Annotated in this window: 43 protein-coding genes, 1 pseudogene and 1 CRISPR repeat array (1 of these 45 only partly in view); of the genes and pseudogenes, 18 read left to right on the top strand and 26 right to left on the bottom strand. The window is 41.3% G+C overall.

Annotated features, from left to right (window positions below):
- Positions 1-772: 772 nt before the first annotated feature.
- Positions 773-2,653: pseudogene (locus J4856_RS13420) on the top strand (IS1634 family transposase).
- Positions 2,654-3,299: 646 nt separating this feature from the next.
- Here J4856_RS13420 and J4856_RS00665 read toward each other — a convergent pair.
- The 5 genes from J4856_RS00665 to feoB all read right to left on the bottom strand — a co-directional run bounded on the left by J4856_RS00665 (position 3,300) and on the right by feoB (position 13,868).
- Positions 3,300-4,580 carry a DUF4302 domain-containing protein gene (locus J4856_RS00665; protein WP_025839594.1) on the bottom strand — a complete coding sequence of 427 codons (1,281 nt, stop codon included), beginning with the start codon at positions 4,578-4,580 and terminating at the stop codon, positions 3,300-3,302.
- A 10-nt stretch (positions 4,581-4,590) separates the two neighbouring features.
- Positions 4,591-5,526: a zinc-binding metallopeptidase gene (locus tag J4856_RS00660; protein WP_025839592.1), complete on the bottom strand. Its 936-nt coding sequence runs from the start codon at positions 5,524-5,526 to the stop codon at positions 4,591-4,593.
- 20 nt (positions 5,527-5,546) lie between these two features.
- Positions 5,547-7,109, bottom strand: a complete 1,563-nt coding sequence (locus J4856_RS00655; RefSeq protein ID WP_065368078.1) for a RagB/SusD family nutrient uptake outer membrane protein — start codon at positions 7,107-7,109, stop codon at positions 5,547-5,549.
- A gap of 30 nt (positions 7,110-7,139) precedes the next feature.
- Entirely contained in the window at positions 7,140-10,448 is a 3,309-nt protein-coding gene (locus J4856_RS00650; protein WP_065367994.1) for a SusC/RagA family TonB-linked outer membrane protein, read from the bottom strand.
- 942 nt (positions 10,449-11,390) lie between these two features.
- Positions 11,391-13,868 (bottom strand): ferrous iron transport protein B, encoded by a 2,478-nt coding sequence (gene feoB, locus J4856_RS00645; RefSeq protein ID WP_065367993.1) that lies wholly within the window; start codon positions 13,866-13,868, stop codon positions 11,391-11,393.
- A gap of 1,089 nt (positions 13,869-14,957) precedes the next feature.
- Here feoB and J4856_RS00640 point away from each other — a divergent pair.
- Positions 14,958-15,374 (top strand): DoxX family protein, encoded by a 417-nt coding sequence (locus J4856_RS00640; RefSeq protein WP_044081238.1) that lies wholly within the window; start codon positions 14,958-14,960, stop codon positions 15,372-15,374.
- A 332-nt stretch (positions 15,375-15,706) separates the two neighbouring features.
- Here J4856_RS00640 and J4856_RS00635 read toward each other — a convergent pair whose 3' ends face one another.
- Positions 15,707-17,134 carry an alanine/glycine:cation symporter family protein gene (locus J4856_RS00635; protein WP_025839588.1) on the bottom strand — a complete coding sequence of 476 codons (1,428 nt, stop codon included), beginning with the start codon at positions 17,132-17,134 and terminating at the stop codon, positions 15,707-15,709.
- A 140-nt stretch (positions 17,135-17,274) separates the two neighbouring features.
- Here J4856_RS00635 and J4856_RS00630 point away from each other — a divergent pair, with 140 nt between their 5' ends.
- From J4856_RS00630 to J4856_RS00605, 6 genes are all read left to right on the top strand, one after another.
- The gene (locus J4856_RS00630) at positions 17,275-18,192 is read left to right on the top strand and encodes a YitT family protein (protein ID WP_025839586.1); all 918 of its coding nucleotides are present in this window, start codon (positions 17,275-17,277) and stop codon (positions 18,190-18,192) included.
- 22 nt (positions 18,193-18,214) lie between these two features.
- Complete coding sequence (mnmA, locus tag J4856_RS00625; RefSeq protein WP_025839584.1) at positions 18,215-19,297, top strand: tRNA 2-thiouridine(34) synthase MnmA; 1,083 nt, start codon at positions 18,215-18,217, stop codon at positions 19,295-19,297.
- An 800-nt stretch (positions 19,298-20,097) separates the two neighbouring features.
- Positions 20,098-21,798, top strand: coding sequence for a putative transporter (locus tag J4856_RS00620; protein WP_065367991.1), 1,701 nt, complete (start codon positions 20,098-20,100; stop codon positions 21,796-21,798).
- Positions 21,799-21,963: 165 nt separating this feature from the next.
- Positions 21,964-25,503, top strand: coding sequence for a sensor histidine kinase (locus tag J4856_RS00615; protein WP_025839582.1), 3,540 nt, complete (start codon positions 21,964-21,966; stop codon positions 25,501-25,503).
- A gap of 26 nt (positions 25,504-25,529) precedes the next feature.
- The gene (locus J4856_RS00610) at positions 25,530-26,255 is read left to right on the top strand and encodes a DUF5932 domain-containing protein (protein WP_025839580.1); all 726 of its coding nucleotides are present in this window, start codon (positions 25,530-25,532) and stop codon (positions 26,253-26,255) included.
- A complete protein-coding gene (locus J4856_RS00605) occupies positions 26,245-26,886 on the top strand; it encodes a hypothetical protein (protein WP_025839578.1) in 642 nt (213 codons plus the stop codon). The genes J4856_RS00610 and J4856_RS00605 overlap by 11 nt, the downstream gene beginning before the upstream one ends.
- A 546-nt stretch (positions 26,887-27,432) precedes the next feature.
- A CRISPR array of direct repeats spans positions 27,433-27,755; the repeat unit is 37 nt; unit sequence GTCTTAATCCTTGTTTTAATGGAAGATACTCTCAGAG.
- A 170-nt stretch (positions 27,756-27,925) separates the two neighbouring features.
- Here J4856_RS00605 and nrdG read toward each other — a convergent pair.
- The 7 genes from nrdG to J4856_RS00570 all read right to left on the bottom strand — a co-directional run bounded on the left by nrdG (position 27,926) and on the right by J4856_RS00570 (position 36,484).
- Complete coding sequence (gene nrdG / locus J4856_RS00600; RefSeq protein ID WP_025839576.1) at positions 27,926-28,411, bottom strand: anaerobic ribonucleoside-triphosphate reductase activating protein; 486 nt, start codon at positions 28,409-28,411, stop codon at positions 27,926-27,928.
- A gap of 569 nt (positions 28,412-28,980) precedes the next feature.
- On the bottom strand, positions 28,981-29,460 hold the full coding sequence (locus J4856_RS00595; RefSeq protein ID WP_065367941.1) for an HlyD family efflux transporter periplasmic adaptor subunit: 480 nt from the start codon (positions 29,458-29,460) through the stop codon (positions 28,981-28,983).
- A 17-nt stretch (positions 29,461-29,477) separates the two neighbouring features.
- Complete coding sequence (locus tag J4856_RS00590; protein ID WP_065367990.1) at positions 29,478-31,676, bottom strand: peptidase domain-containing ABC transporter; 2,199 nt, start codon at positions 31,674-31,676, stop codon at positions 29,478-29,480.
- Positions 31,677-31,684: 8 nt separating this feature from the next.
- Complete coding sequence (locus tag J4856_RS00585; RefSeq protein WP_025839514.1) at positions 31,685-33,979, bottom strand: outer membrane beta-barrel family protein; 2,295 nt, start codon at positions 33,977-33,979, stop codon at positions 31,685-31,687.
- A gap of 12 nt (positions 33,980-33,991) precedes the next feature.
- Positions 33,992-35,452: a radical SAM protein gene (locus tag J4856_RS00580; protein ID WP_025839516.1), complete on the bottom strand. Its 1,461-nt coding sequence runs from the start codon at positions 35,450-35,452 to the stop codon at positions 33,992-33,994.
- 59 nt (positions 35,453-35,511) lie between these two features.
- Positions 35,512-35,667 carry a hypothetical protein gene (locus J4856_RS00575; protein ID WP_155273310.1) on the bottom strand — a complete coding sequence of 52 codons (156 nt, stop codon included), beginning with the start codon at positions 35,665-35,667 and terminating at the stop codon, positions 35,512-35,514.
- A 187-nt stretch (positions 35,668-35,854) separates the two neighbouring features.
- Positions 35,855-36,484, bottom strand: a complete 630-nt coding sequence (locus tag J4856_RS00570; RefSeq protein ID WP_025839519.1) for a hypothetical protein — start codon at positions 36,482-36,484, stop codon at positions 35,855-35,857.
- A gap of 190 nt (positions 36,485-36,674) precedes the next feature.
- On the opposite strand from J4856_RS00570, the gene J4856_RS00565 reads away from it, so the two are divergent.
- Entirely contained in the window at positions 36,675-37,430 is a 756-nt protein-coding gene (locus tag J4856_RS00565) for a helix-turn-helix domain-containing protein (protein WP_025839521.1), read from the top strand.
- Positions 37,431-37,439: 9 nt separating this feature from the next.
- Here the strand turns inward: J4856_RS00565 and J4856_RS00560 are convergent, their stop codons facing one another.
- The gene (locus J4856_RS00560; protein WP_025839523.1) at positions 37,440-38,189 is read right to left on the bottom strand and encodes a ThiF family adenylyltransferase; all 750 of its coding nucleotides are present in this window, start codon (positions 38,187-38,189) and stop codon (positions 37,440-37,442) included.
- Positions 38,190-38,800: 611 nt separating this feature from the next.
- Positions 38,801-39,361, bottom strand: coding sequence for a TFIIB-type zinc ribbon-containing protein (locus tag J4856_RS00555; RefSeq protein WP_025839525.1), 561 nt, complete (start codon positions 39,359-39,361; stop codon positions 38,801-38,803).
- Between the two features lie 46 nt (positions 39,362-39,407).
- Here J4856_RS00555 and J4856_RS00550 point away from each other — a divergent pair, with 46 nt between their 5' ends.
- The 5 genes from J4856_RS00550 (at position 39,408) to J4856_RS00530 (ending at position 42,235) form a co-directional block, all read left to right on the top strand.
- On the top strand, positions 39,408-39,554 hold the full coding sequence (locus J4856_RS00550) for a hypothetical protein (RefSeq protein WP_156766855.1): 147 nt from the start codon (positions 39,408-39,410) through the stop codon (positions 39,552-39,554).
- Positions 39,555-39,744: 190 nt separating this feature from the next.
- On the top strand, positions 39,745-40,209 hold the full coding sequence (locus J4856_RS00545) for a MaoC family dehydratase (RefSeq protein ID WP_025839527.1): 465 nt from the start codon (positions 39,745-39,747) through the stop codon (positions 40,207-40,209).
- Between the two features lie 250 nt (positions 40,210-40,459).
- The gene (locus tag J4856_RS00540) at positions 40,460-40,981 is read left to right on the top strand and encodes a MarR family winged helix-turn-helix transcriptional regulator (protein WP_025839529.1); all 522 of its coding nucleotides are present in this window, start codon (positions 40,460-40,462) and stop codon (positions 40,979-40,981) included.
- Between the two features lie 355 nt (positions 40,982-41,336).
- Positions 41,337-41,819, top strand: coding sequence for a hypothetical protein (locus J4856_RS00535; protein ID WP_025839532.1), 483 nt, complete (start codon positions 41,337-41,339; stop codon positions 41,817-41,819).
- A 32-nt stretch (positions 41,820-41,851) separates the two neighbouring features.
- Positions 41,852-42,235, top strand: a complete 384-nt coding sequence (locus J4856_RS00530) for a hypothetical protein (RefSeq protein WP_025839534.1) — start codon at positions 41,852-41,854, stop codon at positions 42,233-42,235.
- A 374-nt stretch (positions 42,236-42,609) separates the two neighbouring features.
- On the opposite strand, the gene J4856_RS00525 is transcribed toward J4856_RS00530, so the two are convergent.
- The 6 genes from J4856_RS00525 to J4856_RS00500 all read right to left on the bottom strand — a co-directional run bounded on the left by J4856_RS00525 (position 42,610) and on the right by J4856_RS00500 (position 48,824).
- Positions 42,610-44,028, bottom strand: coding sequence for a zinc ribbon domain-containing protein (locus J4856_RS00525; RefSeq protein WP_065367989.1), 1,419 nt, complete (start codon positions 44,026-44,028; stop codon positions 42,610-42,612).
- Between the two features lie 61 nt (positions 44,029-44,089).
- Complete coding sequence (locus tag J4856_RS00520) at positions 44,090-44,797, bottom strand: glycoside hydrolase family 25 protein (RefSeq protein ID WP_025839536.1); 708 nt, start codon at positions 44,795-44,797, stop codon at positions 44,090-44,092.
- 327 nt (positions 44,798-45,124) lie between these two features.
- Positions 45,125-45,817, bottom strand: a complete 693-nt coding sequence (gene cmk, locus J4856_RS00515) for a (d)CMP kinase (protein WP_025839537.1) — start codon at positions 45,815-45,817, stop codon at positions 45,125-45,127.
- Positions 45,818-45,920: 103 nt separating this feature from the next.
- On the bottom strand, positions 45,921-46,733 hold the full coding sequence (locus J4856_RS00510; protein WP_044081224.1) for a TatD family hydrolase: 813 nt from the start codon (positions 46,731-46,733) through the stop codon (positions 45,921-45,923).
- Positions 46,734-46,986: 253 nt separating this feature from the next.
- The gene (locus J4856_RS00505) at positions 46,987-47,961 is read right to left on the bottom strand and encodes a polyprenyl synthetase family protein (protein WP_025839539.1); all 975 of its coding nucleotides are present in this window, start codon (positions 47,959-47,961) and stop codon (positions 46,987-46,989) included.
- A gap of 65 nt (positions 47,962-48,026) precedes the next feature.
- A complete protein-coding gene (locus J4856_RS00500) occupies positions 48,027-48,824 on the bottom strand; it encodes an energy transducer TonB (protein ID WP_025839541.1) in 798 nt (265 codons plus the stop codon).
- A 140-nt stretch (positions 48,825-48,964) separates the two neighbouring features.
- Between J4856_RS00500 and porQ the strand changes: the two genes are divergently transcribed.
- Positions 48,965-49,909 (top strand): type IX secretion system protein PorQ, encoded by a 945-nt coding sequence (porQ, locus tag J4856_RS00495; protein ID WP_025839543.1) that lies wholly within the window; start codon positions 48,965-48,967, stop codon positions 49,907-49,909.
- 384 nt (positions 49,910-50,293) lie between these two features.
- Here the strand turns inward: porQ and J4856_RS00490 are convergent, their stop codons facing one another.
- Positions 50,294-50,743 (bottom strand): lipocalin-like domain-containing protein, encoded by a 450-nt coding sequence (locus tag J4856_RS00490; protein ID WP_025839545.1) that lies wholly within the window; start codon positions 50,741-50,743, stop codon positions 50,294-50,296.
- A gap of 32 nt (positions 50,744-50,775) precedes the next feature.
- The gene (locus J4856_RS00485) at positions 50,776-52,371 is read right to left on the bottom strand and encodes a capsule assembly Wzi family protein (RefSeq protein WP_065368077.1); all 1,596 of its coding nucleotides are present in this window, start codon (positions 52,369-52,371) and stop codon (positions 50,776-50,778) included.
- Between the two features lie 354 nt (positions 52,372-52,725).
- Here J4856_RS00485 and J4856_RS00480 point away from each other — a divergent pair, with 354 nt between their 5' ends.
- Positions 52,726-53,592 carry a hypothetical protein gene (locus tag J4856_RS00480; protein WP_025839547.1) on the top strand — a complete coding sequence of 289 codons (867 nt, stop codon included), beginning with the start codon at positions 52,726-52,728 and terminating at the stop codon, positions 53,590-53,592.
- 266 nt (positions 53,593-53,858) lie between these two features.
- Here J4856_RS00480 and J4856_RS00475 read toward each other — a convergent pair whose 3' ends face one another.
- A complete protein-coding gene (locus J4856_RS00475) occupies positions 53,859-54,377 on the bottom strand; it encodes a histidine phosphatase family protein (protein WP_025839549.1) in 519 nt (172 codons plus the stop codon).
- Positions 54,378-54,461: 84 nt separating this feature from the next.
- On the opposite strand from J4856_RS00475, the gene J4856_RS00470 reads away from it, so the two are divergent.
- The gene (locus tag J4856_RS00470; RefSeq protein WP_025839550.1) at positions 54,462-55,124 is read left to right on the top strand and encodes an HdeD family acid-resistance protein; all 663 of its coding nucleotides are present in this window, start codon (positions 54,462-54,464) and stop codon (positions 55,122-55,124) included.
- 3 nt (positions 55,125-55,127) lie between these two features.
- Positions 55,128-55,616, top strand: a complete 489-nt coding sequence (locus J4856_RS00465; RefSeq protein ID WP_065367988.1) for a methylated-DNA--[protein]-cysteine S-methyltransferase — start codon at positions 55,128-55,130, stop codon at positions 55,614-55,616.
- 175 nt (positions 55,617-55,791) lie between these two features.
- On the opposite strand, the gene J4856_RS00460 is transcribed toward J4856_RS00465, so the two are convergent.
- Together J4856_RS00460 and J4856_RS00455 are read right to left on the bottom strand one after the other, a co-directional pair.
- Positions 55,792-56,268: a hypothetical protein gene (locus J4856_RS00460; RefSeq protein WP_143150359.1), complete on the bottom strand. Its 477-nt coding sequence runs from the start codon at positions 56,266-56,268 to the stop codon at positions 55,792-55,794.
- 781 nt (positions 56,269-57,049) lie between these two features.
- Positions 57,050-57,671: the 3' portion of a carbohydrate-binding family 9-like protein gene (locus J4856_RS00455; RefSeq protein ID WP_065367987.1), read on the bottom strand. Its footprint extends 32 nt past the window's final position; the window shows 622 of its 654 coding nt (coding positions 33-654); its start codon lies off the right edge, out of view; it ends in the stop codon at positions 57,050-57,052.

Here is a 57,671-nt window from a genome sequence, read left to right as displayed (position 1 = left end):
AGACACAATTCCAGATTGACCTTCATTTTAATATGCTTAACTCACATTAAATCCCTACCCATCCATATACTGCAATGGTGTTAACCCTTCGCACATGTGGTGCATACCATCCGCACCACATGTGCTAAGCACCAGCACCACACGTGCAGAATATCAACACACAACCTACACGATTCGTTATAGAGCCAACTTTTCCAAGAAAAAGAATCCAGTTTTTGGATGCTCTTGGCAGGTTCAGGAGTGAATTAACTGAAATTCCCTAATTACTCCTTATGGGGGTACAAAATTAAATAATATTTATAAAAGCAACAATCTTTTAGTGTTATAAATTACACTTCCACTTAAAATAAGGCTTATTTATTACTATTTTATACATAAATAATACACAAAACATCTATATTTATTAAATCCAAGAAGAGTGATTACAGAGATACTCTAATAGGTTAGGGGGGAATCCTCTACAGTCTTAAGCAAATTGTTTCCTGCCCCCCAACTTCGCAGGAGGGGTGTGGAATCTATTTCATAATTACTAAATCGTGCAGTTGCACGATATAAAATACGCCATTGAAAAATCTGTTCCAATATCATTCTGTCTTAGAAAAAGTTTAACCCAAGTTTAACCGGCAAAAATATTTTTCATAAATTTTCGGGATGTTTTGTGTAGTATCAATTTCATAAATAACTGATAATCAAGCATAGGGTATTGTAACGAGGAGTAAAATCTGATTTGTAGGACACCGTCATATCAAAATTATTTTGTTACTTTGCACTCATGCACGCAAATGTACAGACACGATTCAACCCTGCAACAGGCGACATGGCTCCTTATTATCGCATTAAGGAGTCATATCGTGACGTGCAGGGTCATGTACATTCGCTAATTCTGTTGAACATCGGGTTCGAGCCTTCACTTACAGCCGTACAGGTTCGAAAAATTGCATACGCACTTACCGAACGCTTCAAAAACAGAAGTACACCCTCGCTTTTCAAGGAACATCTTGACGGACTTACTCCTATTGAACAGGTAAAGGCTGACGAATGGTGGAGCCGTATGGAGAACGAAGGTGGAATTGATAGGTTTAACAAGGAAGAGCAGAAGTCGCTGAGAAAATATGAGAACTACGTTGACCTTGAGACGGCAAAATATACTGACGCAAGGAATGTCGGTGCTGAGTGGCTCTGCAAGCAGACGATAGACAAACTGCAATTAGAGGGTTTCCTGCGCAAAAACGGCTGGACGGAGAATACAATACACACAGCTTTGTCAGCATTGATTGTTCGCACAGTATATGCTGTTTCTGAACGTTCGTCTTATTATTATTTGCGTGATAACTCGGCTGCTGGTGAACTTTATAGTGGAGTTCCTGGCTGGACACCAGGAATCAATTCTCTGTATAAAGTCACTGACAAATTATATGAACTAAAGGAACAGTTAGAGCGTCATCTGTGCAACGTTACTGACGATCTCTTTAATATAGACAACAAGTTGATGCTCTTCGACTTAACCAACTTCTATTTCGAGGGCAGCAAGCGTAACAGCAACAAGGCCAAGTTCGGCCGATCAAAAGAAAAACGCTCTGACTGTAAGCTACTTGTACTTGCACTATGTATCAATAAAGAAGGTTTTATACGTTATTCTTCTATCTTGGAGGGTAATACAGCAGACCCTAAGTCTCTGCCCAATATGATTGATACGTTAGCAAAGAGGAATCCATCACGGACAAAAGATACGCTCGTTGTCATGGATGCAGGTGTTGCCACGGAAGAGAACTTGGAGCTGATCAAAAGAAAAGGTTACAATTATCTCTGCGTATCCCGTACAAAGATGAAGGACTATACGCTCAGTGATGATAACAAGAGTGTTACGGTAATGGATGCCCGTCGGCAGAAAATAACGCTGAAAGAGGTTAAGACAGAAGATGACAAGGATTATTATCTCGAAATAACATCTCCTTCGAAAGCTATGACAGAGTCGTCTATGAACAGGGTCTAGAGAGAGCGTTTTGAGATGGAACTGAAGAGAATAAACGATGGAATCTCCAAGAAAGGTGGAACAAAAACCTATGAAAAGGTTGTTGAACGTACAGGACGTGCCATACAGAAGTACCCATCTATAGCGAAGTTCTATCAGATAAGCTACATAAAAGATGAGAAGAAACCCAAGCAGATGCTGCGCGTAGACTGGGAGATAAAAGACCTCTCTGCAATGGAGTCCGGTCACGGAGTCTACTTCCTCCGCAGCAATATCAGGACACTTGATGAGCGTGTGACATGGGAATACTACAATCTCATTCGTGAGATAGAATGCACGAACAGGCAACTAAAGAATGACCTCAACCTCCGTCCTATCTATCATCAGAAAGATGAGCGAAGCGACGCACACCTCTTCTTCGGTTTATTAGCCTATTGGGTGGTAAACACCATCCGCTGTCAATTAAAACGAGAAGGAGAATCCTGTTACTGGACCGAGATTGTACGACGTATGAGCACCCAGAAGCTCGTCACAACAAAAGGGAAGAATCCATTAGGTGAGAACATCGAGATGCGCCAATGTAGTAGTCCTTCGAAGCAAGCAAAACAGATATACGATAAGTTGAACTTAAAACACTCACCATTCAAAAAGAATAAAATTTGTAGGACACAGAGCCCATAAGAAAAACGAGGAAAGTACGATGACTGCCAGGAATAGGCGAAAGTGGGGGTTAAACTTGGGTTAATTCTAATTTGCTGTCATTTTTAACATTTCACGTATCTTGCTGTATTATAATAGATTAAGTATCTACTGCGAATGACAGGAATGACAGGAAAATATGTTTATGAATTTATATAGAACAAAGTAGCTAATTGATTTAGATACTTTTCTGTTACTGCCGAAATATACAGAATGGGTTGTATCTCGTGAGTTCAGAACTTTAAAGAAATGGTACACGGAGATATGGTGAGTGCAGAGGTAAGCTCAGCATGGAGGTGCCTAAGGAACAATAAGCGACAGAGCCTTACCATAAAGGTCCCTGTATTCTTTGAGCCCAACTTTAGGTACTTCCGAAATATGAATGAGAAGTAATTCTCAGATATTATAGCACACAGAGAAAGGGTGCGTACAAAGGTAACCATTAACACCCGACACCTTTCACCCAACACCCGAAAAGAGCCATATCAAACACCTACAGGAGGTATTTAATATGGCTCTTATCACCATTTGTAACATATTCAGACTTAACTCGATGTACTCAAAATTAAAATGTACATGAATATAGACTGAAGGTGTTTATTTGTTTCGTTCTGTTATTAAAAACACATTAGAAATCAACACGCCAAACGCCTCTATCAAAGACGAAGCTAATGTTACTATTGCTATTACAGGTCATACGTAATGACGTAGGATGCTTAACATCGTTGATAGTCAACGTGTAAGTAGTAGGATTTCCGTCAACGAGGAAGGTATTAGCAATCTCGTTCAACTTGTAATTTGCATAATATAAGGCACCATTCTTCTCATCAGCACTACCCTTGACATTAGGTTTGAAACCCTTGATGGTAACTTGGTCAGTACCACTAGTAGTATAGAGTGTTCTTAAATCGCCCCAACCATTTGTCGCATACTCAGACAAACTTAAGAAGCCAGGCTTTGAACTAAAAAAGAATGTAGTATAAGGCATGTTCTGACTAGCTGCATAAGCAGCTGCCGTCTTCCAAATTGCCATTTCAGCAGCACTACTATGACCAACATTGATTGTCCAGTCATCAACGAACAATGCATCAATAGGAGCCATAGCACGAGGAGCCATTATGATAGTTTTATCACTCTCATCGAGCCATTTATCATCAGAAGAATAAGTAAATGAAGTGAGCTTCTTACCATTCAACTTTTTATCATTAAGGATAGTGATGCCCTTCGTTGTATAGATGAATGGAATGACAACTTCCTTACCCTCAGAATTCGTTGCATAAAGCGAATGGAACTTCATCTTAGCAGGAATAGTATCATTACCAATCACAATGTTATACTGTTCAGCATACATTGCGTTGATGGTAGATGTCAACTCAGTGAAGAAGTTATCCCATGTGATACTTTCAGGCATAGGCGTCATCACTACACGATCACCATGCTTGCGTCCCTCCAAGATAATACTATCCTTAGTACATGACATAACACGAAACTCAAAGTCACCTTCGAAGCCTTTTCCGTCCTTTCCAACCTTCACGCCGTTGAGATTACCAACAGGGTCAGAATACTTATGAAGAGCCGCATTGAAAGAGTCGAAAGAGAGCAACACACCCTGTCCCTGTGCCACACGATAGTGTGAAGTGCTAGTGACATGTTGCGTTTCCTCTTCGCAAGTAACATTATCTTTATCATCGAACTTACAGAGGATGTTATAACCTCCGAATCCGCCAGCGCCTTGATAATCCATCTTCCAGCCGTTTGGTGCAGCTACGAGAATATCCTTCGTCGTCTTGATAGCGTCGGCAATTCGTTCAGCCGATGGTTTGTCAAAAGCATTCTCCACCTCTGGCGTACATGAAGCCGCAAGGAAGAGCGCTGTCAAAGCAAACAAAATATGATGTATCTTTTTCATAATCTATAGCTTAATTTAATGTTTCCAAATCCAGTGTACTTACTTCGCCAGCACGACGCAACACGATGGTGCGGAGCTTATCGATGTCAACACCCCATGAGTCTTTGAGGTAATTACGAATGATACTCAACTTTGCAAGAATAGCTTTCTTACCGCTCTCATCTCCATTTGCAGCTGTCACGGCTTGCGCCAAACGCTTCTGCCACATTGCATCAGTATCTGTGACATAGCAAGAGAATACCTCTGCAAAGTCCTCATTATACTCGCTACTAGCATAACCCGTTACGAAGCCTTCTTTACCTGCATCCTCATCCTTTACGTTTACCCAGTCAGCAGTGTGGTATTTACCAGCTGAGATACCTCTAAACTCTGTAGAATAATCCTTCAACTGACTAAGAATGTGTGCAAACTCATGATGCATCGTATGGAAGTAAGCACGATTCAAGTCGAATGCATTAGAAGAACTATAAGGTGACGTCTGCTCAATGTAAAGATTCGTAGGATCAAGGTTATTTACCTGGAAGAGGTTTACACGAATACCGCCTTCAGCAAAACCGAGCACAATGGAACCATCTGCCTTATGCTGTGCAGAACCGATCAGCTGGAACTCGCGGAAACAATGCTCTTTAAGGAATTTCTCACCCATCAACTCAGTGTAGGCATCAAGCCATACGTGCTTGATAATCTTTGCCAATGCGATTGACTTCTTAATATCAGCAGGGCTGACATTATAGCCCATATCGCTATTCTGATCTACATAGAGATAATGGAATCTGATGTTATATGGGTCAGCAAAGTTCTTACGCAACCACTTATCGAAATCAGTTTTCTCAATTGTATCCTCTTTTTTAGGGAATATTGAATTAGCTGTATCTACATCATCATTTGAACATGCGACTGCCAAGACTACGACGACTGCCACAATCAAAAATCTTATTATTTTCATAATTATCTTCCTCCTCATGTTTAATTCTTACGTGGATTAGGCTCCAAACCAGACTCAATGACATCAGTTGGCAACTGCAATGCACCACGCAGGTCGCCTGATTCAAAGTAGAGAGGATTCTCACCATCAAGTAAGTGAGCAATCTTAATACCATAACGCTTGATGTCCATGAATCGAAGTCCTTGCTGACAAGTCTCGATACGACGCATCTGCAACAACACATACAGCAGCTGTGTCTGAGTATCATCAATCGTAAAGCCCTGTGGATGAAGTGCCTTCTTGAATCCTCTATCACTGTTTGATGTCAATTCTTCTGGCACCATGGCTACATTTTGCAAGAAGCTTTGTATTGAAGCAAGGGTCAATGTTGGTCTTGTAGCAGTACCTGCTGTTGGAGCACAATGCGCTGTTACCCAGACATTCATATCACTCAAGGCATCGTCGTACTTCTTCAACATGATATTAGCCTCTGCACGGACAAGGAGTGTTTCATCAGCTGTAAATACTGGATCAACAACACGAATGAAACCTCTACTCTTTGCTGCATCAAGATACTCCCACTCATCAGATAAACGAGGGTAAGCAATCTGCTGGCTGTTACCATAAAGCAGGTGAGACTCATAGAGCGTGTTGTCAACAGAGCCTGAGCCCCATGGCATAGAAGCCCAATAAAGCTCCTTCATGATGACATCAAAGCCTGAGTTATAACGCTTATAACCACCATAGTATGTGGCTGCACCGGCTGCAGAGACAGCTGTCTGAAGCATGAAGTTGGCATTCTCACTAGAACTAATATAATTATCGTGAATCTCCCAACGACCACCTGTTAGGCTCTTATAGCGTGACACCGTACGCATAAGCGATGCAGGCTGTGTTCCCAAAGCCTTAGTAGCATACTCTAACGCCTTATCCCACTTGTGATAATAAAGGTTGAAGCGAGCAGCGAAGGCGTAGGCAGCACGAACATTAAAGTGATACTTAGGAACTGACATATATTCTTCGCTCACATTAGGCAGTGCAGCTTCGATATCAGCGTTGATATTCTCATAAAGTTGGCGTAATGTTCCACGTGAGTTGACTGACACGTTTGCCTCTTTTGGATAAGGAAGACCAAGATAGGTATCAGCCTTAGCCTCATCGTAAGCCATGCAGAACGCATTTGACAATTGGAAGATAGCCCATGCACGGCAGAGTAAAGCCTCAGCCTTTACAGCATTAACATTTCCTTCAGTGATTTTATCAAGACTTGCTAGTGCCTGATTGGCATTTCCAACAGCAAAGTAAGCTTTCCCCCACACATGGCGCGGGTCATCATTACCATTTGTGTTGACATCTTTCCAACGATAGAGCTGGTCTTGGTTTGTTCGATAAGAAAACATCTTACCATTATCCATTACGTTGTCACTACTCCACTCCATCATATAGACAGTAGAACCATCAGAGTAAGCAGAAGACAACAACTGTGTCACCTTTTCGAAGCTATTCACTTCGGCGCGATCATCAGGCAGCTTATCAAGAAACGTATCGCAGGATGCAAGGCTCAAAAGCCCCAATCCAAATAATAAAGCATTTATTTTTTTCATGATCATATTTCTTTATTGTTTTTGAATGTGTTAGATACCAAGACGCAGAGTCAGTGTAAACTGGCGAGGTACTGGTAAGGCAACACCACCTGAATTAAAGAATTCTGGATCCTGTCCGTTAAGTTTCTTATCAGAATAAATTAGGAAGAGGTTTGTTGCCTGCAACTTCAAACTCAATGAGTTTATTGAAAGATGTCTAATCATCTGTACAGGGAAATCATACCCTAGAGAGATTTCCTTCATTCGGATGAAATTACCATTTGCGATGCGTTCAGTTGAATAGTTGTAAGCATTGTATGCACGTCCCAAATAACCATTTTGCTGCATAGAACGCAAATCAGCAATAGCAGGTATGTTTGTGTGCAACTCATCGCCAGCTTTAGTCCAACGATTGCGGAACTCCTTTGGCATAGCAGTCATATCAGAATAACCTGTGCTGAAGAATGGGTCAAGGCGTACCTTATTACCAAAGGCATAGGTTGTAAAGATGCTTAAGTGCCATCCCTTATAAGTAAAGGTGTTACCAAATGAACCTGTTATAGTTGGATCTGTTGGTCCTTCATATACGAGGTGGTCGAGGACATAACTCTGGAAGTCAACATTACTAGTTGTCAAGTCACCATCCTGGTTGATAACCTGTGGAATACCATGGTCATTCAGTCCCTTATAGTCCCAAGAGAAGAGTGCGCGATAAGGATAGCCAACCATTGTAAAACCAGAGCCACTAACCATAGACATGATGCGTGAGCGGCTATCGAGGTCAGTAACACGTGTCTTCACGTGAGAGAAGATGAAGTCGGTTGACCACTGGAAGCTCTTGGTCACGATGTTCTTACTAGAGATAGTAAGCTCCTCACCATGTGACTTCATACTTGCAACGTTAGCATATTCAGTAATCGTACCCTTTGTACCGTTTGTTGTGCGAGGACCGATAAGGTCGTAGTTATTACGTGTGTACCAGTCGAACACAACGTTCAAACGATTATTTAGGAAGCCTAAGTCAACACCGAGGTTCAACTCATGCTTCTTCTCATAGGTAAGATCAGGGTTAGCAAAGTTTGAAATACCAAGTCCTGACTCTCTGTCAATGGCAAATGGACGCCAGATGTTTGTACTGCGGATGATTACCTGTGAGTTGGTAACGGCAGGTTTATCACCCGTCAGAGAGTAAGAGGCACGCATCGTTGCGTGAGTCATAGCAGTCTTGAACACCTTATGGAACCAAGGCTCCTCATGTGCATTCCACACACCTGACACGTTCCATGTAGGAAGCCAACGTGCAGTACGAGCCTTACCGAGGCGGTTACTACCTTCATAACGTGTTGTGAAGTTTACGGCGTAACGTCCTTTCCAAGAATAGTTAGCTGTACCGAAGAATGACACATCACGGCTATAGCTATTATAAAGGTCGTAATACATGTTATTATCTTCCTCTGCCTGCTTGAAGAAATGGTAATCATAATTAGCAAGGTAACCCATGCCATATTGCATACCAACACCACGGAAGAAGCTCTGTGTACGGTTAGTATTGTTGATTTCCATACCTCCATAGAGGTTTAAGATATGCTGATCGTTATATACATCATTATAGCTTGCAGTAGCACGGAAGTCCCAGCTGTTCATGCGATATTTCGTTTCATTATAGAAACCACCCTTTGGCAGAACAGAGAACTTCAAAGAGTTAGGCTGGTCTGGGTCAAGATAGAGCCAAGCGTTAGCATTACGAATTGTAGCATCATCCATTGCTCTATAAGCCATGGCCATATTTGACTGCTCACGAATCTGAGCTGCTTGAGAAGTAATAGAATACTTATAAGCACCCAATACAGAAAGCTGTACCTTCTTAATAGGTTTGTACTTTAACTCTGCTTGCATCTTCAAGTCAAGCACATCAAAGTCAATAAAGTTATTATTCAACTCATTGTGGATATTGAATGGAGCATAGTTACGGATATAGAACGTATTAGGATCCAACGCACGTGATGAGTTGATAGCGTAAGAGTAAGGGTTAATATCAAAGTTACGATTGACAGCACCCGATACAGCATCCACCTCCTGGTTCACAGAACCTGGTGCACGCTGCTTACGATAAGCCGTATTACCAATAAGGTTCAGTGTCACCTTTTTACCAATGTTATAGTTAGCATTGACAGAATAAGTCAAACGACGCACCTTGCTCTGTTCTGCCCATCCTGGGTCGTCCATGAAAGAGAAAGAGGTATAGTATTGTGCTTTATCTGTACCTGATGACATAGAGATAGAGTGGTTCGTAGAAACAGAATTCTTAAAGAGCTCTTCAAACCAATTAGTATTGCGCATCTCTGCTTCACGAAGATAGTCATTGATAGCCTCTTCATTGTTTGCAATACCGAAACGACCATTGGTAAGATCGTAGGTGTTAAGCAGGTTATACATCTTACCATAGATACCACTCGTAGCGGCACGCAGCGTACGAGAGAAAGAGAAGAGACCATCAGCCGCCATCTCCTTATAAACGCCCATCTGCTCCTGTGAGTTCATAATGTTGAACTGAGAGTAGCTTGGACGCAGACGCATCGTATATTCACCTGTATAACTGATGCGGTTGCTACCGGCCTTACCCTTCTTAGTTGTGACAACAATCACACCACCCATGGCACGCGCACCATAGATAGAGGTAGCAGAACCATCCTTCAGAATCTGGAAACTTTCAATGTCATCAGCGTTCAGACCTGCAATCGCTGAAGAAATCAATGTGGCAGCATCACCTGACGAGAGGTTATCAGCATCAACCTCTGCAACATCTTCCATGATAACACCATCCACAACCCACAACGGTTTAGATGAACCATAGATTGACGTAGCACCACGCACACGAATCTTTGGTGCAGTACCGAACGTACCTGATACGTTCTGAACACTCACACCGGCAGCACGACCTTCAAGCGAACGACTCACGTCTGCCATACCATCGAGCTTCGCTTTAGAAGCATCAAGCTTTGTGGCAGCACCTGAGAAGAGGCGTTTATCTTGCTGGGTCATACCCGTAACGACAACCTCATTGAGTTGATGGTTGTCATTTGCAAGACTTACCTTCATGCCATCCTTCGCAGCAACGGTTTGCGTGACCATACCAATGTAACTGACTACAAGTTTCTTTCCTGCAGGAACATCAAGTGTGAAATGACCATCGATATCAGTGACCGTACCTTTCGTAGTACCTTGTACCATGACCGACGCACCAATGATAGGTTCATTATCCACCTGAGAAAATACAGTACCATTGATTTTTGTCTGACCAATCGCTGTTCCTACTGACAGGATTAGCCCTAACAAAAAAAGAGCAAATCTTTTCTCCATAGACTTTTAGAATTAACTGGTTTTTATTATAGTATATTTAAATGACTTTTCCACTCGTCCTTAAATGGCTGAGCCTACGAAAAGCTAATTAGGGAGGCTACCCCCATCGGCTTATTCGCACAAGAATGGCATATTCTAAGTGATGATTAAAATTGATTGTTTAGGTTTTATTATATTTTTGCCATCATCATCGTTTGCAAAAATAATTAATATGTTGAAAAAAAACAAACTTTTTGGAAATAAAATACATCTCTTCCTCTTTTTTTTTCACAACCATCGTTTGTAATTATTCATCTAGATTGGGATAAAATTGTGTAACTATCTATTTTTTAGTCAATTTGCGAACGTCTTACGATAGTTGTCCTATCACAAAGAAATTGATTCGCTACATCGCGTGTTGTGAACTTTTATTTGTATTCTCAAACGTTTTGAGGAATAAAATGAGTTTTTATGATGTATCGTGTGGGGTGATATAAGCATAGATTAAAATCAATTATCGTACGCATATACCTTATTTATTTGTTCTGTTTAGTCCTGTCGTTTCATAGTCAGAAGTTTTTAAGCAAAACAAAAAACGAATACCCACACGAAAGGGTACAGGGCGGTTAAAATCTTCACACATACTCTATTTGTGACTTGCTTAACATCATTTGCTTTTGTGATGTTATTCTGCACATGTTGTGCGGAGGCCTAGCACCAATGATGCTAAGGCTGAACACCAATGGTGCGGAGGGTAAGCACCAAATAAGTTGAGCGTTATATCTACAATGCTCTTTGGTTGAATGGAGGAATGAGGATACTGGTTGAGAAAAACGTTGTAGTTCTAAGTTAATAAAGAGGTGTGGTTGTTGGATAGAAAAGTAAGCTACTAAACAAAATGTAGGGATGCAGCTTTGCACCCCTACATGAGAATTTATATCTAAAGCATTATAACTTTATGTTTCAAAGAAATAATAATCCTACTTGGAAGACAACAGCACTAACAATCCAAGCTAAGGCCGTTGTGTAACCTGCAGCAAAGAGTGCCCATCCCCAACTGCCTGTCTCACCCTTAATAGCGGCTATCGTAGCAATGCAAGGGAAATAAAGTAACACAAAGAGTAAGAACGCAAAGGCAGTCAGTGTAGCGATAGGCTCCGCCTTCTCATAGCTCACCCCATGCATGGTTGCCACGTCCTTTGTTATCAACTTATGTAGTCGTGAGTATTTCCCTGCCTCACTGCTATAACCATTGTCATCAGAAAAGCTGTCATCACCTGCATAAAGCACACCCATCGTTGATGCCACAATCTCTTTGGCACCCATTCCTGAAAGCAAGCCTACATCCAACTTCCAACTGAAGCCTTGCGGACGGAACACTGGCTCAATGGCCTTACCAATCCTGCCGATATAACTTTGTTCCTGTCGGGTTTGCTTGTCCATCTTTGGATTGTCCGGCAATGGGAAATAGCCCAGTGCCCACACGATGATAGATGCAACGAGGATGATACCTCCCATCTTCTTCAGATACTGCTTACCTTTCTCCCATGTGTGGCGACCTATCGCCTTCCACGTTGGGAAACGATAAGGTGGTAGTTCCATCACAAATGGTGTGTCTTCTCCTTTGACAACAAAGGCTGAGAACAATCGACTCATTATCACTGCCGTCAACACACCTATTACATATAAGGAGAGCATGGCAAGCGAACGATACTTCAAGGCGAAGAAAGAACCCGTAATCATGATGTAAATTGGCAGACGAGCCGAACAGCTCATCAACGGAAGAATCAACATCGTAATCAGCCTACTCCGTCGGCTCTCTATCGTACGTGTGGACATCACTGCTGGCACATTACAACCGAAGCCCATGATGAGCGGGATAAAGGACTTTCCATGCAGTCCCATCTTGTGCATCAGACGGTCCATGATAAAGGCTGCACGCGACATATAGCCGCAATCTTCCATATAAGAGATAAAGAAATAAAGGATTAAAATCTGTGGCAAGAAGACGATAACGGCTCCTACTCCACCGATGACACCATCGACAAGCATATCCTTCACTGGTCCGTCAGGCATAGTCTTTGTGATAAACTCACCCAACCAGCCGACGCCAGCCTCTATCCAGTCCATTGGGTATTGTCCGATAACAAAGGTTGCGGTGAACATCACCAACAAGATTAAGAAGAAGATAGGGAAACCAAAATACTTATTCGTCAGTATATGGTCGATGGCGTGCGTAGTCTGGTAGGTATCTTTCTTATCTCCCGTTGAGAAATTCACTTCTTTCAGCGCACCATTAATGAAGCCATACTTGGCATCCATGATTGCTGTTTCACAGTCGTTGCCAGTCTCTTCCATAACGCGTGCTGCTGCGGTATCACGATGAGTGAATATCTCAGCTGAGTCGCCCAATGGCTTGACGAGTTCTTCTACATCCTTGTCATGCTCTAACAGCTTGATTGCAAGATAACGTGTTGAATAACGACGACAGACTTCAGGGTACTTCTTCAAATGTTCCTGCATCTCTTTAATACCATTCTCTATCTCATGTCCATGATTGATATGGATATGACGGAACTGCAACGATTCGTCTTCTTTTCCTTCGTAAACAGCGATAATCTGGCGGAAGAGTTCCTTTACGCCTCTACCCGTGGTAAACACCGTTGGCACCATGGGTAAGCCAAAGAGTTCAGAGAGCTTCGGCACCTCGATATGGTCGCCACGCTGTTCGGTCTCATCAAACATATTGAGGGCACAAACCATACGGACGTGCATATCTATCAACTGTGTTGTCAGATAGAGGTTGCGCTCAAGGTTGGATGCGTCTATCACGTTAATAACAACATCTGGCGTATGATCTACCAACTGCTTACGAACATAGAGTTCTTCCGGACTGTAGGCAGAAAGACTATAAGTGCCGGGGAGATCAACGAGATTGAACACGTAGCCATCATATTCAGCATGTCCCACCTTCGCATCTACCGTCACACCTGAGTAGTTGCCTACGCGTTCGTGTGCACCAGAGGCAAAGTTGAAGAGTGATGTCTTACCACAGTTTGGGTTACCAACAAGTGCCACATTGATGGTGCGTTCTTTTCTGCGTGCTGTCTCTGAAAGATTGTCGGGTGTTAGTTCCTTATCCGTACTATCGTCAGCAACAGCATCTACTGTCGCATCAGCCTGATATTCCTTCTCGTTATCAGAGGTATGCGGTTTTCCTTCTGTCACCACTTCTATCTGGTCAGCCTCACTATGACGAAGACTAACCTCGTAACCCATTATCTTATATTTAACAGGATCTTGCAAGGGCGCATTAAGTAACACCTCAACACGCTTACCCTTAATGAATCCCATCTCTATGATTCGTTTCCGAAAACCACCGTGTCCTGATACCTTTACGATAACGCCGGTTTCACCGGTTTTTAATTCTGATAGCTTCATACTTTCTGTAATTCAAAATTCATAATTATGATTACTTCTATTTGCTGTATATATTACTGCAAGCAACTTGTTAACTCGTCAACTTGTTCACTTGTCAACTTGATAGACTTGTCTCTCCGACCATGTCTTAACAAACAAAGGTAATAAAAAAATGCAGAAATAAAAGCATTTACAATGTAAATACCTAATAATGGGGATAGTGACTGTCTATAAGGCAATGGTTATAAGCAAAAGGAAACTTCTTAAACAAATGGACTTTTAACTAAATTTAATCACAAAGAATACATTTAAAAGATTGCAAAACAGCCAGAAACTTAAGCGTTTATACGGATTCTTCCTAGATATAAGCCGCAAGTCAAACCTTCCCCAGTTAAGGTGTAAGTTGAAACCGAGATACCTATTACCTTAATAAACACACCTTAATTTATAGGAAGTTTATCTCCCTCTTCTTTCGGGGAGGATCGGGATGGGACTTGTTATGTATGATTTGAAACGCCACAAATACCTATATTTGTAAAAAATATTCATAACATCAAAAACAGAATACCATCTTTTAGAATTTAATTAACGCCCTTAAGGCTTGTAAAAGGTGCCCTTTTACAGTCTTGTTAACGCCCTTCAAGTCCCTTGTTAACGCCCTTTTAGAATCGAGTTTGTAACACGCTGATAACAAGTAATTTACAAAGGCGAAAAAAATGGTTATTTTTGAGCTTTTTTGAAGTGTTTGCATAAAAATTTTGTAAATATAATTCACAATCTAGAAAAGAAGATTCCAAAGGGGGAATTATACGGAGGACAGACAATATGTAAGCGGTTAGCGGAAGAGCAACATGAAAAACACAAAGTAGATAAAATTAAAAATAAAAGGGGGGGGGACGGCAGGGAGAACCTACCATACATGTGGTATATTTGTCGTCTTCGATAAAATACCAAGTATCTTTTGCGATAAAGAAGAAAATTATATATACCTTTGTAACGAATTTATATACAGTTTCAGTCCTATATAATTATATATCGCCACGCTTTGAGTAAGAAATGGACGCAAAGACTGAACACAATATTAATATAAAAAATAAAGATTGTAAGAAGATGAAAAGTTTAGCATTATTATTCCCAAAAGTTGAAAGTACAAAGGCATCCCTCCTCCTATTGGCCTCACGCATTGTATTCGGTTTGACATTCGCTAGCCACGGACTTGACAAGTTACAACATTTCTCAGATATAGCTGCACACTTCCCAGCACCATTCGGATGGAGCGGTGATGTTGCTGTAAGTCTGAGTATTTTCGGAGAGTTGGTATGCGGTTTGGCCTTCGTATTCGGTTTCCTCACACGTTTGGCACTATTACCAATGATTTTCACAATGATTGTTGCCTTCACCACTGTTCACGGAGGTTCTGTTAGTAATGGTGAGTTAGCTTTCCTCTATCTCGTCATTTTCATCCTGTCATGGTTTGCTGGTCCTGGTAAATACTCTATTGATGGTATCATCAGTCGTAAACTATAGTATCCTAATTTAGGTTGACAAGTTAAGCGGGAAGGTGTGTCAAAATACAAATACCATTTTGGTAATCTTATAGTTTGAAACATTCCAATGAAGAAAGACCATGTCTATACTCAGTTTTGAGTAAAGGAATGGTCTTTTCTTTTCCTTTAGAAGAATCCTTCTTATAAATTGAAAGTTGTCAAATTAATGATTTGTGTTTTGACACCCTCTCGAGTAGATAGCATGATATGCTTGGAAGTTAGAACTTTAAGCAGTAATATTTTTACCTCTTTATTTTTACCTCTTTATTTTTCCCTTTCTGATAATCATAATTGTGAATTCTGAATTAAAGATTACCCCCAACACTCAATATCCTTTTCTATATCTGGCATCATGTCGCGTTTAAAAACAGGGCTCTTTATGCCTGCACATTTCTGCTGACGATAATTATCGAGCAGGCGGAAAGCATATTTGCCGAGCGTCAAGATGGCAATGAGGTTACAGATTGTGATGAGTGCCATAAAGAAATCGCCGATACTCCATACAAGGTCAAGACTAGCAATCGCACCGAACATCACCATTACACCGCCTGTTATCACACGCAAGACGAGAATGGCTGAAGGATTTTGGGTAAGGAATCGTACGTTTGCCTCACCATAATAATAGTTGCCAATGATACTACTGAAAGCAAAGAAGAAGATAGCTATTGCAATAAATATTGGTCCAGCTGTACCAACCTCACTCTCCAAAGCTATCTGAGTAAGTTTTATTCCCGAATCAGTGCTGTTGACATACAAACCACTGATGATAATAACAAAAGCAGTGCAGCTACAAACGAGGAGAGTATCAGTGAAAACACCAAGCGACTGAATCAGTCCCTGTTTTACAGGATGTGTGGTGGATGCTGTCGCAGCAACGTTAGGAGCGGAACCCTCACCAGCTTCATTGCTAAAGAGTCCGCGTTTGATACCATTCATCATCGTAGCACCCAATCCACCACCAGCAATCTGTTCAAAGCCAAAAGCATTCTCAATGATAAGACGGAAGACAGATGGAATAAGCTGAATATTCATGATGATTATCACCAAAGCAAGGAGGACATAACCTACTGCCATCAGCGGAACAAGAATACTGCTGACCTTTGCAATGCGCTGAATACCACCGAAGACTATTACCAGAGAAAGTACTGCAAGAACAACACCCATCCATATTGGGGCAATGGAGAAAGCCTTATCCATAGCGCCACAGATGGTGTTACTTTGTATGGAGATATAAGCCATACAGAAGGTTAGAGTGATGAGTACGGCAAAGAGTTTCGCCATCCATTTACAATGCATTCCATGAAGAATATAATAAGCTGGTCCACCAATAAACGAATCAGCATGACGACGCTTGTAAAGCTGAGCAAGCGTTGACTCTATAAAAGCTGTCGCAGCACCTAAGAGAGCAATAATCCACATCCAAAATACAGCACCTGGACCACCAATAGCTATGGCACTTGCCACACCCGCGAGGTTTCCCGTTCCTACACGTGAGGCGATAGAGACAGCAAAAGCCTGAAAAGAAGAGACATGTTTCTCCCCCTTATCATGCGTACCGGTCGATTCGCCCAATAACCGAACCATCTCACCCACCATGCGAAACTGCACAAAATGCGTCCGCCACGTGAACCATAAAGCACATACTATTAGACAGCCTACAAGGATATATGACCACACAAAATCATTTACAAAAACAATGCTTGTGTTTAGCCATCCGTTTGCAGAAAATAAATCTATCATTTAATTAGAAGTTTGATATAACGCACAAAAATAATAAAAATCTAAGAAACTTACTGGATTTATACATAAAAAAATAGCTATTGACTTGACTTTCACAATTATTTCACTAACTTTGCAAACTACTAATGGTTGACAAACACATGAACAAAAAAAGAAAGAACAATTTTAGAGAAGTACGCGAATTTCTGATGATTGCATTGGCAATGCTCATCGGTAGCTTTGGTTGGTGTGCATTCCTCTTGCCACATCATATCACCATCGGTGGTATTGCTGGTATTGCATCCGTCATACAATGGGGTGCAAACATCCCTGTACAGTACACCTATCTTGTAATAAATGGTATATTGCTCTTTGTTGCCTTGAAGATTTTAGGTTGGAAATTCTGCGTCAGAACAATTTTTGCCGTATTAACCTTCGCCACCGCAACATCGGTATTACGCGGAGTTTTTGCAGGGAGCCCGCTATTTGCCGACGAACCATTCCTTGCCTGCGTAGTGGGAGGAGTGCTATTAGGCGTCGGTGTCAGTATCGCCTTGCAGTATAACGCAAGTTCGGGCGGTTCAGATGTCATTGCGGCTATGATTCATAAGTATCGTGACATATCATTGGGACGTGTCATCCTTGCATGCGACCTCTGTATCATCAGTTCCAGTTTTCTGGTTTTGCAAGACTGGGAAAAGGTTATCTATGGATATATCGTCCTCTTTGTTATGACCTATGTGGTTGACTACCTTATTAATGGTATGCGTGGTTCGGTGCAGTTCTTTGTTATCTCTGAACACTGGGGCGAGATCGGCTCTGCCATTAACAACGATGTTGCTCGCGGTTGTACAGTTATCGAGGCACGTGGTTTCTACACGGGTAAGAAGGTGGGAATGCTCTTTATCATCGCACGTCGTTCTGAGGCACACTCCATCTATCAAGTGATTGACGAAATAGACCCTAACGCCTTTGTTTCACAAGGTGCCGTGAACGGTGTTTATGGCATGGGATTTGATAGAATGAAAGTGTCACATAAAAAGAAAGTAGTTGACGAGAAAGTCAGAACAAAAGAATAAGAAAGAAGGATAGGTTGTAAAGATGAATGTTCAGGAACTCGAAGGTAAGCGTATTGCAGTTCTCCTCTCAGGAGGTGTTGACAGCTCAGTTGTCGTGTATGAATTTGCACGACTAGGGTTGCATCCCGACTGTTTCTATATAAAGATAGGACCAGAAGAGAAGGAAGAATGGGACTGTAACTCAGAAGAAGACCTTGAGATGGCTACACTTGTAGCACGCCGCTTTGGTTGTAAGCTGCAGGTCATCGATTGTCATAAGGAGTATTGGGACCAGGTTACACGCTACACAATGGAGAAAGTGAAGGCAGGCTTTACACCTAACCCTGACGTGATGTGCAACCGACTGATTAAGTTTGGAGCCTTTGACGAGAAGATGGGACATGACTATGACCTCATCGCTACAGGTCATTATGCACAAACGGAATGGATTGATGGTCGTAAATGGCTCACCACAAGTCCTGACCCAGTAAAAGACCAGACCGACTTTCTGGCACAAATTTACGATTGGCAGCTAAAGAAAGCTATCTTCCCAATCGGACACTATGAGAAGAATGAGGTGCGAGAGATTGCCGAACGAGAGAATCTCATCAATGCGCACCGCAAGGATTCACAAGGAATCTGCTTCCTTGGAAATATCGATTATAATGAATATGTACGCCGCTATCTAGGCGAACAAATAGGCGACGTCATCGAACTCGAGACGGGAAAGAAAATTGGCGAACATAAAGGACTATGGTTCCATACCATCGGGCAACGTAAGGGACTCGGTCTTGGCGGTGGTCCTTGGTTCGTGATAAAGAAAGATGTAACTAAAAATATCCTATATGTAAGCCATGGCTACGATCCTGCTACTGCCTACAAAAAAGATTTCCCGTTACATGATTTCCACTTCCTGACAGAAGGTGTGACAACATTACCTGAGCAGATTACCTTCAAGATTCGCCACACACCTGAGTATCATCCAGCAACTGTTGAACAGTTGTCGGATGGTAGGTGTATCATTCACTCTACCGAGAGCATCCATGGCGTTGCCCCTGGACAATTCTGTGTTATCTATGACAAAGAACACCATCGCTGCTTTGGTTCAGGAGAAATCACGCTTTAAGTTGACAAGTTGCTTGTGAAGAAGACAGAGTAACATAAGAACGTTTTTTCTGTGAATAGGCTGTTAGTATAATTCATAATTATGACCACATAGGCACCCCCGGTTGGAGGAGATTGGGAGATTGGATGTTGGGGGATGTCTGATAATATAATCCTCTGTAATCTAACGCCAGATAACTCATAAATTTTAGTTCCTGTCATTCCTGTCATTTGTAACAGGTGCTTAACTTATTATATATCAGCAAGATGCATGAGATGTTAAAAATAACAGCAACTAAAAAGGCTCTATAACGAATCGTGTGGGTAATTCGTTATAGAGTCTAAAAACATTGTCAAAAACTAAACACAACTCCAAATTGACCTTAGTTTTAATACGCTTGACGCACATTAAATCACTACCATTCCATATACAGCAATGATGTTAATCCTTCGCACATGTGGTGCATACCATCCGCACCAAACCGGTGGAATATCAATACACAACCCACAAGATTCGTTATAGAGCCGTAAATCTGCTATAAGACAGATACTAACAAATAACATGAGCCCCTTGTTTGTTTGCAGAATGAAATTCAGCTTCAAACAAGGGGATTTTCATGTAACTGAGATATGTGCGGAATATCAGCCAAATGCCTATTCGTTCTATCTATGCATTAAGAAGATAGACGATGAGAAATGAGATAGAAACTTAACAAAAGTACATAAAACACACAAAAACGTAGATAGGTTGTAAAAAACGTCATAAAAAGATTAGTTTATATGCTTTTTAATCCTTATCTTTGCACACAATAAATCATACTTATGAACTGGTTAATTGATATTTTTTCGGCAGAGAAGCAGGATACGGTAGCCCATATTATGCTATTGTATTCTATTGTCATTGCCTTGGGTATCTACCTTGGCAAAATTAAGATTGGAGGTATCTCGCTTGGCGTTGCCTTTGTGTTGTTTGTGGGCATCCTTGCTGGTCACATTAAGTTTACAGGACCTCTTCCTGTACTGGGCTTCATACAAGACTTTGGGTTGATTCTCTTTGTCTTTATGATTGGTCTTCAAGTGGGGCCGGGATTCTTCGAGAGTTTTGGTAAGGATGGTCTTAAACTGAACATTCTCTCTACGGTTGCTATTCTGCTCAACGTCCTTGTGATGTTTGCTTGCTACTATATCTTCTTTGACACATCCGACAAGACAAACCTCCCGATGATGGTTGGTACACTCTATGGTGCTGTAACAAACACGCCTGGTCTTGGTGCTGCAAATGAAGCTTTGCACAGTGTCTTCAAGAACGGCATGAACTTCGACATCGCTTCAGGTTATGCCTGTGCTTATCCTTTAGGTGTCGTGGGCATCATCGGTGCAACAATTGCCATCCGTTTTATTTGTAAGGTAAACCTTCAGGAAGAAAATAACAAACTGAATGAGGAAGAAACAGAGAATCCTAATATAAAGCCTTATTCAATGTATCTGAAGGTACAGAATGCTTATATCGCAGGTCGAACACTGAAGGAAATATCAGAGTTCCTCAATCGCGACTTCGTTTGTACACGTATGTTGCACGATGGTGAATTGTCAATTCCATCCTTAGATAACACCTTTGAGTTAGGCGATGAGATTCTCATAGTCAGTGCAGAGGGTGATGCAGAGGCAATCCGTGCCTTTATCGGTCCTGAGATTGAGGTCGATTGGCATGAGGAGGATCAGCCACAGCACCTGGTTAGCCGTCGTATTGTCATCACCAATAACAAGATTAATGGTAAGACATTGGGCAATCTCCACTTCCGTTCAGTATATGGCGTGAACGTGACACGTATCAGTCGTCAGGGTATGGACCTCTTCGCAGGTCGTAACCACCGCTTTATCGTGGGTGACCGTATCATGGTTGTTGGTCCAGAGGAGAATGTAAACCGTGTTGCAGCAATGATGGGTAACTCAGAAAAGCGTCTTAACGCACCAAACATTGCAACCATCTTCGTCGGTATCATCGTGGGTATCATCTTCGGTATGTTGCCAATCGCAATACCACACATGCCAGTACCAATGAAACTTGGTCTTGCTGGTGGTCCATTGGTTATTGCAATCCTTATCGGTCGTTTCGGCTATCGCATGGGACTTGTGACTTATACAACGACGTCAGCGAATATGATGTTACGTGAGATTGGTCTTGCACTCTTCCTTGCCTCAGTAGGTATAAAGGCTGGTGCAACCTTCTGGGACACTGTTACGCAGGGTGATGGTTTGAAGTATGTATATACTGGTTTCATCATTACGATTATCCCAATCCTTATCGTTGGTACCATTGCACGCCTGAAATATAAGTTTAATTACTTCACCATCATGGGTATGCTTGCCGGTACCTATACTGACCCACCAGCCTTGGCTTACGCCAACTCTGTTTGTACAGGTGAGGCTCCAGCGATTGGTTACTCTACCGTTTACCCGCTTAGTATGTTCCTTAGAATTTTCTTGGCGCAGGTGATTGTACTTTTCTTCTGCCAGATATAGCAAAGAATAAATATTAAGATATTATGATTTGGGTGCATCAGAGGTCTGGTGCACCCAATTTATATTTCAGCATTCTGAATTAACAAGGTTTTAGTTTATTTCTGAGAAAAGTTTTGTACATTTGCCTTTTGTTTGCAAATAGTCAAATTCAAAGGTTATATAGTAATGAATAAAGCCAGTAAATACAGCATAACAAAAGGGTGGGTTATGTGCCTACTCCTCCTGTTGTTGGCTGCCTGCTCTACTCCTCACCAACAGAAAGTTGATGAGTATAACGACATGGCTTACGCATTACATTATCGTAACCTTGATTCAGTGACCTACTATGCGAGCAAAGCCTATAACTTGGCAAGGCAGTATGATGCAGGAAAGGCTGAAGCACTGAATAACCTTGCTTTCGTCGATTTGATGAAGATGCGCTTCAAGGCAGCCTATGCAAAACTTGACTCTGTTCCGAAAATCACAGACAACCAAGTTGAGTTGTTAGTTGCTGACATTCAGCTGATGCGCCTTTGCCAGCGTCAATCACTCAATAAAGAGTTCTACGATTATTATGAGCAGGCACAAAAGCGACTACATCGTATTGAAGAGGATGAGAGTTTGTTATCGCCTCGTCAGCATCGACGAATGATTTACGCCCGTTCTGAGTTTGCTATTGTCACCTCAACCTATTATTATTATGTAGGTTTAGAGCAACCATCCATCAAAGCACTCAGTCAGATTAACCCTGAAGGTGAGATTCATAGAGACCTGTCACAGCTCTTAAATTACTACTACAACGTCGGAGCAGGTGGTATCATCAATGCAAGTACACAGAAAGCTATCGAACAAAAAGAGTTTGAGTATCTCATACGTTGTTACATGCTTGCACGACAGCAAAACCTCCCTTACTGGGAAGCCAACTCTATGCAAGCTATCAGCGAACTTATTCTTAACGATAAGAGTAGGGCAACGCTGATACACGATAATCTCCCATCGTTCCAGTATATTAACCTTGACCACATGCCAGAAAACCTCCTGGCAGGTAATCTAGCACAACGCGCGTTGCACATCTTCCAACGTTATGGTGATGTTTATCAGGTAGCCAGTTCCTATCGTACATTGGCATCATGCTACTGGCACATAAAGGATTATCGCTCAGCAATTATCTGTTTAAACAAGGCATTGCATAATAACCCTGCTATCACGCAGGCTCCTGACCTCGTTGCATCTATTCGCGAACAGCTCAGTGTAGCCTATTCGGCTATAAACGACAAGCAACAGAGTGATTACAACAGAAATATCTATCTTGATTTGCAAGATGAAACGCGACAGGACAGATACCTCACGTCACGTGCTGAACAGTTAGAACGCACCTCACAACAGCTGAACCTTATCATCATTGCCGTAGGACTTTCTATCATCTTTGTCCTTGGTTTGCTCATCCTCTTCCACCACCTCCGTCGAAAGAAAGATACACAGGGTTCGCTGGACGACCTCCTCCTCCCACTTGAACAATGGCGTCAACATAATGTTGAACACAAGGAGCAGTTGGCAGAACGCTATGAAGAGGTTTCTGAACAACTTGAAATCAACAAGTTACATCTCGTTAACAACAAACGTAAGAACCTTGAACAACGTGCCAAGGTATCACTCGTGAACAGTGTTACACCGCTCATTGACCGTATGTTACACGAGATTGAGAAACTAAAGAAAGGCGGTGAAAGCGATGCAGTGAAGGCAGAGCGATACACCTATATCCTTGAGTTGACCGACAAAATCAACGAACTCAACAATGTTCTTACAGAGTGGATTCAGCTTCAACAAGGAAAACTTTCACTGCATATTGAGAGCTTCCCACTGCAACAGGTGCTCAACATTGTTAAGAAAGGACGAATGAGTTTCTACATGAAGGGGATAGAACTGCAGGTGGATAATACCAAAGCTGTTGTGAAAGCCGATCGCGTCCTGACACTTTTCATGGTAAACACCTTGGCTGACAATGCACGCAAATTTACTGAGACAGGAGGAAAGGTAACCATTACCTCCGTTGAAGAAGCCGATTATGTTGAGATTTCTGTTAGCGACACGGGCTGCGGTCTGACCGAAGAACAGCAACAACACATCTTTGAACATAAGATTATACTCGACCAGAAGGATACCACCTCGCATGGTTTCGGACTCATGAATTGTAATGGTATCATCAATAAATACAAGAAGATTAGCTCTATCTTTGCTGTTTGCATGATGGGTGTAGAAAGCCAAATCGGCAAAGGGAGCCGCTTCTTCTTCCGTCTTCCAAAAGGCGTTAGTCGCATACTTCTCGCTTTTCTGCTTGCAACAGCATCCTTACTCACAGCACAAGCACGTCCGCCAAGAGCCAGTGACAAAGCAACCGCACTTGCTAAAAAGGATTATAGCACCCTTGCTGGTATCTATGCTGATTCGGCTTACTTCTCAAATATCAATGGTGCGTATAGCAAGACATTGGAGTATGCTGATACTTGTCGCTATTATCTTAACCTCCGTTATCAACAGCTCCGACCTAAGGGGAAGGAGCTGATGAAGCGAGTTGGTAACATATTGTATGTTCCGGCAGAAATAAAATGGTATCACGATAGCATTCCGATGAATTATGATATCATTCTCGACATACGTAACGAAAGTGCGGTGGCAGCATTGGCACTGCATGAATGGGACCTCTACAAATATAACAACTCTGTTTATACCCACCTTTTCAAGGAGCGTTACGCCGACAATTCCTTGGGCGAATACTGTCGAATGATGATGAAGTCGGAAACCAATAAAAATGTTGCCGTAGCCCTTCTTGTCCTCGCCTTGCTATCCATCTTCCCCGTTTATTATGTGATGTATTATCGACATCGATTGGCTTATCAGTTCTGTTTGGAACGCGTGAAACAGATGAACACCACCCTACTAAGTGATGTGAGCGAAGAAAACAAACTTAAACAGATAGAGAAAGGGGCAAGTGATCGTTTCCCTGAACGATTACTTGTTATCGTCAATCAAATTAAGGAGGCACTCGCTGCATCAGTAGAAGAAAACCAAAAGAGTCAAACTGATATCGAAATGCTTGAAGATGAGGTGCGATGTGTTGAATATGAAAACGAGCGTTTGCATATCAGCAACAGTATTCTTGACAACTGCCTCTCTACACTGAAGCACGAAACGATGTATTACCCCTCACGCATCCGACAGCTCGTAGATGAGCCCGACCGCCAGCTTGGTGCCATTGACGAACTTGCTGTCTATTATAAGGAACTCTACCTGACACTCAGCCAACAAGCAATGAGCCAGATAGATGCTGTGAAACTCGTAGCGCGTCCTGTCGATATCTCAACCATTGTAAGTACTGCAAAGCTAACAGCTGCCTTCAACGCTCCACTTATCAATGGCGATCCGGTCTTCCTTGCTTATTTATTTGATTTACTACATCTTATCAATAACAACCAACCACTTACAGTCACTGCTGAAGAGAATCAGCCTGGTTATGTTACCTTACATATCCTCATGTCTTCGCTGAAACTGCCTGAGGAAGTCTGTCGCGACCTCTTCCAGCCTTCAGCTGACCGCCTGATGTTCTTCATCTGCCGACAGATAGCACGCGACAATGGTGAGGCAACCAACAAGCGTGGCTGTGGTATCTCAGCGATAGAGACACCTGAAGGTATAAGTATAAATGTGGTTTTGGCAAGAGCTAATTAAGAAATAAAACAAAACGAAATATAACTATGGAGAATTTTAGAGTCATCATCGTTGAAGACGTACCATTGGAATTAAAAGGAACGGAGGGTATCTTTAGAAACGAGATTCCTGAGGCTGAGATTATCGGAACGGCTGAAAGCGAACTTGCTTACTGGAAACTGATTAAGCAGAACCTCCCCGACCTTGTCTTACTCGACCTTGGATTGGGTGGTTCGACAACTGTTGGTGTGGAGATTTGTCGCCAGACAAAACAGACTTACCCTAATGTTAAGGTGCTTATCTTTACTGGTGAGATACTGAATGAGAAACTCTGGGTTGACGTCCTCGACGCCGGTGCAGATGGTATCTGTCTGAAGAGTGGCGAGTTGTTAACACGTGGCGACGTGGCAAGTGTCATGTCGGGCAAACGTATGGTATTCAACCAGCCTATCCTCGAAAAGATTATTGCCAGATTTAAGATGAGCGTGAGCAGTCAGTTGATGCACCAAGAGGCCATGGTTAGCTACGAGATTGATGAGTATGATGAGCGTTTCCTGCGTCACCTCGCACTCGGTTATACCAAGGAACAGATTACCAACCTACGTGGCATGCCTTTCGGTGTAAAGAGTTTGGAGAAACGACAGAACGAACTCGTACAGAAACTCTTCCCTGACGGAAACAACGGGATGAGCGTTAACGCTACGCGCCTGGTCGTACGTGCGTTAGAACTACGTATCATCGACATTGATAACCTCCATGCCGATGAAGAATAAGTTAGGCTATCTTGTCTTAGTACTTCTCATAGCCCAGATGACACTGATACTGCTCTCATGGCTTATAACGGCAGCTTTCCCAGAGCTTCCGATGCGCTCCATGCTGAGTAGCGAGGGCATCAGATGGTTCTTTGGCTCGTTCGTTAGCAACCAGCTTTCACCACTGCTCATCTATTTTATTATGTCAGTGATGGCAGCTGGTGCCTTTGTTCGTAGCCGTCTTTACGCAACCTTACGTGCTATGCTGTCAAACATGAGACATAACCTGACATCCTCTTCCAATCATTTTAAAATTCTCTATCGTGAAAAGGTGGGACTACGCATAGCGTTGGTTGAATTTGTTGTTTATGTTATTGTCATGCTCCTTCTCACTGCTATTCCTCACGCAATCCTCCTGAGCGTGACGGGGCAGCTCTTCCCTAGTTCGTTTTCTTCTAGCTTCATCCCTTCCCTGTCGCTCATCATCATCGTGATGTCGCTTAGCTATGGCGTGGCAAGTGGTACGATTGACAGCGTAGCCAAGATGCACAAGGTCCTTGTAGGTGGTCTGGAGATTGGCTCAAGACTGGTTCCTACCTATCTTATCGGCATTCAATTGTATATGTCAATAAAGTATGTATTTATGCTGTAAGCCTCAACCCAATCGGTCATTAGAGCCTAAACTTATTATGGTCTAATGACCGATTTGGGTTAAACATATACTACAATAAGTTTGTTTTCATTTGCTGTCACTTTTAACATTCTGGGATAACTCATTGTGAATCAGCCTTATAATCATTTGTTAAAGGTGACAGGAATGACAGCAAACTTATTTTAGTTCAACTTGTCTTTGCTGATTAAGCAGACATATAAGAGCCAGAGAAACCTTAAATCATTCGTTACACTTAGAGAACGCTGTGCATATATTACAATTTCACCATGATGATTGTCTTAAACCCGAATCGGTCATTATTTAGTTACTCTATGACTTACAGTGGCTTATAAAACACACCCACCATCACAAGGAGTAGCCGTGAACGCAATGACAAAGATAATCATTCCAAAGTTGAAGGCAAAGAGTTGCAGACCTTTTCTTACAAACTACTTTCTGACTGACCTTTCCTAAAGTGAGAGTACTGCTAAAAGAGGAAGAAGTACTATGCTTAAAGAATTACTATATTTCTCAAACTTGCCACCTCTATTTATCCTTGTTATAATGGAAGATACTCTCAGAGCCTTTTTTACTTTCATATGAAAAAAACACCTAGTCTTAATCCTTGTTTTAATGGAAGATACTCTCAGAGTACAAGATAACCAAGCAATGGACAGAAACATACGGGTCTTAATCCTTGTTTTAATGGAAGATACTCTCAGAGCAAGGCGGTAAAACGTCAAACGGGTAGAGACTGGAGGTCTTAATCCTTGTTTTAATGGAAGATACTCTCAGAGAATAAAGAGTTTATGAGTACGAAAATTAAAAAATCGTCTTAATCCTTGTTTTAATGGAAGATACTCTCAGAGATCAAGACATACAAATCCTTTATATAAGCGGGATTGGCATTTATAAGCCCAAGCAGATAGGTTTTTGTTAACAGAAATTAACTGCTTCCTAAGCGAGTGCAAAGGTAGATATTTTTAATCAAAAAGTCAAGGAACGCAGGGATAAATCTTATCAAGCAAAGACAACTTTTTTATAAGTTCTTGTCGTCATGGGCTTTCCAAAAGCGGGAGGTGATGTCCTCAAAGCTGCCATCGGGGCTGCGGCGATACATCCGCTGATTGGTGCGAGGAGAGTCAAGTCCACCGAGATGACGAAGATAAGGTCCCACTTTGATATAGTCGAAGTGCTGTTGGTCGATGAGCGGAGAGATTGCAGTACGCCCAGTGTACCAACCAATCTTCAGGTGCGGGTGATGAGATAAGACGTGTTGTGCTAATCGGTCAACTTCAGCTGGGTCACCATCGCCTCCCATAAATCCCACACATGTTATCGTACCTTTCGTTTCATGAATCAGCGCCGACAGCGTCTCATCGGTCAGGTCCTCTCCCCTATCTGCCCACAAAAACTTACTATGACAACCCGGACAGCGACAGGGACAACCCGACACATTAATGGCAAGCGTCACCTCATCGGGGAACTCCTGAAAAACAACATCTGTATTTATATAATGAAGCATTACTTTCTTACTATCTTATGCTGAAAAGGATTGACTATCAAAGGTCTATCACCACCAAGCCAAACTTCAGGCTCCGCCTCTTGAAGAAATCCTTTCTTAGTTACAAAGATATAAAGAATGTAGCAAACAAAACAGACTTTACATAAGAAAATTAACCGATAAAAGCATATCTTTTATAACTCTTGTAGCGTATTTTCACATTAAGTATTACACCTTATTTCATCCCGCTAGAAATAGGTAGAGGAATAAGTACACAAAGACTAATGATAAAAGCACTTTCAATCTTTATAATAACAACCCACACGATTCGTTATAGAGCCTTAGAATTTGAAGTAATAAGGTAAGTCTCCTCTATAATGTTGCACCACTTTATCCACTTCCAATAATCATTGCCCTGTCCTTTCTATTGAACAGCACGAAAGCCTATTTGTTTAGAGAGTATATCTGTCAGAGATTACAGAAGCCTGCGTCCGTGATAACACCGATATTCTTAATAGAAAAGACGGATAACTGATGATTTATATTGTTTTCCTTTTTCTTTCACCGCATTATTACGATTAAAAAGGGAATTATATGCTATTTGTTATTTGCTTGACAATCCTTTGAAGTACGCTTTCATTGCTAACAAGTATAGTTGCCGTGCCTGCCATTCCGCTGACGAGTTTATACTTGCAATCTGTTACCTTGACCTGTGCCGTGAACACACTGCCAGCTGCTGTTTGTCGGGGTGTATGCGATGTGGCTATTATCTTACCATTGGCTGTTCCGTATGTCTCTGCATCGTAACCATCAAATTCGATGTTTGCTGTCATTCCGCTTGCCATCGTATTCACATACTTATAAGGAATGGCTATTGTGCCTTGATAGGCATTTGTCATCTGCACCTTTGCACTGATGGTTTCGGGATAAGGTATAAAGTATGCACCAATCAGCAGTCCCAATATCACAATGGTGATAATCGTGATACCATAACGGACAATCCTTGACGGTATCTCGCCAATGATATGTCTTACTTTCTCGCTGCGAAGTTCTATCTTGTTGTCTGCCATAATCTTCCTTTCTGCTGTTAGTTGCCTAATTCTAACTGATTCTTTACAAGGTTATAGTATGCACCCCGCTTTGCTGTGAGTGCTTCGTGGTTGCCAATTTCTACCACCTTGCCTTTATCCAATACCACTATCTGGTCAGCATTCTTCACCGTACTTAGGCGGTGCGCTACGATAACCACCGTCTTGCCTTTGTAGAACTCATCCAGATGCTCTACAATCATGCGCTCATTGTTGGCGTCGAGCGAGTTGGTGGCTTCGTCAAGGAAGATATAGTCAGGGTTCTTATATACGGCTCTTGCTATTAGGATGCGCTGTTTCTGTCCTTGGCTTAAGCCAACGCCATCGCGTCCTATCTTGGTATTGTATTTTAAGGGTAGCCCCATTACATAGTCGTGAATACAAGCAATCTCGGCTGCCCTTTGCAATCTATCTTTGTCAATCTCGCTATCATCTACGGCAATGTTCCTTGCAATACCCTCGGAGAATATCACGCCGTCCTGCATCACCACGCCACATTGTCTGCGCCACCACTTTTTATTGAGTGTGTTTACATCTGTTCCACCAATATTAATTTGTCCACCCAGCACAGGATAATAGCCCAGCATGAGTTTGATGAGCGTGGTCTTACCGCTTCCCGATGCGCCCACAATAGCAGTTACCTTACCTTTGGGGATAGTGAGGCTAACATCATCTATGATGATCTTTAGTGCGTGTGGGTCGTATTTGAAGTTTACGTTTTCAAGGTCTATGCCCTTATCCTCTTCTTTCACTGCTGTTTCCAATCCTTGCTTTCCGTTCTCATCGTCCATACGATGGATTTCATTGATACGTTCCAGACTTATCTTTACATCTTGTACGGAGTAGAAGAAACTCATCAACTGCTCAACAGGCGAGTTGAGTTGTCCGATGATGTACTGCACGGCAAGCATCATACCCAGCGTGAGTTGTCCGTGAATGACGGCAGTAGCTGCCACTACGGTAATAACGATATTCTTGAGTTCGTTGATAAAGATGCTACCCGCCTCTTGTGTCTGCTGGAGTTTCAGCGATTTCATCTGCACTCCAAAGAGGTCTGCCTGCACGTCCTCCCATTCCCAGCGTCTGCGCTGCTCGCAGTCTTGGAGCTTTATCTCCTGCATGGAGGTGATAAACTCGTAGGTCTTGTTGTTGTTGATGGCTTGCTGCTCAAAGAGTTCGTAGTCGAGTACCTTTCTGCGCCTGAGGAAGAGTGCAAGCCAACCGCCATAAAGCAAGCTGCCCAACATAAAGATGGTAAAGATGAGCCAATTGTAAGAAAGCAACACGATGCTGAACACTACAAAGGTAAAGAGTGAGAACACGATGCTAAGCGTTTGCTGTGTTAGAAACGTATTCACACGGCTGTGGTCACCCATTCGCTGCATAAGATCGCCCATTAGTTTTGTATCGAAGAACGACATAGGGAGCTTTAAGAGCTTGATAAAGAAGTCGCTTACCAATGAGATGTTTATGCGCAGCGAAATATGCAACAGCAGCCAACGACGGATAAAGTCGATGGCAGTACGGCTCACGGTAAGCATCAGTTGTCCTAAGAGTATCAGCCATATAAAACCGATATTCTGGTTTTTGATTCCCACATCCACGATAGATTGTGTGAGGAAAGGCAGAATAAGCTGTAACAAACTGCCCACGAGCAAACCTAAGACAATCTGCCCGAAATATTTTCGGTATTGTTTGATATAGCCAAATAGGAACTTAAATGAGCGTTCCTCTGTTGGCTGTTCATCTGTCTGCTTTTCATAAAAGGCTGGTGTGGGTTCTAAGAACATTGCAATCCCCTTTTCCTCACCGTCCGATTGAGTGCTGATCCAGTGCTTCTTAAACTCCTCAAGGTTGTACTTGATAAGTCCTTTACCTGGGTCAGCAATATAGAATGTCTTTCCATTCTTGACCTTATATAATACCACGAAGTGGTTTTGGTTCCAGTGAAGAATGCAAGGAGAAGTTATGACTTTTATTTTTTGAAAACTTGCTTTACCACAGGTATAAGTAAATCCTAAAGTAGATACAGCCTCCCCTATGCTTAACAAAGATACACCTACAGAGGTAGCATTACATATTTTTGATAAATAATATATAGAAAATTCCTTTCCATAATGTTTGCATATCATTTTAAGGCACGCCACTCCGCATAGCATGGAATCGTGCTGGCGGCATACTACTATTTTTTTTTTCATATTTTAATTTATAATCTTCCTCGTTCATCATTTCCAGACTTACCTCCCTTGTATCGACTTTTAGTCGAGTTGAAGTTATATTGCAGTGTAAAATAAACAGCCCTTGAATCGTATTTCATTTTTTTGTTTGAGAATATGTTGTTAGAATATATGCTCCATGCTTCTTTCTTAGATTTGAATATATCATCTACACCTAGTTTTACAAGTAGTTTTCCAAATTGCTTGTTTACAGAGCATGACACAGATATTTCTGGTGCTATTTTCCTTAACATAATATTACCCGAGGAGTTTCCATCTATATTTAACGTTACGTAATAACTCTTTGGAAGAGTAATGAGATTCTTTAAGGAATAGATGAAAAGAGCTGAATTATATTTTATTTCATTTAAGCGCATATAGGGTAAACGACCCTCGAGGGTTAAACTAGGTCTCCACCATTTGATTTTTGGAGAATATGACAGCGATGCACTTACAAGCTTATAGTCTTCGTTGGTGAAAGAGCTGATGGCTGCTTCGTTAGCACTATTCATGTATTTATAAAAACTTATGGCATCTTTGTAATAGTTATATGATATTGAAAATGATAAGTCCTTGTATCCAAAGCGAAATCCAGCATCATATTTATGAGTAGGCTGTAAGGATGGATTGCCACTTTCGTACGAATAGCGATTACTATAACTTGTGCTTGCACGAAGTTCCTGATAAGAAGGACGCATGATCGTAGACCTAAAGTACAAAGCTATTGAGAGTTTGTCTCTTGTGTATGCCAGCGAGATAGTTGGCATAAGATTGCTATATGATTTACTTTGCATAGCTTGACGCTCATGATTAAGGAAATAATCAAACTTAACATGGTCATATCTTAGTCCCACATTGGTGCTTAGATATTTAGTCCAGTTTCTTTGTGACTCAACAAAAAAAACTAGCGCATGCTGATGCGAGCTATTTTGTGAAGACTGAATGGTCTTAATTAGCGGATTCCCGAAAAGATTAAAGTCCTGTTTGTTATCTGTGTAGGTATATTCATTTCCAAACGTAAGCGAAAAAAGTGTTGATGGATAAGTCCACGACGCACGTTCTGCGAATAATTGTGCTTTTCTATCCGTTACGCTAGAAACAATTAGTTCACCCTCTCTACCATCTTCTTGCGTTGATAAAGTTGTTTTTATATTCGACGATACATACGATAAGTCAATATCTAAGATAGAAGCGTTTCTAAACTCATTTCGTATGTAGGAGTTTATGTAGTGCGTATAACCATGACTATTCTGTTCTAGCGAGGTTTTAAAATTATCTTGTTTATCCTTTGATATAATGATGTTGGTAGTATTTTGCATGAAAGGAACTCCTATCGTTTTCGAAAAATTATACCTTATTCCCGAGGAAAGCTTTCCATCTGGAGACATATAGTTGATTCCAGCAGACGAGATTAGATGTTTAGGTTGGTAAGTCTGATTGCTGACACTTTCTATGTTTGTTAAATTGGGTTGTGTAGGCAGCAAAATGAAGTTCTGCTGATCTTGCTTTTGGTGATCAGTAATATAGTTAACAGATGCAAATAAATCTATATTCTTAACATGATAGTTAAATGTTAAATATCCTGTTTGGGAAAAATCTGTTCTCTGTCTACCTGTCCATTGAGCAAGTCCTGTTAGTCCGTTTTTATTGATAGGTATAGTTGTTATAAAAATAACGGCATTTACATCATTAGAAAATCTACTTCCAGGGTTTGTAATAACTTTTATATATTTAATCTGTGAACTCCGCAGCCCATTAAGTTCATTGTTATCCATTATCTGCCTATTGTTGACGTAGATTATAGGACTTCCCTTTCCAATTACACTAATTTTGTTGCCGTCAACGTGAAGATAGGGTAATTGAGCTAGAATGTCTTTAGCTTCTCCAAGGGCAGCGAAAGGACTGCCCTGTATATTTACCGATAAACCATCGGGGGTGTTCTTAAAGACTGAACGATTTGATTTTACAACAACTTCTTTCAACTTATTCACATTTTCCTCTAAGATAATAGTTCCATTAAAATCTCTTAAGCTAACAAGGGATGTATGATAGCCAATATAGGATACTCTTATAAGTGCTGCTGATTCTGTTTTGATATGCTGGAAACAACCAGTACTATCACTTACACAACCGTTTATATAGGTAGAGTCACCTTTTAATAATGCAATATTGGCATATTCAATAGCATCACCGTATTTATTTACGATTTTTCCTTTAAGAACATCTTGACTTTTGCATGCAAAGTGGAAAGATAGAGTTATTAATATAAATATTAATCGTTTCATAATCTTATATTTTTAAAGTATTACATCCATTTCAACAGACTCTGGACATCGAGGGTCTGGAAATTCTCCTTTGCCGACTCCAAGTGTCTTTGCAATATCAACAAAGCAAACGCGCCTATCTATCGAGGAGCGACATTTTGTATAAACTTTGTAAGTTGAGCAAGGGGAGGCATTGCAAACCATAGCTTGTTGAGGTTTGAAGAGCTTAAGTGCTTTTGATGAATTCCAAATGTTAAAGATTTGACTTTCTTTTATATTGCCTAAACTAAACTCAGGATTATCATAAAGCATCTCGCAAGGAGTACACTGACAATTTGCCAAGATAGCCATCATGAAGCTATTGGCATGACATATTTGGTTGCACTTAACAAAGTCTTCAACTGTAGAGAAATTACGTAATGTATAGCCACATTGATTAATCTTGTTAAGATAAATAGGGAAAGAGGAACCTAAAGAGGTTATATATTTGGAGATAGTTGATAGTTGAATATTATCTGGTTGTATGTATTTATATTTTTCTTTAAACTCAGAATAAAATGCAGGTGTTATTGCCCAACTTTTTATATTGTTAAACTGAATCAGAAAGGCATATAATTCCTTGAAGTTATAGAGATTACCATTTTTGTTGATAATAACACTTCTTACATCAAGTTTTATATCAAGCTCTTGGCACGCTTTGAACATTTCTTTCAGCTTATCCAAATAATTTTTGGGCGATTTTACCATATACCTAAGTGTTTCTAGTGATAATGAATCAATAGAAAATTGTAAATCAGTGATGCCTGTACCTTTTAAGAAAGTAACATCTTCTTTTGTTATTGGAGTCTTAGTAGAAATAAAAGGATGATAACCAAATTGCATAGCCTTTTCAACAATTACACGCCAATGTGGATACGCAAATATATCGCCTCCTGTGATTCCTAAATTTACAACCCCAATATCATGACATTCTCTCATTGTAGAAATTATTTCAGTAAGTGATAATTCCTTTTTAAAATTACGTTTAGCATAACAATATATACAATCTGTAGTACACTTAGTGGTTACCATAAAGGTAATATTGAGAGGAATAGATGGACGCTTTGTGTCGAAATATTGAGAATATTTAAAATCAGCAGAAGTTATATAAAAATTTTCATCAATATTGTTACTAAATACTAGAAGATTTTTGGGTAAAATCACATTACTTCCATTAACAACAATCTTCTTTGCATTTGTATTGGTTATTTTATCCAGAAACAGTTTAAGGCTACTATCCTGTACCCCTAAATTTTTGGCTATTTTCAAAATAGATACTTCTTTATAATTTTTACCGATCTCCGATAAAATATAACCAATAAATGGGGGAATCATCGTAATACCAGGAGTTAAGTTGTCTATTTCTTTGTCTATCTGCTGGTGTCTCTTAATAATATAAGAACAATTCTTCTCATTTCTTACAGCGTATTGAGAATTTAGTCGTAGATATTTCATATGTATAATAGTTAAAGATGGTATGCACACGGTAAAGTGTGCATACTATCATAGAGAAATTAAGTTAAAATGCTACCATCATTGCTGGAATCATCTCGGATTATAACAACGGTCTCTCCAGCACCACCATTTTCACAGACACATGTTCCCATACTTCCGCCTGTTACTTCTTCCATCTCGGCAAGAAGTAAACTTTCAATTTCATTATTTTTCATTTTTTATTATTTATTTTGCCATCTTAAAGCTTCCGGCATTGCTCCTTTTGACAGTTGGGTCTATTTTATAATCTTGTCGACTTGATTATCTTTTTGATGTTGCAAATATATTTATATCTCCAAATTATATCGTTACACTTTTGTGTAATTCTGAATTTGTTGTCTGAAATATTACACAAAAGTGTAATCATGCAGCCTTGCAAAGTTCACCATATCTGGGAAAGAAGCCCATAATACCTCTCTTACTGGAACATACAGGAACAGTCTCCGATGTCAGATATTCGATGGATTTTCCGATTTGACGTGTACCAAATCCCAACACCTTCATTACTTTCAATAGTTTGCAGTCAATCTCTGCTATCATATAGCTGTACTTGTCCTCTACTATCGGTTTTACTGCCAATGCCATTAACCGCTTGAACAATGTCAATGTGGATATTCCCGAATCCTTTGCAACGGCAAAGCGTCCTATATGCCAAAAACTATATTTACTTTCCTGGTGAATAGCATTTAGTGGGTTTATCCCATATATTTTTTCGATAGGAAGAATCTTGTGTTTATCCCAATGAAAACTCCTGATGCAGCCAATAATTTTCCCAAAGGCATCCCTTGCAATATAGATATGAGATTTGTTATCATACAGATATTCCTCTTCTTCAAGCACTGATTTGATATCTTCATTTACTTCTTTCTCTGTAAATGAAGATAAGTGATGAGAGTAATTTTCCTTGACCACAAACTGTGCTATTTCCAACAGACTCGTTTTGTCTGCCATGAAGATGGCGTAGTCCTTAAATGTTGCAATCTGTTTTTCCATAATGCTTTTTGTTTCTTGATTTATATGGCAAAAATACTTCTTATGCAAATATCACCTATTACACTTTTGTGTAAATCTGCATTTCTCTCTTTGTTTTTTACACTTTTGTGTAATCTTTTTGCGGTATTCCACATTAAAAATGTACTTTTGTAGTGAAATATATCAGAGAACCTTAGCACGTTTAGCATATATGACAGACATAAAAGATTTCTTTATAGCATCGAACACCGTGCGTAATGCACCAGATTACGATTCAAATGTATTGTCAACATTGATTCATACAGTAGAGTCCTTTGCACGTGTAACCTATCAGAGCATTTATTTGATAGACTATTATAAGCAGGAGTTTCTTTATGTATCAGATAATCCTTTGTTTCTTTGTGGTCATACAGCAAAGGAGGTGAAGGAATTGGGGTATAGTTTTTATTTGAAATATGTACCAGAGGAAGAACTAAAAATGCTTGTTGAGCTGAATAAAAGTGGGTTTAAGTTCTTTGATACTTTCGACAATGTTGATAAATACCAATGTTCCATGTCATATCATTTTCACCTGAAGAGTGGAACAAAAAGTAAGTTGATTAATCACCAGCTTACTCCCATTCTATTGACAGATGAAGGCAAGATATGGATTGGTATGTGTGTCGTATCACTATCTTCACATAAAACAGTGGGACATGTAGAGTTTCACAAAAAGGGTAATCTTAACTATTGGAAATATTCTTTCGAAGGACATCGGTGGAAAGAATGTGATGGAATATCACTCAAAGAAGAAGAACTTGAAGTGCTACGGTTGTCAGCAGCAGGGCTTACCATGACGGAAATTGCGAACAGAATGTGCCGCTCGTTAGATTCTATCAAAACCTATAAACGCCACGCCTTTGACAAATTAGGCGTGACGAATATCACCGAAGCTATTTCAAGAGCTACCTTAAACAAACTCTTCTGAAAAAATAACTTACGGCAAAAGCGAAGAGAGATAGAATTTAGGAAAATAGTTCACAGGTTTTCCTGTAGCAAGATTGTACATTGCCGTTGTACACAAGCCTGCTGCAATCCATGATGCTATGGACAGTTGCGGAGGTGGGAGCATTTCGCTTTCCTTTTTATATTGGGTTACAATTTTGTCTAACCACTCTTTAGGTTGATTCCAAAAAGCCCCGTGTCCGGTAACATACTCAGCTACCTTTAATTCAAATCCCTTTGGCTCTTCAGTCAGTTCAGATAAAGAATGCCCCAATGGGTCTACAACCGTAACAAAGCCAGCCCAACCAAAGTTGTATGGGTGTAGTACTGGGATTTTTCTTTCCTTGCAAATCCTATCAAAGACAAAAGGCGTATCGTCCTTAAAGTCCAATGCATTGATAGCCACACCATGCCCATTCAGCATCTCTTCGATGTTATCAGGAGTCAAGAACTCTGTATGGTAATCTATCTGCGCATCAGGATTGATACTTTGCAAACGCTCTGCCAAACATTCCGCCTTGTATCTGCCAATATCTTGCTCCGTATAGTTCTGCCTATTAAGGTTGCTTTCCTCCACCTTGTCGCCATCAACGATGGTGATATGTTCGAAACCAAATCTTAAAGCGCATTCTGAGATAATACTGCCAATACCTGCACCACCAAGGAATATCTTATAATCCTTGATGACGCTTTGTTCTCTTTCGCTCACATAGAGCCTGTTTCTGCTGTATCTTTCTTCCATAACGAAATAGTTATTTTAGGCAAAAGTAGATGTAATAAAGCATATATACTCTACACAAAAGTGTAATAATTGCTCGCCTTGCTGATTATTTTAGATTTTATAACACTTCTGTTTGCGACAGTAACTATTCAACGATAATAAGCGTTGAATATCAAGAGCTTATAAACGTAACATTGTGGCAAAAAGGCTCGAAATGACATTCTTTACCAGAATTTGTATATATCTATTTATGTAACTTATTGATAATCAATAATGACGGCTCTATAACGAATCGTGTGGGTAATTCGTTATAGAGCCTAAAAATATTGTCAAAAAACTAAACATAACTTCAGATAGACCTTAGTTTTAATACGCTTAACGCACATTAAATCACTACCCTTCCATATACAGCAATGGTGTTAACCCTTCGCACATGTTGTGCATACCATCCGCACCAAATGTGCTAAGCATCCGCACCACATGTGCTAAGCACCCGCACCAAACCGGTGGAATATCAACACACAACCCACACGATTTGTTATAGAGGCATTAATTTATCATTCTGTACGTCCAATATTACTTATTGGGTTCTAAAAACAATGGGAAACATTAGCATCAGTGAATAACGTTGTTTAGAACGAATTTTTGATTTCAATATAGTTCTTAAACAACCAGGAGTGCCCCTCTGAGAGCAGTTTAGCCGCTTCAGCACAAAGGAAAAGTCCCACAATCACCGAGAGGATAAATACAAAGCTGAAACCAAAGAATATCCACAGGTCGCCATCAGTATATTTCTCTTGAAAACGACGAAGACGTGAAGAGGATTTTGTAACAAACTCACTGGTCGTTTCGGTTGCATTCATCAGTTTCTCACCAGCCTGCTTTGAGACATGCAAGGCACGCTGGGATGCCTCAACCAACTTATGTCTCATCTCAGCAAGTTTCTCTTTTGAAGGCGAGTTAATGAGCTGAGTTGAAACGGTAGGAAGCTGCTTGGCTTTCTTTACCTCAATAGGGGACGCATCAGCCAAAGGAATAACAGAACGAGCGTGGGTACGAAAAGACTTTGGCGCATCAAACCTGCAGTTCAACACATCACCACAATAAGGACAACGATATTTCATTGTACCATAACTTTCAGTCTCAGCCACAAAATCGTGACCGCAGTTATTGCATTTGACAGTATATCTCATGATGGGAGCAAAATTATAAAAAAATGTTGAAATAAAGCAGAAAGGTTTGTTAATTCAGAATTCATCATTAAAAAATTATCCTAACTACTCCACAGCCGTGAAGGCTTTAAACCCAAGATTGTGGTTTAATCAGGTGCAGATGTCGTTCATACGTGGCAATGTCGTTGCTGTAGAAGGTAAGGAGCGTGCATAGCGTGTACAGCGGTCAGTTTCTTAAATCGGCTCAGTAAATTAAGCCCATTTGGGTAATTGGAAGTTTTTTTGTACTTTTGTACATTGAATGATAGCCAATTCTGCTTACCTTATATATAAATAAGGAGGAGCAGGCAGGGTAATAAGAAGCTATCATACGTAGTAATGTAGAAATTACATACAACAAAACTATGGCAAAATTAACAGTAAACAATTACGATGAGCTTGCTGCCCGATTGGGTGAGAAGCTTGGTGAGAGCGAGTGGTTACTCGTTGATCAGGAGAGAATTAACCTCTTTGCTGATGCAACGCTTGACCATCAGTGGATTCATGTTGACACAGAGCGTGCAGCTGTAGAGAGCCAATTCAAGAGTACAATTGCTCATGGCTATCTAACACTTTCATTGCTCCCACACATGTGGCAGGAGATTATGGAGGTGAATAACCTTAAGATGATGGTCAACTATGGTATGGATAAGATGCGCTTTGGCCGTCCAGTCCTCGTGAACTCACGTGTCCGTCTTGTTGCCACACTCAATAGCATTGAGAATCTTCGTGGTGTCTGCAAGGCTGGTATTAAGTTCCAGATTGAGATTGAAGGCGAGCGTAAGCCAGCACTTGAGGGTATTGCTACCTTCCTTTATTACTTTGAATAAGTAAGGCAAGAACTTTTAAATAACCCACAAGCGGTCATAAACATTTTGTATTGTTTATGGCCGCTTGTCATTGATTTATGTCATTAAAGCATTGTTCTGACTGCTCAAATTATGTTAAATGCCTACTTACATCAACCACGATAAATATAAATTGTTGTACCTTTGCAGAGCGAATAGATTATTTCAGGTAACAAATGATTGTAAACCACTTCATTATTGAGAAGTTATAAAAATATTAAGGATTAAAAGTATGATATACGACCAACTCAAATTGCAGAATCAACTCTGCTTCAAATTGTACACATCAAGCCGCCTTATCACCCAGACATATTATCCGTTCCTTGAGAACTTGGGCATCACTTATCCACAGTACCTTGTATTAATGGTTCTTTGGGAAGAAGACAACCAGAAAGTGATGGAACTTGCTCACCGCCTTTATCTTGACTCAAACACCATGACACCTCTCATTCAACGTATGGCACAGCTTGGCTTGGTCAATCGTGTTAAAGGTGAGATTGACGGAAGAGAGACTTACGTATCTCTTACGAAACATGGAAAAGAACTTCAGGAGGAAGCTAAGTGCATCCCTTCATGTATGGTTGACAGACTGTTTGAGAACGAGGAAGAATTTGAACGCTTCAAAGCTATTTCCGTAGAGCTTGACAACCTGATTTCACATGTCGCAGGACAACGTGCGAAAGAGAAGGAAGCTACGATAACAAAGATGCGTGAGGAGAAAGCTGCAAAGAAAGCTAAAAAAGTAAGAAAGTAAAAAGAGAAAGAGAGAAATCAATGACCTAAAGGTTTAGACACTTTCTCATAAACGAAATAAGAAAACCCACCCCAGCCTCTACGGAGTAGAGAGGTTGGAGGTGGGCTTTTTGTATTTCATTTCATTGCACCTTTGAATATTCATCTGACTTATCCGATGCATTCTGTACATTCTCATATCTGTTCTTTGAACCTTGTTACCTCTGCAACTTTCAAACTTGCGCACACACTGACTTGTTTTTTCATTCTTTTCTTGCTCATTCTCTTTATTTTTCATACTTTTGTAACGTGTCATAGTGGGGTTGCATCAAAACACGAGATGTAACGAATTGACACGGAATAAACGAAAGAATAAAATGAAAAAGATACTACTCTTACTTACTACCCTTCTCTTTACAATGGGAATGCAGGCCCAAAAGGATATTGTTTCAATCGCAGATGCCATAAAGGTTTTTCAAGGAAAGACGTTGCAGGTTGGCAAACAAGTACTTGAGAAGCAAGGCTATAGCTATAAAGGGGTTTCATCTGACGAGTTTGGGAAGGATTACAACTGGGTAAAGAATATGAACCTAACAAGTGACTTCCTCCCTACAACGATGAAACGTGGTAACTCTAGTATGGTGCAGTTAGCACAAAACGGCAAGACAGTCTATGTATATGTCTTTAATCGCACAGCCTTTGCAGGCTTGCAAGCACAGGTAAAGACATTAGGTTATGACATGGGAAAGGCGGTGAAAGGTGATAATAGTACGCTGATTTGTACGAAGGACAACCAGCCAACCATCAGTTTTCTAACCCTCCAACAGCCACTACCCTATTGTGTACAAATTACCGAATAAGGGAAGAGAGCTACTGAAAGAAACGAAAGATGATGAAGAAGAAACGAACTTATAAGATACCCGTATCCATCTGTGCCATCGTGTTATTTGTGGGTACAATCCTACTTGCTATTCTCATGGAGACGCGCGAGATGGCTCCTCCACGTAAATATGAGGTTGATATGTCGGGAGAAGTGATTGGTATTGATAACGGTCCAAAGATTCCTGTATTGACAAAGGAAGAAGAGAAGAAGGAAGAAGTAAAAGAGGAAAAGAAAACAGACAAGCCAAAGAAAGAGACTTCTGAACAAACGGAGACAACAGAACCAGAGGAACCAGTCATTGTGCCTAACGTTCCAGAAGGTCAGACAGAACCTGTTGTAAAGGCTCCTGTCCCTGAGATTAAGAAGCCAACAATCGATAAGATTGAGAACTAATTAGCAGTCCTCCTTCCTCCACACATCAGTGGTGTCTCTGTTCCTGCCATGGTTTTACGGACAAACCTCCTTCCCTCTGTCTTCGTGTGTCATTCCTTCAACACCCATCACCCAACACTTAAAACCTTCCATGATGCGAATGCGCCAAGACTAATCAATTAAAGAAATTCCCTACTTTCTTTATACTGAATCAAAAAGAAAAACCATCTCACTCCTCAATTCAGAGTTGTGAAATGGTCTTTTTTTTAATCTTCTTATGCAATAAAACTCATGGCGAGAGTGTTACCAAGTGGTGGCAACATTAGAACAATTCCCTATTAGTAAGGACGTTATCAACGCAAAAGAGATGGGAAAAGAGTAAAATGCTTTACGTTCTACCATCTAATTTGTGTTATTCTACCATTCTTTATCGTGGCAGAGATAACATAGCTACGCTTTGATTTTCCGCCCTTACGCTCAATGTCAAGTGTTGCAGGAATCTTCACACGAACCTCGGCACCAGCCTCATTGCTCGTCTTACTTACTTCAGCTGGTGGACCAAGGTGCCAATTGAGTTTCTTAACATCAGCCTGATAAAGTTTATCCGTCATATAACGGCGTATATCTTTAGCTGTTGAGCCACCTGCTCCAAGGAAGTTTACTGAGGGTGCTACAGCCCCAGCAATCTTATCGCTACTCTTGCTATTAATACCTTGTAAGAGTTGGCGTACAGCAGCAACAGCCTTTGAGCGCTCACCTTCAGACACCTTTAGCTCCACGGCTTCAGGCTTTTCAGCTTTTTCAGTCTCAGCGGTAGCGGTAGTGCCCATCAGACTTTTCAATTTCTCATCTGCTTCCTTGCTATGACTGCCATTGGGATGTTGTGCCTTATAACCAAGGAAAGCATTCTCGTTGTTCTTGGCAACAGCTTGTGCCCAATCCATCTCATCAATCTTAGCCTCAAACTCGCTACGATACTTGGAATCAGGATACTTCGAGATAAACTGCTGTAACACTTCCTTTGAGTTGCTCGTCAGGGCTACAGACAAGTCGTTATTTGCTTGTTGCATACTCTCAGAGGTAGTTGACAACTCCTTCAAACGGATAGAAATACTATCACGATGTGCCTTTGGCGCTGTAGGATTCTCCTTGAGATAATTATTGAGAACGGTAGGTTCGCTACTACTCATTGCTTGTGCAAAAGCCTCTTGCTCACTATTAGTCTTACTGATGCCCACTCCTTGGTTATAAAGGAAGAGCAATACGGCAGCTGTAATTGCTGCGATGAGTAAAGAAACAGCTAATGACAAATGGTTGTTTTTATCAGGCGTGTTATTCTCTTCTTTCTCATTTTCCTCAGCAATGGCTTCGGCATGAGCTATCACCCCTTCATCCGCACTATCATCCATAATGAAGTCAGCATCTACCACATTGTCACTGAGGGTTGGATTATGAAAAGCATCTTGTGTCTTAGCATTATTATCATCCGCTGTGTTCTCTTTCGCTTCCTCAACAGCGTTGACAACCTTATCATTCTTAGTAGTCTGCTCTGTATCAGTTGACACGAAGACAACAGGCTCCTGAACGCTGTTATCGCTTGTAGAGACGAATGATGCGTGTTCAGCAGTAGTATCGGAAGACTCAACATGTCGTTCCGTATGATGACAATTCGGACATGAAGACTCCTCCTTGAGGTATAACTCACCACAATTAGAGCATTTGATGACATGTCCGGCAATCTCTACACCGCAACTTGGGCATACGGGAGCCTTATCGCTCACTTGATGACCACATTCAGGGCATTTGATAATCATTTATCTAACGTAAGATTATAGTAGTGGGATAATTTTCTATTTTTGTCTCTTTGTTTTGCAGCTATCGCCTTCGTCGGTAACGCAGTTCACGCATACTATGCTTACCCATCAGTCGGGATTTATCAACATATCCGTTCACGCCGTTGATACGTCCCTTTCCAGTGTATTGCCAAGCAAAAATGTCTCTTCCATCATTCAGTTCAGGTTCACGCCCATTATACTGTGCAATGAAGAGTTTATAGCCATCTAACGCACCACTGAGGTAACGATTATAGAAGTTTGTGTAGGTGTAAACCAATGGTCTGACACCATATTCCTTCGTCATCAGGACAAGGAACCTTTGCAAACTATCGCGTAACGCCTCTGTACTAAGTCCACCAGTTGTCTCAACATCAACCATTGGGATGAGGTCTTGATCTTGTGGACGACACTGCATTCTGAAATTACGCAACTGCTCATCTTGTGGCACCGCAGGACGATAGAAGTGGTAAGACCCCACATTCATACCATAACGTTGTGCCGCTTCAATATTATCGAGATAGCGCTGGTCAATGCGTGAACCACCTTCAGTAGCTTTCAAGTAAACGTAATTAAGCTTGTGATTGCTGTTCTCAGCCACTGTTTCCCACCACACATCACCTTGGTAATGACTCATATCGAGCCCATGGACATGGCTACAGGTGTCTTCGCATTGAATAGTATATTGTGCCTTAAGTCCTGCAAAAGAGAATATGCAGACTATGAGCAGTATTATCTTTTTTAACTTCATAAGTGCAAAGATAACATTTTAAGTTGAGATAGCCGTCTGAACAATATATAATTATGTGGATTTTAGTATTTCTTAATTCATACGTCTTTGGGTATTGGGTGCAGAGTGATGGGGGATGATGTTTACCTCTGCATCTTCCTTCCCCTGTGTGACACATTTTATCGGAGGACTTACTTCTTCATTCAATATATCGGATGAATCAGAAATTATCATGGCATTGACGTGTCATCCTAACAAACTGCTATACTGTTAGTTACATATAAAAAAGTGCGGAGGCTTAACACCATTGGTGCTGAGCATCCGCACATTATAGAAAAAGGCTTTCTATTAAACCTCGGCAGCTTTGCAATACTGGTCGTAAAGCCACTTCTTTTGTTCAGCTATTGTGAGGTGGCTGTTATCAAGTTCGATGGCATCATCAGCTTTACGCAGGGGTGACGTCTCACGATGTGAATCGAGATAATCACGTTCCTGCACATTCTTAAGGATGTCAGCATAATCGGCTTCCATACCTTTCGCCTTCAATTCGTCATAACGACGCTGCGCACGTACCTCAGCTGATGCTGTAACGAATATCTTCAACTCAGCATTTGGAAAGACAACGGTGCCTATGTCTCGCCCGTCCATCACAATCCCTTTCTCTACTCCCATACGCTGCTGCTGTTCAACAAGGGCTTTACGCACAAAGGCAAGGGTGGCAATAGGGCTCACGTGTGATGACACTTCCATCATACGGATTTCGTTCTCCACATTCTCACCATTGAGATAGGTGTCAGGCCTACCAGTTTCCTTATTGATTTGAAAACTGATGTTGATGTTCTCCATCTGCTCTTGCAACTCTTTCTCACGAATTGTTCCATCCGCATTGAAGAGTTTATGGCGTAGCGCATAGAGCGTCACCGAACGATACATTGCACCTGTATCTACATAAATATAGCCAATCTCCTTGGCAAGGTCTTTTGCCATCGTACTCTTCCCACATGATGAAAAGCCGTCAATGGCGATGGTTATTTTCTTCATATACTTTGTTAATTCATAATTCACAATTCATAATTCACAATTATGATTACCATTGTTTGATCTGTTTATTGCTACACACAGCTTGTCAATTCATTATCACCCATCATTCAACACCAAACACCCTACGTACATTCTCATTCGTTTGGCGGGCAACCTCGGCTTCATCGACACCATAACTTGCGGCAAGGGTGCGCATAACTTCAACGATGAAGGCACTCTCATTGCGTTTGCCACGATGCGGAACAGGAGCCATATAAGGGCTATCGGTTTCAAGGACGATGCGGTTGAGTGGTACTGCTGCAGGTAAGTCCTCACGCAGATGGCTACTCTTAAAGGTTGATACGCCACCTATGCCAAGCATGAAACGATCGAAACAGAGGAAGGCCTCTGCCTCTTTCTGATTGCCAGTAAAACAATGGAAGACGCCACCGGGCAAGTCCTCCGCATACGGGCGCATGATATGCAACATCTCGTTCTGTGCCTTACGACAATGTATCATCAACGGCAGACGTGTCTCAACACTCCATTTCACAGCCTCCTCAAAGGCGGCAAGCTGCTGCTTCTCGTACTCACGTGTCCAATAAAAATCGAGTCCTACCTCACCAATGGCAATGACTGTCTCACCAGGCAGTGCTGTGCCTTCAGCCTTCTCACGGACAGATTGTAAGATTCGTTCGTGCATAACATCCAAAACTTCACGCCAGTCATCACACACCTCCTCTGGCTGCAGTCCAATCATCGGATAGCAGATATCAGGATACTGCCGGCAAACAGCCAAGACAGTATCTATAGATTTCTGGTCGATAGCTGGAAGGAATATCTTTCCTACTCCTGCTTCACGAGCACGACTGATAACCTCGGGGAGGTCGTCAGCAAAATCTTCTACATCTAAATGAGCGTGGGTGTCTATTATCATTGGGTGATGGGTGATGGGTGATGGGTGTTGATGTTATGTAGGGGTGTTAAATGTTGGGTGTTGGGTATTGATGTTATGTAGGGGTATTGGGTGATAGGTGTTGAATATTGGGTGTTGACGTTTTGTTGGATGATAAGTCTTGATGAGTAATATTTCTCAGTAATCAATGCACCTATTATACTTTATCCTAACCTTATCCTATTTGCCTCCCTCCCCTTTCGGGGAGGGTCGGGGTGGGGCGGGGTGGGGCTTTTTACCTTTTCCTATGCATCATCTTCTGTGCATAAGCTAACAGTTCTACCTTACGTTCATCAGGCAAGTTCACTGCGGAGAGGTATTTGTTAGCCTCATCAAAATAATAGTTGATGCGCTCAATCGCCATCTTATCAACACCTATATTATTATAAAGATTGGTGACAGCAGCTACTTTCTCTTCATGATTAAAGTTTTCGCAGTTAAACCACTTCTCTAACTCTTTACGCTGACGGGCATTTGCCTTGTTGAAAGCATTGATGAGCATGTAAGTCTTCTTGTTGCAGACAATATCACCACCTATCTTCTTACCAAACACCTTTGGGTCGCCATAAACGTCAAGGTAATCGTCTTGTAACTGGAAAGCCAGACCAATCTGTTCTCCAAACTTATAGAGATTCTCTACATCTTCAGCTGGTGCATCAGCAAGGATGGCACCAATCTTCATCGCACAAGCCAAGAGAACACTCGTCTTCAAGCGAATCATCTCGATGTACTCTTCCTCCTTTACATCATTGCGATGCTCAAACTCCATGTCGTATTGCTGTCCTTCACCAATCTCAAGTGCCGTAACAGTAAAGAGGCGAAGCACTTCACGGAGGTGTTTGCTGTCGCATTGTTCCATTCGCTCAAAAGCCAATACAAGCATTGAGTCGCCGGAGAGGATAGCGGTATTCGCATCCCAACGCACGTGGACGGTCTGCTGTCCACGTCGAAGTGGTGCATCATCCATCAAGTCATCATGCAGAAGTGTATAGTTATGATAAGTCTCAAGGGCACAAGCCGGTGAGAGAATCGTCTCGGGATCGTCCTTAAAAAGATTATAAGAGAGGAGCATCAGCGTAGGACGTATGCGTTTTCCTCCCAAGGAGAGGACGTATTTTATAGGGTCATACAAACTCTGTGGCTTACGTTCGTAAGTGAGATTGTCTATATACGTATTGATTTTATTCAGAATGTCATCAGCAGTGTACATACAGAGTTGAAGTTAAAAGTTATTTTATTATCATCATTAAAGTAGGCCCTAGTCTCTCAACCGCATCAAGAGAGTTGGAAGACAACAGGGATTTCAATCATTGACCGGCATGGTTTATTCTTCTCTATGCCGGGCTTCCACTTACCCATTGTCTTGAGAACGCGCAATGCTTCGTCGTTAAGAACGGGTACGTTACCGCTTTTTACTCTAACATCATTAACCGTACCATCCACGTTAATGATAAAAGTAATATTCACTATGCCCTGCTGATTGTTCGCTTTTGCAGCAGCAGGATATTGCAAGGTCTTTGTGAGCCATTTCATAAACTCCACCCATCCACCAGGTGGTGTTGGCGTTTGGGAGAGGATGCGTTTGCTGACCTTATCGTCATAACGTTCAACAACCTGATCGGAGTTGTCATCGGTCATCTTCTCCATCTCCTTCTTTGCTTCCTCCTTAATCTTCGGAGGTTCAGGTGTCGTGGTCACCATCGGTATAACGATAGGCTCATCACTCACCTGTGGGGCACCCGTTTTCTTATCATTCGAGTTCATACTACCCGCATCGTGAGGTGTAACCTTATTCGGCACATCACGCCGTTTGAGATTGAGCAAGTCCTCCATCGTGGGCTTCTTGTCTTCCTGTGTCTTGGCAAGGTCCTGCTGATCGATGGCTGGTAGCATATCCATATCGTGAAGCGTGACATTCTTAATGGTCTTGGAATTAGCCGAATCATCGTCGCTCCCCGAGGCATTATATTCCATGGCAACAAAGAAGAAAGACAAGGCTACGATGATTCCCAATAGGAAACCAACCCACCGCTTATTCTCTAAATCTGCTCTATTTGACTTCTTTATTTCCAAGATAAGATATACTAAACACCTATTTCTGCCGTTATAGAAACCATAATGGGCACAGGATGCTACATTATAAGTTGCATCGACAAAAGTAATAAGATATTCGGAAAAAGATGTAACTTTGCCGAGAAATTAATTTAGATTAAATGAAAAAAATCGTTTTCACCCTCCTCTTAACCCTTTTTGCAGCTGTAATGCGGGCACAGGAGAGTCAAACTGAATACAACTTTTTGCGCCTGCCTGTGAGTGCGCACGCCGCTGCTTTGGGCGGAGAGAATATAACCATTATTGAGGACGACCCTTCACTGATGTTCTCCAACCCTGCACTGGCTTCATCGGTGAGCGATAAAACGGTCGGACTGAGCTATATGAATTATATGCATGGAGCCAATTATATGGGTGCTTCATATACCAAAGCCTTGGGCGAAAAAGCTACGCTGGCGGGTGGTGTGCAATATATGAACTATGGAAAGATGAAGGAAGTTGATGCCAATAACGTGCAAACGGGTACTTTCTCTGCTAATGAAATCGCTATTGAAGGTATCTTTGCCTACGAATTAGCACGTAACTTGATGGGTGGTATCACAGCTAAATTTATCACTTCCTATATTGGGAATTACAACTCAATGGCTGTTGGCGTAGATCTCGGTCTGAACTGGTATGAACCTGAGAGACAATGGTCGGTATCATTGGTTGCCAAGAACCTCGGTGGTCAGATTAAGGCTTACGAAGAGGATTATGGTAAGATGCCAATTGATGTACAGGTGGGTGTGAGCAAGACCTTCACTGCTCTGCCTGTGAGATTGTCGGCAACGCTTGTCGATCTCACGCATTACGACTATCGTTTCATTAATCACCTGAATCTGGGTGCAGACATCTTACTCTCTGAAAGTATCTGGGTTGGTGGTGGTTATAACTTCCGCCGGTCGGACGAGATGACAGTTGGCAAGAGTGACTATGCCAGTGCGCATGGAGCTGGCTTCAGTGTTGGAGCAGGTATCAACCTCGAACAGTTCAAACTCAACCTTGCCTATAGTAAGTATCATGCTGCTAGCAATTCGATTATAGTCAACCTTGCTTATACTTTCTAAGACAGGAAGGTATGCAAAGAACTACGAATTGCACGAATATTACATGCTGATTACAACTGGTTTATAAGAGAATGTTTCGGCTCTATAACGAATCGTGTGGGTAATTCGTCATAGAGCCTAAGATATTGTCAAAAAAATATAGCCTCTATCTAAACACAACTCCAGATTGATCTTAATTTTAATACGCTTAACGCACATTAAATCCCTACCCTTTCATATACAGCAATGGTGTTAACCCTTCGCACATGTTGTGCATACCATCCGCACCAAATGTGCTAAGCATCCGCACCACACGTGCTAAGCACCCGCACCAAACCGATGGAATATCAACACACAACCCACACGATTCGTTATAGAGCCAATGTTTTATAAAACTATATTCACTTAGAACTTGTCAAAGTAAAGTCTTACACTTCCATCATTCAATACCATCTTTCGTCTGTCTAACTCTTCGATTCGGAAGACAGGCGTAAGACTTTTAATACCATAAAGCGCCAATGTTGACTCATAAGCAGATAGTGGGCGGTCGCCATTCTCACGATCAAACTGATAAGGAGATGTCAACGTCAGCTGGTCATTGTCAATCCGGAAGCGATAGAGATAACTATTGTGGTTACCTGTCTTATCCTCCATCTGCAAGAGCTTTGCTTGGAAAGACCAGAAGATAACTTGCTCACTCAAGTCTTCACTCGCAACGCCTGTCGTAGATTCAATCTTCACGAGGTGCCACATTCCCTCCATTCTGTCGGCATCGTTATCCGTCTCCAACGAACAAGAGGAGAGGAGGAGTGCCAACAATGGCAAAACGATGGATAATATCTTTATTCTTTTCATTTCAATTTGTGTCTATATTCATATCCATAGGGTTATTGCTTTCCCAATAACCCTCGTTTTGTAATTGTCAGTTGCATACCATAGTTATTGCCACGAAGGATTGAACCAAAGTCGGCTCCTATACCCATTCGCACATCAACACCACGCATCCACTCGGGGAGTCGTTCCCCATGAAGCGTATAAGTAGCCTCACCCATCAGACTCACATTATGTCGTTTCTTCGTATAGGGTTTTTCGTAAGTTCCCAAGCCTTCTTGCCATGTACCCAGAAAACGCCACTTAAGGTACTCTGCAGGTCGACCGCCTAAACCTATGTGAAACGCAACAAAACGATTATCATCAAAGTAGATATTGCCATCATCATTGTAGATAGGTGAACGATAAAGCGGATTACCCATTGCTTGTCCCCAATGCTGATAGCCTGGGAAGATGTAATGGTTATAATAGTTATCCTTTCCTCCGATATGATCGGCTATGGTCATCGTGTGATCATGGTATATCGGACCACTCTGATACTTTGAATAAAGATATTCAATGACAAGAGTGTTCAACCAATTGTCAGGCTTATAACGATATTCAAAACCTAAGAGCCAGTCCTTGAAGTCATAAACCAGATAGCGACGTTGCTTCTTCTCTTGCCACTCATTGCCCTCACCATAACCATCATAGTCGAGCTGAAACATAGCTGAATGGTCCTCAAAGAACTTGTCGGCATAGAGTGAAAAGCTGTTCCAGTCGCCCTCATAGTTGAGACGCATCACCCAGCTGCCCAGTTGGTCGCCCTGTACGTTCTGATAGGTTGTCTCACCTTTGTCAGCACCTCCAGGGACAAAGGCATTCCAAAAATCGCGTATTCCCTTTCCATTTTCAGAAACATTCATACCTCCATGTCCGTCAGGGAGATAGGAAGTGCCACCGAAGAGGCTGACCATCTCCAACCCCATCTCTAACGACCACGGACAAAACACTTCTTCATTGCCAATCTTCAGATAGCCCGCCTTCGAATGATAGAGTCCATGATCCGTAAACTTCGATTGCTTGGCAGTGAAGTCATGTTGCCAATTTTGGTCAGTCATCATTCCATAAGCGATATGACCTTTCAGATGTAACCAGCCATTCGCAAAAGGCAATGTCCAATAGTCTGGTAGTGCCAAACGAACCTGAGGGATGGGACGGGCGTTGATACCCAATGTCTGTGAACCCGAACTGAGTTCGTTGTCCTTCAACTGCATAGGTTCTTCCTTCGCTCCGACTGTCAGTGTTCCGTGTAACCATCGCCCCTCAACGTAAGCCTGCTGAATGATGGCTTTACTGGTATAATTGATAGGAGCGACAACGTCTAACCCATAGCCTAAGCCAAATTTCCTCCCTTCATCTGTCGCTAGTGGGCGTTCTATGCCCCCACGCAGATAGCCGTTCGCTGTCTCCAACGAACTAAGTCCATACTTATTAGCATTCAGCCATAGTGGGGTTCTACCTTTTGAAAGGCTCCCCTGCATCTCCACCTTATATTCTAAGCCTTTTAATGGCTGCAACCGTGACGTGTCACGTCGCACCGGCTCTTGATATTGGGCTTGTATTGTCAATGTAGTCAACAAGACTAATAAGGTTGAAAATAACTTCTTCATCATCATAAAGTTAATACTCGCTACAAAGATAATAAAAAAAGAAGAATAACACTTTCTTTTCCGTTGAACAATAAGCTGTTTGCTATAAAATCGTACGTTCATTACACATTTTATATCTATAAGCATATAAAAACCTTAAATCCAAGTGTTTTTATATCCGAAATGATATCGTTTGAGAGAAAAAACACCCTACTAAAAGTAGCCTTTTATGAGGTTTAGGGTTTTCCCCCTCCCATATAGGGGAAATCCTTTTCACATATCTTTTTTTCTTTGTTCCTTTGCAACATGAAAGTTAAGGAAAGCTATTAGAAGCTCCTCCCCGACTTAAATAAAGAACTAATAAAGGTAACGATTATGAGAAAGATAGTACTAACCCTAATCGTATCGCTCATGCTACTCTGCACATCAGCAAACGCAATGAGTTATGAGCAAGCTCGAGTACAAGCACTCTTTCTAACGGATAAGATGGCTTACGAGCTGAATCTGACTGAAGCACAATACGAAGCAGCATACGAGATTAATTTGGATTACCTCATGAGTGTCAACACAATAGATGACCTCTACGGAACATACTGGGCACATCGAAATGCAGATTTGAGCTATATACTCTATGATTGGCAGTATCGTGCATATGTTGAGGCTGCATATTTCTACCGCCCATTGAGATGGGACGCAGGCTATTGGAGATTTGGCGTTTACGCCCGCTACCCACGCCGCGACTACTACTACTTTGGACGACCAACCTTCTATAACGTTTACAATGGCGCTCATAGTTGGCGAATGAATGGCGGAAGAAGTTGGTACAATGGTAGAGAACTCTTCTACGGAAGAGAGTATAACAACCGATATGGCATGAGAGATAGTTACTTACGTGGCGACTATAACAGGGGAGGAAGCTATTATTACAATAATGGTCCAATCTACCAAAACGACCACTATCGCAGCTTTGGCAATCAACAGCGCAGAAACTTCGATGGACCACGTACTAACCAATACTACGCACCACGAGAGAGTTCTACTCGAACAACAGTTACACAACCAAATTATGGGAATAGCTTTGGTGGTAGTAGAAGCTACGGAGGTGCAACAAGAAGCTATGAGCCAAGTCCCTCATTCGGCGCACCAAGCAATAGCTTTGGTGGTGGCGCAACATTTGGAGGTAGTCGCTCAGGCGGCAGTAACAACTCAAATGGTGGTAGCGCCTTCGGTGGACATAGATAACGACATTGATGCAATAAAGACATTGATTTAATTGGTTTAAATACTAAGCACTAAGGTTTAAAATATTAAAGGGTTAAAAGATAAAAGATAAAAGGCTATTAGATGAATTAAGGTAACAAAGATTGTTTCGCAGTAGCAAACCGATGCGTAAATCTGCATTCAGACCAAATTAGAGATGTAACAAAAAAAGAGAGTTATTTAAATGAAGGAGAGGAGTTTCACGTGAGTGAAGCTCCTCTTTGTTTTTGGTATTAGACTAATAGGGCTTATAGCTCAAGCATCCTCACCTCCGCATTGCTCATCGGCTTTAGTTCGTTCATAGCCTTATGATAATAAACGCTTTGAATGGCTTTATTGATGATACCATGCCCAACGGCAAGCACCTTCTTATCAGCATATTCTTCCTTCACCCATGTGAGGAATTCCTTAGCACGCGCTTGCAAAGCATCCAGACTTTCTATATCATCAGGCCATAAAGAAGGGTCATTGAGATTTGCCAAATCAGGAATATACTTCCCCGTAAACGATCCCCAATCACGTTCACGAAGCAAAGGAGTAGTCGTAATAGTCTTCCCATGGGGTGCTGCTATCAGTTCACAGGTCTGAATACTACGCTGTAAGTCGCTTGAAACAAAGGCATCGATCGGTTCATCTTTCAATCGCTCTGCAAGTTCTTCAGCCTGCTTGATCCCATTCGCATTCAGTTCTCCTGGTGTCTGTCCTTGCATGATATGATTGGCATTATCCACCGTCTCACCATGCCTTACAAGATATAATAATGTCATAACTTCTTTATTTCTTATTGCAAAAATAATAAAAAATCAGGGAGTAAAACGTTAGAATAGAGATTATTTTGTATTTTTGCATCTATGAAAGTACTACAAATATCTGCCATTAGGGCTATTATCGTATTAGTGACAGGTTTCCTCCTCGTAAGATATCGTGAGGAAACTATGACGTGGATGACCATCACCGTGGGAATACTCTTCCTCCTCTCAGGATTGGTATCTTGTATCGCTTACTACTTTGAAAAGGAGAAAGTAGCAAAGAAAACAGCAAAAGCTGAACAGCAAGAAGGACAGTCAGAGGAAGGAAATCTTAAGTCGCCTTCCTTCCCTATTGCGGGTGTCGGCAGTATTGCTTTGGGTATCATCCTTGCCGTCATGCCCAACACGTTCATCACATGGGTGGTTTATATCCTTGCTGCATTACTGATTCTCGGTGCTGTCAATCAGTTTATGAACCTCGCTCGTTCACGTCAGTACGCTCGTGTTCCAGTCTATATGTGGCTCTTCCCAACAGTCATCTTGGCAGTAGCCATTCTGTTGATTAGTAAGCCAATAGAGACTGCACAGCTTCCATTGTTAGTTCTCGGATGGGCTTTTATGTACTATGGCGTCTTAGAATTCATCTTGATTATTCGTATGTATCTTGTCCGCAAGTCTTACGAGAAGGCTGAAGAAGCTAAGGTTGTGACAGGCGACAAGTTGGTTACAGATAATATTGAAGACGCTGAGATTGTAGAAGAATAATCTATGCACTTCTGTCGTTACCCCTCACCCCTCGGCAACTTATTACTTGCCGAGGAAGAAGATGCTATCGTTTATTGTCAATGGGAAGACACGATTGACGAACAAATGATAGAGAAGTGGACGGAAGATAAGGAGCAAAACAGCGTGTTACTAACTGAAGCTTGTCATCAGCTAACGGAATATTTCACTCAAAAGCGCAAGACTTTAAACCTCCCGATACGATTAAATGGCACTTCCTTTCAGCTACTCGCATGGGAAGGTTTGCAGCAAATCCCTTACGGAGAAACGCTTTCTTATGCTGGATTAGCAAGGCAGATAGGTCGAGAGAAGGCTGCTCGCGCTGTGGGTAATGCCAATCACCACAATCCATTAATGATCATCATTCCCTGCCATAGAGTTGTGGCAAGCAATGGAGAATTAGGAGGATATGCAGGAGGAACACCCCGAAAAGCATGGTTATTGGAAAAAGAAAAGGGGCATAACAAATTGTAATGATTGTTCTGATGATTATATAATTTGAAATAATCCAATAAGAAAAGACCATTCATGTACTCAATATTGAGGACAAGAATGGTCTTTTCTACCTTTCAGAGGATTATAACTATAGCTTAAAAGCCTACAAATAAACAGATTTTATTCTGATATTCTTGCTTAATAATATGATTCTTTACCTCTCCCATCTTAGCCTGTATATACGTCCTGGCTCGGGATTAGCACAACAGTAAGAATACATTTTATTACCCTTATCAAAAGGAACACTTTCTAATATTCTATAACCACGATCGATCTGTGGATTCAGTTCTTTGTATTCAAGATATGCAGGTTTATTAAAATCAGCATCTTTATATGAAAGCAATACACGGAACGTCATCACATCTATAGGAGAGTCCAGTTTACAGCTAATCCATGGCTGTGCCTTGTGATCAAGATCATCATTCTCAGTCTTTATATGAATAACTGTACTTTCATTGTATTTAAGGGGATGTTTAAACTTTATCTTTGCCTCATCCCACTTTTTCTCATCATCATAATTGACGATATTCTCAATTATTTGCGATGTAGAAGAAAGTTTAGGCTGTTTCGTTCCTGTCCATTTGAAATGATAGGGTATATGTGTAAGAAACAGACGCTTACTCTGAATCATTCGAAATGACTCAAAGGTCGATTTAACCCCATCATGTGATTGAAAAATACAGAAAGAAGATATGCGACGATAGTCTTCTGAAGAGTTGTCAAGTATAATTTTATTAATGCCTCTAAGGATACCAAATAATAAAATGATAAATCCAAGGCATAATACAATTAAAGCGACTAGCATGTATGTCTCATTGCTCAGAAGCATTAAAACTATACTTAGTATAGAACATAGCGAAGCTATAAAAGAAAATATACTTGATGTATATGTCCTTAAAAAATCAAATGCTTTCATGTATGATTATTAGTTACAAAAAAGATATGTCTATGCGTCAGTGCCCATAATTGTTGTTATTTTTTTGCAACTTATGAAGTTGCTACGTTTTATATCAGGATTGATTATGATGCAAAAATAGTAAATTATATTGTTATTTACAAATAAAACCATGATTATTTGCGCAACATTATTGTTCTTATTTAGTAGATGTCTTTACGTATCATGATATAGGTGATCGAAAGGCGCTCGATTTACTCAACATTTCCGTACATTAAGGTATTAAGCAAGAAAAAGGTGTGGGAATGAATACACACTAAGCTATTTCTTTAAAAGCACCTACTATAGAGAGAAGAAGCCAGTCCCACCAATAAAGAAAAGAAGCCCCTCCCCTCATACTTCGCTCACGTAGGGAGGAGTAGATAGTGAGAGACCCTTTGTACTTGATTGACAGGTGTACAAGTAGATGAGTAACCCTCTTCTCTAATACACCTTTTTTTGCTTACTGATTTCTTTATTACTGAAACTTCAACTCACCAAAGAAAGCAGGACAATGGAAGTCGGGAGAAGGCAAAGCAATGGGATTCCAGGAGAGGAAATGAGGTTGCGATGTCTTATCACCACACTTATAGAAATTGGCTCTTATCGTCTTTCCAGAGAGATTCTCTATTGTATGGCGGAAATAAGAACTAACAGGAACAACGAGCGCAAGCTCCCATGCCTGTCGTCCCTCTCTCATCTCGAATGGCTCACGACCCAAAGATGCCCAACGATCAATCTGCTCTAAGGCAGCTGCTGGGGCATGGGTACGATTCTCTCGTCCCTGCCCATTGCAAAGCAATATCGTACCGATACAGTTGCTTTCAAGGTTATAATAGCCTCCTTCTTCATCAGGACTGCAGAAGAACTCACAACATGAATCCTCCCAGACTGGACCTAAGTCGGTGCCAGCCTCAGCACGCACGCTGTCTTCTTCAACTCGATAATGCAACAGAATGGCATCGCCTTTATGAGCAATAGCAAACTCAACCTGTGGACAATAAGGGAATTCTGCTGCCCAGTCTACTGTATCAATCTTATTATAAGATACGCTATTATCCTTGAAAAGGGCTGGAATGTCAACAGCTTTCACCTGCTGA

This window comes from Prevotella scopos JCM 17725 (assembly GCF_018127785.1).
Classification (GTDB): Bacteria; Bacteroidota; Bacteroidia; order Bacteroidales; family Bacteroidaceae; genus Prevotella; species Prevotella scopos.
Note: the sequence above shows the minus strand (reverse complement) of the source record. Positions and strands in the feature narration are given on the sequence as shown.

Excerpts from the sequence above, each read along its gene's own strand:
- J4856_RS00665 (WP_025839594.1), bottom strand. The coding sequence starts at position 4,580 with ATGAAAAAGATACATCATATTTTGTTTGCTTTGACAGCGCTCTTCCTT.
- J4856_RS00660 (WP_025839592.1), bottom strand. The coding sequence starts at position 5,526 with ATGAAAATAATAAGATTTTTGATTGTGGCAGTCGTCGTAGTCTTGGCA.
- J4856_RS00655 (WP_065368078.1), bottom strand. The coding sequence starts at position 7,109 with ATGAAAAAAATAAATGCTTTATTATTTGGATTGGGGCTTTTGAGCCTT.
- J4856_RS00650 (WP_065367994.1), bottom strand. The coding sequence starts at position 10,448 with ATGGAGAAAAGATTTGCTCTTTTTTTGTTAGGGCTAATCCTGTCAGTA.
- feoB (WP_065367993.1), bottom strand. The coding sequence starts at position 13,868 with ATGAAGCTATCAGAATTAAAAACCGGTGAAACCGGCGTTATCGTAAAG.
- J4856_RS00640 (WP_044081238.1), top strand. The coding sequence starts at position 14,958 with ATGAAAAGTTTAGCATTATTATTCCCAAAAGTTGAAAGTACAAAGGCA.
- J4856_RS00635 (WP_025839588.1), bottom strand. The coding sequence starts at position 17,134 with ATGATAGATTTATTTTCTGCAAACGGATGGCTAAACACAAGCATTGTT.
- J4856_RS00630 (WP_025839586.1), top strand. The coding sequence starts at position 17,275 with ATGAACAAAAAAAGAAAGAACAATTTTAGAGAAGTACGCGAATTTCTG.
- mnmA (WP_025839584.1), top strand. The coding sequence starts at position 18,215 with ATGAATGTTCAGGAACTCGAAGGTAAGCGTATTGCAGTTCTCCTCTCA.
- J4856_RS00620 (WP_065367991.1), top strand. The coding sequence starts at position 20,098 with ATGAACTGGTTAATTGATATTTTTTCGGCAGAGAAGCAGGATACGGTA.
- J4856_RS00615 (WP_025839582.1), top strand. The coding sequence starts at position 21,964 with ATGAATAAAGCCAGTAAATACAGCATAACAAAAGGGTGGGTTATGTGC.
- J4856_RS00610 (WP_025839580.1), top strand. The coding sequence starts at position 25,530 with ATGGAGAATTTTAGAGTCATCATCGTTGAAGACGTACCATTGGAATTA.
- J4856_RS00605 (WP_025839578.1), top strand. The coding sequence starts at position 26,245 with ATGAAGAATAAGTTAGGCTATCTTGTCTTAGTACTTCTCATAGCCCAG.
- nrdG (WP_025839576.1), bottom strand. The coding sequence starts at position 28,411 with ATGCTTCATTATATAAATACAGATGTTGTTTTTCAGGAGTTCCCCGAT.
- J4856_RS00595 (WP_065367941.1), bottom strand. The coding sequence starts at position 29,460 with ATGGCAGACAACAAGATAGAACTTCGCAGCGAGAAAGTAAGACATATC.
- J4856_RS00590 (WP_065367990.1), bottom strand. The coding sequence starts at position 31,676 with ATGAAAAAAAAAATAGTAGTATGCCGCCAGCACGATTCCATGCTATGC.
- J4856_RS00585 (WP_025839514.1), bottom strand. The coding sequence starts at position 33,979 with ATGAAACGATTAATATTTATATTAATAACTCTATCTTTCCACTTTGCA.
- J4856_RS00580 (WP_025839516.1), bottom strand. The coding sequence starts at position 35,452 with ATGAAATATCTACGACTAAATTCTCAATACGCTGTAAGAAATGAGAAG.
- J4856_RS00575 (WP_155273310.1), bottom strand. The coding sequence starts at position 35,667 with ATGAAAAATAATGAAATTGAAAGTTTACTTCTTGCCGAGATGGAAGAA.
- J4856_RS00570 (WP_025839519.1), bottom strand. The coding sequence starts at position 36,484 with ATGGAAAAACAGATTGCAACATTTAAGGACTACGCCATCTTCATGGCA.
- J4856_RS00565 (WP_025839521.1), top strand. The coding sequence starts at position 36,675 with ATGACAGACATAAAAGATTTCTTTATAGCATCGAACACCGTGCGTAAT.
- J4856_RS00560 (WP_025839523.1), bottom strand. The coding sequence starts at position 38,189 with ATGGAAGAAAGATACAGCAGAAACAGGCTCTATGTGAGCGAAAGAGAA.
- J4856_RS00555 (WP_025839525.1), bottom strand. The coding sequence starts at position 39,361 with ATGAGATATACTGTCAAATGCAATAACTGCGGTCACGATTTTGTGGCT.
- J4856_RS00545 (WP_025839527.1), top strand. The coding sequence starts at position 39,745 with ATGGCAAAATTAACAGTAAACAATTACGATGAGCTTGCTGCCCGATTG.
- J4856_RS00540 (WP_025839529.1), top strand. The coding sequence starts at position 40,460 with ATGATATACGACCAACTCAAATTGCAGAATCAACTCTGCTTCAAATTG.
- J4856_RS00535 (WP_025839532.1), top strand. The coding sequence starts at position 41,337 with ATGAAAAAGATACTACTCTTACTTACTACCCTTCTCTTTACAATGGGA.
- J4856_RS00530 (WP_025839534.1), top strand. The coding sequence starts at position 41,852 with ATGAAGAAGAAACGAACTTATAAGATACCCGTATCCATCTGTGCCATC.
- J4856_RS00525 (WP_065367989.1), bottom strand. The coding sequence starts at position 44,028 with ATGATTATCAAATGCCCTGAATGTGGTCATCAAGTGAGCGATAAGGCT.
- J4856_RS00520 (WP_025839536.1), bottom strand. The coding sequence starts at position 44,797 with ATGAAGTTAAAAAAGATAATACTGCTCATAGTCTGCATATTCTCTTTT.
- cmk (WP_025839537.1), bottom strand. The coding sequence starts at position 45,817 with ATGAAGAAAATAACCATCGCCATTGACGGCTTTTCATCATGTGGGAAG.
- J4856_RS00510 (WP_044081224.1), bottom strand. The coding sequence starts at position 46,733 with ATGATAATAGACACCCACGCTCATTTAGATGTAGAAGATTTTGCTGAC.
- J4856_RS00505 (WP_025839539.1), bottom strand. The coding sequence starts at position 47,961 with ATGTACACTGCTGATGACATTCTGAATAAAATCAATACGTATATAGAC.
- porQ (WP_025839543.1), top strand. The coding sequence starts at position 48,965 with ATGAAAAAAATCGTTTTCACCCTCCTCTTAACCCTTTTTGCAGCTGTA.
- J4856_RS00490 (WP_025839545.1), bottom strand. The coding sequence starts at position 50,743 with ATGAAAAGAATAAAGATATTATCCATCGTTTTGCCATTGTTGGCACTC.
- J4856_RS00485 (WP_065368077.1), bottom strand. The coding sequence starts at position 52,371 with ATGAAGAAGTTATTTTCAACCTTATTAGTCTTGTTGACTACATTGACA.
- J4856_RS00480 (WP_025839547.1), top strand. The coding sequence starts at position 52,726 with ATGAGAAAGATAGTACTAACCCTAATCGTATCGCTCATGCTACTCTGC.
- J4856_RS00475 (WP_025839549.1), bottom strand. The coding sequence starts at position 54,377 with ATGACATTATTATATCTTGTAAGGCATGGTGAGACGGTGGATAATGCC.
- J4856_RS00470 (WP_025839550.1), top strand. The coding sequence starts at position 54,462 with ATGAAAGTACTACAAATATCTGCCATTAGGGCTATTATCGTATTAGTG.
- J4856_RS00465 (WP_065367988.1), top strand. The coding sequence starts at position 55,128 with ATGCACTTCTGTCGTTACCCCTCACCCCTCGGCAACTTATTACTTGCC.
- J4856_RS00460 (WP_143150359.1), bottom strand. The coding sequence starts at position 56,268 with ATGATTCAGAGTAAGCGTCTGTTTCTTACACATATACCCTATCATTTC.